The sequence below is a fragment of the Rhodococcus sp. 05-2254-5 genome (assembly GCF_002258575.1).
GTDB classification, from domain to species: Bacteria; Actinomycetota; Actinomycetes; order Mycobacteriales; family Mycobacteriaceae; genus Rhodococcoides; species Rhodococcoides fascians.
This window is the reverse complement of sequence record NZ_NOZG01000004.1, coordinates 1-57,671: the sequence shown is the minus strand read 5'-3', so window position 1 is coordinate 57,671 and position 57,671 is coordinate 1. Positions and strand designations below refer to the sequence as shown.

Here is a 57,671-nt window from a genome sequence, read left to right as displayed (position 1 = left end):
TCTCGGTGATGGAGTCCTTGAACTTCGTGACGCGTTGCGCATTGACGTCGTCGACGCTGGGGAGCTGCATCTCGGTGATGGGCTGACGCGTCGCGCGCTCGATGGCCTTGAGCAGGTGACGCTCCCGGGGCGCGACGAACAGCAGAGCCTGACCGGCGCGACCCGCGCGGCCGGTACGGCCGATGCGGTGTACGTAGGACTCGGTGTCGTGCGGGATGTCGTAGTTGATGACGTGCGAGATGCGGTCGACGTCGAGACCACGAGCCGCAACGTCGGTGGCCACCAGAATGTCGATCTGGCCATTTTTGAGCTGGCCGATGGTGCGTTCGCGCTGTGCCTGCACGATGTCGCCGTTGATCGCGGCGGCGGAGAATCCCCGTGCGCGCAACTTCTCGGCGAGCTCTTCGGTGGCCTGCTTGGTGCGCACGAACATGATCATGGCCTCGAACTCTTCGACCTCGAAGATTCGAGTGAGCGCCTCGAGCTTGCGCTGATGGGCCACCTGGACGTAGCGCTGCGTGATGTTCGGTGCCGTCGACGTCTTGGTCTTGACGGTGATCTCCACCGGGTCGTGCAGGTACTGCTTGGAGATCTTGCGAATCGCGGCCGGCATCGTGGCCGAGAACAACGCGACCTGCTTGTATTCGGGAGTGTCGGAGAGGATGCGCTCGACGTCCTCCTGGAACCCCATCTTGAGCATCTCGTCGGCCTCGTCGAGCACGAGGTATTCGAGCCCGGAGAGGTCGAGTGTGCCCTTCTCGAGGTGGTCGATCACACGGCCCGGGGTTCCGACGATGATCTGGGCACCCTTGCGCAGGCCGGACAACTGGATCCCGTACGCCTGACCGCCGTAGATGGGCAGAATGTGCAGACCCGGAATGTGGGTGGCGTACTTCCCGAACGCCTCGGCCACCTGCAACGCGAGCTCGCGGGTCGGTGCCAGCACCAAGGCCTGCGGCGTCCGACGCGAGACATCGAGACGAGACAGGATCGGCACCGCGAACGCGGCGGTCTTACCCGTTCCGGTCTGCGCGAGGCCGACGACGTCGTTCCCCGCCATCAACGGCGGGATGGTGGCCGCCTGGATGGGCGACGGGCTCTCGTATCCGACGTCGCGCAGGGCCTTCAGGACCCGCTCGTCTATTCCGAGATCGGCAAAAGTGATGTCGTCATCCGCTGTCGAAGAAGACTCACCTGCGTGGACGGGAGGGGACGAACTCGTCTCGTCAGACGTCACGGCGGCATCCTGATCAGATTCTGAAGTGCTCATATACACCCGAGTTTAGTACCTGCCCGGCCCCCGCGACTCCTTCTGCGCTGATCAGGTGACGAAAACAGCGGTGATGGGGGCACGCACACGCGGCCCTGCGAGGGCGACCCGACGGAGACACACGACCGGACACCGTTATGTTGTACCCCGAGTCACACTCACCTCCCCCGAAAAGCGACCGAAAATTCACAAACCGGACAACCTCGGTGGTGCGTTACGGACTCGGGTGTGATGAAATGCACAACTACCACGCTATTTATCCGTAAGGGGTCCAGCAGTGCGCGAATATTCTGTGCCGGCGTCATTCACCATTCCCGACGACGCATCCATGGCCGACACCGTCTTCCGGTACCAGAAGGAATCACCGAACTTCGTCCCGTTCCAGCGCCTGGTGAACGGCACCTGGACCGACGTCACCGCGGGTCAGTTCGCCAAAGAGGTCACCGCCGTGGCCAAGGGCCTGATCGCGTCGGGCGTCGAACTCGGCGACCGCGTCGCGATCCTCAGCGCGACCCGCTACGAATGGGTCGTTCTCGACTACGCCATCTGGACCGCCGGCGGGTGCACCGTCGCGATCTACGAGACCTCGTCGCCCGATCAGGCCCAGTGGATACTCGAGGACTCCGCTACCAAGCTGCTCGTAGTCGAGACCGCAGCGCACGTCTCGAATCTGAAGGACGTCACCGAGGGTGCCGCCGAACTGCGCGAGGTACTCCAGATCGACGGCGGAGCCATCGACGAACTGACCACCCGAGGCGCGGGAATCAGCGACGAGGACGTGCACACCCGTCGACACCAGGTCACTGCCGCCTCCCCCGCGACACTGATCTACACCTCTGGCACCACCGGCCGCCCCAAGGGTGTCCAGCTGACACACGCGAACTTCTACGCCGAGGTCCAGGCCACCCAGATCGCGCTGCACGACTCCATGCGCGAGGGCAACCGCACCTTGATGTTCCTACCGATGGCGCACGTGTTCGCCCGCGCGGTGTCGTTCGGCTCGTTCGAGTCGAAGGTGACCGTGGGCCACACCTCGGACGTGTCGACCCTGGTGGATCAGTTCGCCGTCTTCAAGCCGAACTTCATCCTGTCGGTGCCGCGCGTGTTCGAGAAGGTCTACAACTCGGCCAAGCAGAAGGCACACGACGGCGGCAAGGGCAGCATCTTCGACAAGGCCGCCGCGACGGCCATCGAGTGGAGCGAGGCCCAGGAGAAGGGCGGCGCAGGCCTGGTCCTCAATCTCAAGCACACCGTCTTCGACAAGCTCGTCTACTCCAAGTTGCGAGCTGCTCTCGGCGGTAACTGCGATCGTGCGGTCTCGGGCGGTGGCCCCCTCGGCGCTCGCCTGGGCCACTTCTTCCGCGGCGCGGGCGTCCCGGTCTACGAGGGCTACGGACTGACCGAGACCAGCGCGGCCGTCACCGTCAACACCACCAAGGAACAGCGCGTCGGCACCGTCGGCAAGCCCATCGACGGTCACGCGGTCAAGGTCGCCGAGGACGGCGAACTGCTGCTCAAGGGCCCGGTGGTGTTCAGCGGCTACTGGCACAACGAGAAGGCCACCGCCGAAGCGATCGTCGACGGCTGGTTCCACACCGGCGATCTGGGGTCGATCGATCAGGAAGGCTTCGTCTCGATCACCGGCCGCAAGAAGGAAATCATCGTCACCGCCGGTGGCAAGAACGTCGCCCCCGCGGTGCTCGAGGACGCGCTGCGCGCCAACGCGATCATCAGCCAGTGCCTCGTCGTCGGTGATGCAAAGCCGTTCATCGGTGCGCTCATCACCCTCGACCCCGAAGCGATGCCGGGCTGGCTCGAACGCCACAACCTCGCTGCCGACATCCCGTTCTCGGAGCTGTCGAAGAACGCCGACCTCGTCGCCGAGATCGACAAGGCCGTGGCCGAGGCCAACAAGAAGGTCTCCAACCCCGAGCAGATCAAGAAGTACACGATCCTCGAGAACGACTTCACCGTCGAGACCGGTGAGCTGACCCCGACGATGAAGCTCAAGCGCAACATCATCCACACCGAACGTGGCAGCGACATCGAGGCCATCTACTCGTAGATCGCCCAGCACGAGTGCCGAAGGGCCCGACGCGAGCAATCGCGTCGGGCCCTTCGGCGTACAGCATGTGATCGTCAGTGCATGTGATCGTCAGTGCATGTGATCGTCGAGGAATTCGGCGACCACCGTGGTCACGGCCTGGTGGATCTTCTCGTGCAGCAGATCGTGGCCGCCGTCCTCGAACTCGCGCAAGCTCGCGTGCGGAACGCTCCCGATCCACTCGCGGACGGCATCGACCGGTGCCAGACGATCGTCGACGCCGTGCACGGCCAGCAACGGAATGACGTTGTCGGACAGGTCGTCGGCGGACCCGGTCACGGACTTGGGTGTGCCGCACAGAATCGCGCAGCGGACCGCCTCGGGATGCGCGCCCAGCGCTGCGATGGCCGTCGCAGCTCCGAGCGAATGGCCCATCAGAGCGAACGACAACTCGGGGTGCTCGGCCTCGGCGATGTCGATCAACTGCAGCGCGTTCTGGGCGAGACCGGGGATCTGTGCTGCGTCGGTCAGTTCGCCCTCGGTCAGGCCGTGCCCTACGTGATCGACCGCCCACACGTCCACCCCACGCTCGTTCAGTAGCCGAGCGAAGCGGTGGTAGTGGGCGCTGTTCTGGCCGAGACCGTGCAGGAAAACGAGACCGAATCGAGCGTCGGCGACGGTCCAGGTTCGATAGTGGACAGCACCGGTGGCTCCGTCGAAAAAAGGCATTGAATCATTTTGCCTGTTCCCGCCGGCTTCCGCGCGCAACGTGACCGGTGCCGCTGTCGCGGGTCGCTAGGGTGGACGCTTGTGTTCCTCCTCGGCGATCAGGTCGTCTACAGCGCCAGCGACCTCGCCGCGGCCGCATCCTGCGAATTCGGACTGCTCCGAAGACTGGACGCTGTCACCGGCCTGATCCCCCGGCAGAGCGTCGCAGCCGACCCGATGCTGGACCGCACGTCCACACTCGGATTCGAGCACGAACGACGCCAACTCGAGGCGTTCGAGCAGCGTTTTCCCGATGGCGTCCTGACCATGGACCGACCGGGCCGCACCGCACAGGAACTGGCGGACGCGGCGTGGGCGACCTTCACCGCCCTGACCTCACGCACGCCGGTGCTCTATCAGGCCACCTTCTTCGACGGACGATTTCTCGGTTTCTGCGACTTCTTGGTTGCCGACGGTTCTCGTTACACCGTCTACGACACGAAACTGTCGAGACACGCGAAGGTTCCGGCGCTGCTGCAATTGGCCGCGTACGCCGACGCCCTGCAGGCCGGGGGTATCACTCCGAGCGAGCAGGTCCATCTGATGCTCGGCGACGGCAGCGACTCCGCGCACGCGCTGGCCGACATTCTTCCGGTCTACCGGCAGTCGCGAGCACACCTGCAGCACATTCTCGACGAGCACCACGCCGAGGGCACCGTCGTCGAGTGGTTCGATCCGCGATATTCGGGGTGCGGGCAGTGCGATGCCTGCACCGCCGAGGTGGAGCAGCATCGCGATCTGGTGCTCGTCGCCGGCATGCGCGGCAGCACCAGGGACCGGCTACTGGACGCAGGGATCTCGTCGATCGACGAGCTCGCCGAGTCGAGTACCCCGGTGGACGGCATGTCCTCCCGGACACTGGAGAACCTGCGGGCACAGGCAGCCTTGCAGGTACGCCAAGAGCGCAGCGGGGCAGCCGAATTCGAGATCTTCGACGCCGAGGCACTGGGGGTGATTCCCGAGCCCGACGACGGCGACATCTTCTTCGACTTCGAGGGAGATCCGCTGTACGCGGAGTCCGGTTCGTCCGACTGGGGTCTCGAGTACCTGTTCGGCGTCTACACCGCGGACGGCGACTTCCTGCCGTTCTGGGCGCACGACCGTGCGCAGGAACGTCGTGCGCTCATCGACTTCCTCGACTATGTCGCCGCCCGCCGAGCCCAGTATCCGAAGATGCACGTGTATCACTATGCGCCGTACGAGAAGACGGCTCTGCTGCGGCTGGCCGGCCGGTACGGAGTGGGCGAGGACGCCGTCGACGATCTGCTGCGGGAGAACGTTCTGGTGGATCTCTACCCCGTCGTGCGGTCGGCTGTTCGGATCGGTGCCCGCTCGTACAGCATCAAGAAACTCGAACCGCTGTACATGCCCGCGGCCCGTGACGGAGACGTCACCGACGCGGCGGCGTCGATCGTCGAATACGCGCACTGGTGCGAACTGCGCGATCGAGGCAAGGACGCCGAGGCGGCAGCTCTGCTCGCCGACATTGCCGAGTACAACCGCACCGACTGCGAATCGACACTGCGACTGCGTGATTGGTTGCTCGATCGGGCATCGGACGCTGGGGTAGCACCGCGGTCCCCGCAGCAGCTGGACCTCGAGGACGTCGTCGACCGCACCGCGACCCCACTCGAACTCGAACTGGCCGAGCACGCCGGACTGCCGTGGGATCGCACGCCGACGCAGCACGCGCTCGGATTGTTCGCCGGTGCCATCGGATATCACCGACGAGAGAACAAGCCGTTCTGGTGGGGCCACTACGACCGCCTGACCCATCCGCTCGACGAATGGGCCGACGCCGCGGACGTATTGAAGGTCGAGCGCGCCGAGCTGGTACACGACTGGATGAAAACTGCACCCGGACAACGGGTGCTGCGTCGTCAGGTCAGACTGGTCGGGCACCTGAGCAACGGCGTGCTGTCCGGCTCGAAGGTGAAGCTGCTGTACGAGAACCCGGCCCCGGAGGGTTTGACGAAGCAGCAACCGACGCATCGGGCCACCACATCGGTCGAGATTGTGCAGACCGGGTACGAGGGAACCCTGGATGTGGTTGTCGTACAAGAGAATCTACGCAAGGGCGTGGAGGAGTACACCGATTTCCCGGTTGCCACCGCGCCCGAGCCGCCGCCGAACACCAAGCATCTCGAGCAGGCGATCGTCTCCGTCGCGACCGAGGTTCTCGGCGGGTTGCCGGAACTACCACGTACGGCTGTCGCCGATCTGCTGACGCGCTCGACGCCCCGAACTCGTTCCGGTGCCGGCCTTCCCGTGGTCCACGACAACGACTACGCACATGCGATCACGGCCGCGCTGCTCGATCTCGACAATTCGTACGTCGCGGTGCAGGGCCCGCCCGGCACCGGGAAGACCTACACGGCGGCGCGCGTCATCGAACACCTGGTGAACACCCATCACTGGCGGATCGGGGTGGTCGGCCAGTCGCATCACGTGGTGAACAACCTGCTCGACACCATCGTCGGTGCCGGGGTCGACGCCTCGAAGGTGGGCAAGAAGGCCCCGACCGCGCACACCGTCGTGGACATCGCCGGATACTCGCACTTCGTCACCGAGGCCGACGAGGGCTGCGTCATCGGCGGCACCGCTTGGGATTTCTCCAACCCCGGCCGAATTCCACCCGGCTCCCTCGATCTACTCGTCGTCGACGAGGCCGGTCAGTTCTCCCTCGCCAACACCATCGCGGTCTCGGTATCGGCGCGCAATCTGCTGCTTCTCGGCGACCCGGCGCAGCTCCCCCAGGTCAGTCAGGGCACCCACCCCGAGCCCGTCGACGAATCGGCCCTCGGATGGCTGACGACCGGGCACGCTACCCTGCCCGCCGACCGCGGCTACTTCCTGGCGACGACGTGGCGGATGCATCCGGATCTGTGCGCGCCGGTGTCGACGCTGTCCTACGAGGGCAAGCTCGAATCGAACAAGGATGTGACACAGTCACGTTCGCTGTCGGGTCTGGAACCGGGCCTGCACGTCGTCCTTCTGGACCACCACGGCAATTCCACCGACTCGATCGAGGAAGCCGACGAGATCGTCACGCAGGTCCGGTCGTTGCTGGGTCGGCCGTGGGTGGACCCCGCACACTGCAGCGACCCGCGCCCGATGCAGCAGTCCGACTTTCTGGTGGTCGCGGCCTACAACGCGCAGGTCGCCGTCATCGTCGAGCAACTCGCAGCCGCCGGACTCGACGAGGTGTCGGTGGGGACCGTCGACAAATTCCAGGGCCGTCAGGCACCGGTGGTCCTCATTTCCATGGCAGCGTCGGCCATCGAGGACGTGCCCCGCGGAATGGGATTCCTGTTGTCGCGCAACAGACTCAACGTCGCCATCTCCCGCGGTCAGTGGGCCGCGATCCTGGTGCGCTCGCGCGCGCTGACCCACTATCTGCCGTCGACCCCGGACGGACTCGTCACGCTCGGCACGTTCATGCGGCTGTGCGAGAACGCACGTCAGCCGAACGCCATACCCTCGCCGCGGTAGGTGGGAACGGCGTCGACCGATCCGTCGGAATGCACCAGAGACAGGGTGTCGAACCGCTCGCACAACTCCCCGGCCTTGGCGTGGCGGAACCAGATTCGATCGCCGATGCGCACCTCCTCGGCCCCGCTCACCGGGGTCTGCGCCTCTCCCGCGCCCTCGTTGCGCAGCAGTTTCAGGCCCGACGTGACAACGCCCGCTGCCCTCCTGGACCAGCCGACAGGTCGGGGTGATCGCGACCAGGATGCCGGGCCCGACGCGATGTAGCCGCCGCCGAACGCGGTGGCGATCCGCGGAGTCGGCTTGCGCACCACCGGCAGTGCGAAGAACAGCGAGGGTTCGGCCGAGAACGCGCGATACCGATCGAACAGGGTCGGCGCGAACAGACCCGAGCCCGCGGTGACCTCGGTGACGGCCGGATCCGCAGCGGAGAAATCGATCGACCCGGTACCACCGCTGTTGACGATCTCGAGCGGCCCGATCGCCGCGGTGACGGCGTTCACCACTGCTGGTCTCCGCGCACCGATCTCACGAGACGACAGCGACTTCATCAGCTCGACAGCGACGTTGGCGTCGGGAACACCGGCAATCTGCGCCTCGTAGAACATCAACCCCACCACCCGGAACCCCCGCGAGCGAGCCTGACGGGCGAACTGCGCCACCTGCTCCGGATCTCGAAGCGGAGAGCGCCTGACCCCGATGTGCAGCGGCCCCACCCGCAACGATGCGTCCACGTCGATACAGACGCGGGGCTTGAGTAGGTCGCTCCGCGCGGCGTCTCGGACGAGGTCCAGTTGCGCGACGTCGTCGACCATCAACGTGATGCGTCCCGACAGCACGCGGTCGTTGACCACCTCGGCGAGCGCTGTTCGATCGACCGTCGGATACCCCATCAGAATGTCGTCGACGCCGGACTGCGCCAACCAGATCGCTTCGCGCAGCGAATAGGCCATCACTCCGGATACACCCTGCGCCGCGAGGACCCGATTCAACACGGCTCGGCACCGCACCGACTTGCTGGCGATCCTGATCGGTACACCGTTCGCGCGTGCGCGCAGTGCTGCAGCATTGGCATCGAGAGCTGTCAGATCGACTGCTGCCGAAGGAGATTCGAGACCCTCGGTGGCTGCGACAATGCGGGACAGCGGGGTCGTAGCGGTGGTGGTGTCACCGGCGATCGAACTCATTCGGCACATTCCTTCGTCGTCGTTGCCGGGCCGACACAGTCAAACACTCCGCAGCCGAGAAGTCCCGTCGAGCGGTTTTCTACTCAGCGATCTTCTGCCTTCGCGGCGATCAGCCCGGACAGGTCGTCGATCTGGGCCAACACTTCGAGATCGTCGCCGTCGACCAACCACCGCAGCACCAAACCGTCGAGAGTCGCCATCCCGAAGCGGGCGATCGACTCCACTGGTTCGAGCCACCGCGTGCCGGTGTGGTCGGAACAATTCTCGAAGAACAGCTGCGCCTCGGAATCCCGGATTCGATACTGCCCGCTGGCGATCTCGGCGGCCGTGGCCGAACCCAGTGCGCGATGCCGCAACAGATACGTCTTGATCTCGTACGCCAACAGCTGCCGACCATGCGATTTCTCGATCAGCAGCCACACCGCGCTCAGCCCGCTGTGCACCAGCTCGCGCAGCCCCCGAACACCGGGTAGTTCGTGTGTTCCGACCGCGCTGTCCAACGCGGCGTGCAGTATCTCGGTGACGTCGACGATGAGGTGCTCGCCCATCGCGATCACCAGATCCTGCTTGGTCTCGAAGTGGTATTGCACGATGCCTTTGGTGACGTCGGCATATTCCGACAGCGCCCGAACGGTGAGCGACTCGATACCGACCCGCTCGGCGACGTCGATTGCCGACTGCACCAGTTGTGCGCGGCGCACGTCGGCGGGCAGCCTCGATTGCATGACCCGATACTAGGTCGCGGTCGACATCTGTGCCTTGGATTGCCCCAGGGGAGCGCGCTGCGAGATAGTGATTCGATGATCGAGCGGTCGTGGCAGAACTGGGCGGGCAATCAACATGCATTCCCGGCGCGTCGAGCCGAGCCCTCGTCGGTCGAGGAGATGCGTGCGATTCTGCGCGATGCCGCCGAACGCTCTCTGCCGGTGCGCTGCGTCGGGTCAGGGCATTCCTTCACTCCCATTGCCGTCACCGACGGTATCCAGATCGCCTTGGATGCGCTGAGCGGTATCGAATACGTCGAACGCGCCGACGACGGATCTGCCCAGGTGACGGTACTGGCCGGCATCCGACTCCGAGAGTTGTCGGCGCGGTTGTGGGAGCTCGGTCTGGCGATGACCAATCTGGGCGACATCGACGAGCAGTCCGTCGCCGGGGCCATCTCGACGGGCACTCACGGAACCGGTGCCCGGTTCGGCGGCATCGCCACCCAGGTGCACGCGCTGGAGCTGATGACCGCGGACGGACAGTCGGTGCAGTGCTCCCGAGACGAGAACACCGAACTGTTCGACGCGGCCCGCATCGGTCTCGGCGCTCTCGGCGTCATCACGCGTGTGACGTTGAACTGCGTCGCGGCGTTCGCGCTGCAGGCCGTCGAGACGCCGTCGACGCTGACGGCGACGCTGCGTGATCTCGATGCCACCGTCGCCGGCGTCGACCATTTCGAGTTCTATTGGTTTCCGCACACCGATCGTGTGCTCACCAAACGCAACACCCGCCTGCCCGGTGACACCGATCTGCGTCCGCTGGGCAAGGTGCGCTCGTATCTCGACGACGAACTGCTGTCCAACACGGTCTTCGAGGGCCTCAACCGAGTGGTGACGCGAGTGCCTGCGTTGATTCCCAGGGTGAACGCGGTCTCGGCCCGAGCACTGTCGGCTCGCGAGTACACCGACCGCTCGTACCGGGTGTTCGCGTCGTCGCGGACGGTCAAGTTCGTCGAGATGGAATACGCCGTGCCCGTCTCCGAGATCGCCTGGGTGCTGCGCGAGGTGGATCGCTGGCTCGAGCGTTCGGCGATCTCCATCGCGTTCCCCGTCGAGGTGCGGTTCGCGGCCGCCGACGACATCTGGCTGTCCACGGCATCCGGGCGTCCGACGGCGTACATCGCCGTGCACCAGTACCACCGGCGTGATCACCGCGAGTACTTCGACGCTGTCGAAGCCATCTGCCGCAGCGTCGGGGGTCGGCCGCACTGGGGCAAACTGCACTCTCTCGGCAGCGCCGAGCTGCGTGATTCCTACGAGCACTTCGACGATTTCCTGCGCATCCGCGATTCCCTCGACCCGACGCAGCTGTTCCGCAACGACTACTTGGCGCACCTGCTGTCGTGAGCGGTATCTCGTACCCTGCTACGAAATACCGCGCACGACGAGTTCGCTTACATTGGACTCGGTGAGCACAGGAAAACGCGCGCTGTCCGGCATCATCGCCGCCGGAGTCGTCCTCGGCGTCGGCGAATTGATCGCCGTCCCCATCGGACCGAACTCGTCACCACTGACCGCCGTCGGATCCTCGGCGGTCGACAACAGTCCGGCACCGGTCCGTGAATGGGCCATCGACACGTTCGGCACCTCCGACAAGCTCGCCCTGTTCCTCGGTATGGCCGTGGTCATCGGTGCTATCGCCGCCGCGGCAGGAATCGCTCGCAAACCGATCGGGGCCGCGGTGTTCGCCGCCTTGGGCGTAATCGGCGTCCTCGCCGCGGTGACCCGACCCGACGCGACGGTGTTCTACGCAGTCCCGACCATCGGCGGCGTCATCGTCGGCATCGTCGTGCTGCACGCCCTCATCGGATCCGCCACCCCGGCGACCGACGGAATGAACCGACGCAGTTTTCTGACCCTCGCCGCCGGTGCCGCAGTACTCGGAGTCGTCGCAGGGACCGCCGGACGAATGCTCACCTCGGCGCGAGCGGTCACCGCCGATCGACTCGGCTTCATGCTCCCGACCCCGACGCCACAAACGCCGATACCGGCGGGGGCGGACCTGAAGATCGACGGCCTCGCGTCGTACATCACCCCGAACGAGGACTTCTACCGCATCGACACCGCGTTGGTCGTGCCACGCGTGGCGTCGGATACGTGGTCGCTGCGGATCCACGGCATGGTGGACCGCGAGATCGAGTTGACGTTCGCCGATCTGGCGCAGCGTCAGGCGGTGGAGAAGACAGTCACGTTGACGTGCGTGTCCAACATCGTCGGCGGCGACCTCGTCGGCAACGCGACGTGGATCGGCTACCCGCTGAAGGACATCCTCGAAGAAGCGGGCATCTCCCCCGACGCCGACATGGCGCTGTCGTCCAGCAGCGACGCCTTCACCGCGGGCACTCCCCTGGAGGTGCTGCTCGACGGCCGCGACGCACTGTTGGCCGTCGGGATGAACGGCGCCCCGCTACCCGTGGAGCACGGTTACCCGGCCCGACTGGTCGTGCCCGGACTGTACGGATACGTCTCGGCCACCAAGTGGGTCACCGACATCGAAATCACCCGATTCGACAAGGTGACGGCGTACTGGACCGACCGCGGCTGGGGCGCACTCGGTCCGATCAAGACCGCTGCCCGCATCGACACTCCGCGGTCGGGCAGCTCCGTATCCGCGGGTAAGACCGTGTTCGCGGGTGTCGCCTGGGATCAGCACACCGGCATCGAGGCCGTCGAAGTACAAGTGGACGAGGGCAATTGGATGCCGGCAACCCTGTCGGAGGAGTACTCTAAGGACACGTGGAGGCAGTGGATGATCGAGCTCGACCTGCCGGCGGGCCAGCACGCGATCCGCGCCCGGGCCACCAACTCCGCCGGGGAGCTGCAGACCAACAAGACTGCAGACACCGTCCCCGACGGAGCAACCGGCTACCCGAAAATCTCGGTGACGGCGAACTGATTCAGGTTGTCGCGAAGCTGGCGCGAACCGAGTTCTCTGCCAACTGCTTCCGCTCGTCCGCGGTCAGACCCATGTCCTCTTCCAGCGCGACGAAGTTGTCGTCGACGTACCCGCCGAAATAAGCGGGGTCGTCGGAATTGATCGACACCGACAACCCACGTTCGAGCATCTGCCGTAGCGGCAACTGCGCGACGTCGTCGATCACCTTGAGCCGAACGTTGGACAACGGGCAGACGGTGAGCGGAATCTGTTCCTCGACAAGTCGATTCACCAGCGCCTCGTCTTCCAGGCACCGGACGCCGTGATCGATGCGCTCCACCTTCAGCAGATCCAGTGCCTGCCAGATGTAGTCGGGCGGGCCTTCCTCACCGGCGTGGGCGACCACGTGCAGGCCCTCGGCGCGTGCCTTGGCGAACACGTCGACGAACAGCGACGGCGGGTAGCCGACCTCGGCGGAGTCGAGACCGAGGCCGATGATCGGTGCCTTCATCGCCAACAGGTCGTCGAGCAATTGGTTGGCGTGCAGCACCGGCTTGTCTCGCAGGATCGACGCGATCAACCCGCTGGTGACGCCGAATTCGCGCTCACTGGTCGCGCAGGCGTCGGCCAATCCCTCGACGACGGCCTGGAGCGGTACACCGCGCTCGGTGTGCGCCTGCGGATCGAAGAAGATCTCCGCATGCGTCACCCCGGCCTGCGCGGTGCGGCGGAAGTACGCGCGCGCCAGATCGGCGAAGTCCTCGGCCGTGCGCAACACGGACATGTTCGCGTAGTACAGATCGAGGAAGGACTGCAGGTCGGTGAACTCGTACTTCGCCTGCAGTTCGTCGATATCGTTGTACGGCAGCGTGATTGCGTTGCGCTCGGCGAGATCGAAGATCAGCGGCGGTTCGAGCGACCCTTCGATGTGCAGGTGCAGTTCGGCCAGTTGATCGTTACTCACTCATACGATTCTACTTGCCGGTGTAGGTCGCCTTACCCGGGCCGACCTCGAGGAAGCTCGTCACCGCACCGCGCAGATCCTCGGTCTCGAACAATGCGCCCGACACCTCCGACGTGATCTCGTCCGCATGCGCCACCCCGCCCGAACGCCACGCCGCCACAATCTGTTTCGTCGCCGCATGGGCGATGGTAGGGCCGTCGGCCAGTCGGTGAGTCAACGCGAGCGCCGCGGCATCGACGTCGTCGTGAATTTGATTGACCACGCCCCACTCTTTCAACGTCTGGGCGTCGTACAGATCACCGGTCATGACGAATTCACGTGCCCGACCCGACCCTGCCCGCTCGGCCAAACGCTGCGGTCCACCCATCGACGGCGTCAACCCGACGACGGTCTCGACCAGACCGAACTTCGCCCTGGGTCCGGCCAGGATGATGTCGCACGCCAGCGAGATCTCGAACGCCGCGGTCAGCGTCAACCCGTGCGCGGCGTAGATCACCGGACACGGCAACGCCTCGAGCGGGTGAATGATGCCGGCGAACAACCCACGCCACAGATCGGCACCCTCGGCCGCGGACAATCCCTCGAACACGTGCACGTCGACGCCCGCCGAGTTGACCTTGCCCTCGGCACGCAGCAGAACCGCACGCGGCGGGTTCGCGGCCAGATCGGCAACGTTCGCGGCCACCGCGTCGAACATTGCCTGATCGAACAGATTGAGGGGGCCGTGATCGAACGTCAGGACAGCGACCTCGGCGCCGGCCGCAGTGGTCGATCGGACGAGCGAGGTAGGTGCGTCAGCCATGCCTCGCATAGTGCCATACGCGTTCCGGGGCGTAGTTACCGACGAGTATTGTGCGCGTATCAGCCGTTACCGAGAGGAACAAGTAAGTGAAGCGCAGCCTGTTCGAGTCCGACCACGACGACTTCCGCGCATCGGTACGCGAGTTCGTCACCAGGACGATCACACCGGTCGAGGAAAAGCTGATCGAACAGCGATACATCGACCGCGAGATCTGGCTCGAAGCAGGACGCAACGGTTTCCTCGGCCTCGAGGTGCCCGAAGAATACGGCGGCAGCGGAGCCGAGGACTACCGATTCAACGCCGTCCTCGGTGAGGAACTCGCCCGCTCGAGTGCCGCGGTGGCGTCGTGCTTCGGTATCCACGTCGACATCGTCGCGCCCTACCTCGTCAAGCTCACCACCGAGGAGCAGAAGAAGCGCTGGCTGCCCGGGTTCTGCAGCGGCGAGATCCTCACCGCCATCGCCATGACGGAACCCTCCGGCGGCTCGGACCTGGCCGCGCTGAAGACCACCGCCGTCAAGGACGGCGACGACTTCATCATCAACGGCTCGAAGACGTTCATCACCAACGGCAATTCCGCCGACCTCGTCATCGTCGCCACGCGCACGACGCCCGAGAAGAAGGCGAAGGGCATCACGCTGTTCGCTGTCGAGAACGGAACCGAAGGATTCACCCGCGGCCGCAAACTCGACAAGGTCGGCCAGCCCGAATCCGACACCGCGGAACTGTTCTTCGAGAACGTGCGAGTACCCAGCGCCAACATGATCGGCGAATTCGACGGCGGCTTCATCCACATGATGCAGCTGCTCCCCCAGGAACGCATCAGCTGCTCGGTGGCCAACCTCGGACACGTACGGCCCATTCTCGAAGAGACGCTGCAGTACGCCAAGGACCGCAAGGCATTCGGTCAGCAGATCGGCTCGCTGCAGTGGAACAAGTTTCTGCTCGCCGAGCTCGTCACCAAACTCGATGTGGCACAGGCATACATCGACAACTGCATCGTCGCCCACGGCCAGGGCGAGCTGACGGCCATCGATGCAGCCAAGGCCAAGTGGTGGAGCTCGCAGGTGCAGAACGAAATCCTCGACCACTGCGTCCAGCTGCACGGCGGCTACGGCTTCATGAACGAATACCGCGCCGCGCGCGCGTGGAAAGACGCTCGCGTGACCAAGATCTGGGCCGGATCGAACGAAATCATGAAGGAACTGATCGGCCGGGATCTGGGGCTGTAGAGCGGCTTCGCCGCATGTGAGTGGAACTTCGTAGCAGGGGTCGAGGTTCCACTCACATGGGTTTCTCGAACGCGGGCCGGGCGTAGAAGCAGACGGCGACCATGCCGACCAGGAGCACGACGGCGGGCAGAATCAGCGACTGCGCCATGGCGGTGGTGAAGCCGTCACGCAGCATCTCGGGCACTCGGCCGGCGAATTCGTTTGCCCCCGAAGCCGATCCACCGGTAGGTAGTTCGGCGGCCAAGCGCGATTGGATGAGCGCGCCGATGCCCGCGCTGCCGAGCACGGACCCGATCATGCGGGTGGTGTTGTAAATTCCCGAACCGGCACCCGCCTGGCTCATCGGCAGATTACGAGTGGCCGTCGCTGCCAACGGAGACCAGATCAACGCATTCGCCACACCCATTGCAGCGACGGGGAGCAGCAACTTCCAGATGGCCGTCGTGGGCGTCATCTCGTAGGCGAACCACAGCAGCGACGCGGCGAGGATGAACAGTCCCGATCCGGCGATGTACCGCGGATGCGTCTTGTCGACGAGCTTGCCGATATTGGGTGCGAGCAGTCCGGTCAGCAGCGCCATCGGAACGAACAGCAGTGCCGACCGGGTGGGCGTCAGACCGGTGACGCTCTGCGCGTAGAACATGATCGGCAGCATCATGCCGGACATCGCGAAACCCATTGCGGCGATACCGATATTGGACAGCGAGAAGTTGCGGTCGCGGAACAGGGCCAAGGGCACCAGCGGCTCGCTGGTATTCACGGACTGCCAGTAGACGAACCCCGCGAAGACGAGCAGACCGACACCGATGAGGATCCACACGCCGGTACCCCAGTCGTACTTCTGACCTTCCTGGATACCGAAGACGATGCAGAAGAGTCCGACAGCGCTGAGCGCAACGCCCAGCAGATCGAACTTGTGATCGTGGGTCGGCAGCACCGGAACGAACTTCAGCGCCAACGCGATTGCGAGAATGCCCACCGGCACGTTGATGAAGAAGATCCATTCCCAGCCGAGCGAGTCGACCAGCACACCGCCGAGAATCGGCCCGACGAGCGTAGCGACGCCTGCGACGGCGCCCCATGCCCCCATCGCCGTTCCGCGCTTCTCCGCCGGGAACACGCGAGTAATCACCGCCATCGTCTGTGGGGTGATCATCGCCGCGCCGAGACCTTGAACCGCGCGCGCCGCGATGAGCATGTCGATCGATCCCGACAGCCCACACCACACGGACGCGAGAGTGAACAGCACCAGGCCGGCGATGTACAGATTCCGCGGACCGAACTTGTCACCCAATCGGCCCGTGACCAGCAGCGGAACGGCGTAGGCGAGGAGATACGCGCTGGTGACCCAGATGACGTTGTTGATGTCGGTGTTCAGCCCGGTGAGGATCGCAGGTTGCGCGACCGCGACGATCGTCGTGTCCACCAGGATCATGAAGAAGCCCAAGCACAGTGCCCACAGCGCCGGCCACGGTCTGATCTCGTGCTGCGACGGGGCAGTCTCGACGGAATTCATGTAGCGCTCCCTATCCCCGAAGTCGGGTTCGTGTGATGTGCGGAGATGTGATGCGGCCAGTCGAGCTCGCCGCTGTCGATCCGATCGAGGTAGCGCGTCAGCCACTGCACTTCTGCGCGCAGCATGTGGTGAATGTAATCGATTCCAGCCCAATAGATTTCGGATATCTGGCGATCTGCTGCGAGCTGTTGATAGCCCGACAGTTCGTCGATGTCCGCGGTCAGGTCCACGATTCGCTCCCGCAACAGGGCGGTCGCGTCGGATGCGGGTAGGTTGTGCATTTCGGACAGGCCGAGGACGAACTGCGGGTATTCACGCACCGGGGTTCTCAGAATTTCGGTCAGCCGATCGGTCAGCACTTGCCGTCCGGCCGAGGTGATCCGATAGGTGGTGCGCTCCGGACGGTTGCCACCCCGGTCGGTTCCGACCTCGTCGACCAGTTCCTGCTCGTGCAGACGTGCGACCGCGTGATAGAGCGAACCCGGGCGAATCTTGACGATTCGATCTTCCTTGCGGGAGAGCAGCAATTGATACATCTCGTAGGGATGCATCGGGCCCTCCGAGAGCAGAGCCAGAATCGAGACGCCCAGCGGATTGACGGTTCCAGCTCGCATCGATCCCCCTGTCACCTATCCCGCACGAATTATTCCAACTGGAATATAGGGCCGGCGGTAGCCTCGGAGCAACCCGGACAATGCGCCCACCAGGGGACAAAGGCGTCTTTCGACGCAGAATGGGCACCGACCACGGTCGATGCCCTCACCGAACAGACGAAGGCCGGATACTCGGAAATTACTTCCGTGTATCCGGCCTTGTCACCGAGTTTCTGGTGCTGAAAAAGTCTAGAGTTTCAGTCCACCAGGAGAAATCGGGTTACGAAGCTTGAATCAGATGGCGCGGACGCCGGTAGCCTGGGGGCCCTTCTGACCCTGGCCCACCTCGAACTCCACGCGCTGGCCCTCGTCGAGCGACTTGAAGCCGCTACCCTGAATCTCCGAGTAATGAACGAAAACGTCCGGTCCGCCACCATCCTGCTCGATGAAGCCGAAGCCCTTTTCGCCGTTGAACCACTTCACACTGCCCTGCGTCATTCTGTAAACCTTCTGTAAGCGAGCTAGATCTTCACGTCGAAGCTCTAATCTCAAAACCGAGTCTGCCATCTATTGGCGCTGAGCGAAACACCGGGGGCGAAAAAGTTCGAAAGATTGCTTTGGGACGGTGAAACAGAAATGCCGCCACAGCTGCCGCAGCCCGTCGGTTCAAGTGCCGTCGCTACTGTCGAACCGTGGAATTGCCTGCCTACGAAGCCGACCGATTCGATCCCCACCGACTCGACATCGTCCGACTCGCCTGGTGCCGACGGCTGTCGTTGGACGACCGTGCCCTCGATACCACCGCGGACCGCGTCGAACATCGGACCGACACCGAGAACATCGTCGTACTCCGACTGGCGCAGACCACTCTGATCGTCGGGCCGTCCTGGGCCGTGGACGCCGCACGCGGCATCGAGGGCCAGGCAGACACCGGTCGGACGTGGTTGTCGACGCTGCTGGGCGATCGCGTCGAGCAGTACGAGATCGACTCCCACACGCTGGCCTACGGATCCGAGATCGGCCACACCATCGACGTCCACGATCCGCTGATCTCCCACGACGCAGAGCACGCCCGCGCTCTGGCGGAGCACTGCAGCGAGGCCGACGTGACGGAGGCATTCGGCGAGCCGGTGTCGCGGCACTGGTTCACTTTGCTCGGAGACGACCGACCCGCGGATTCGGCGCGATCCCTGGCCTCGGCCGGGTACTCGGAAGAAAATATGATCCTGGCCGACATGCGCGTTCTCACCGACCCGGACCACCGACGACACGGACACGCCGCGGTCGTCGGGCGGCTCGCGACCAACGATGCCATCGACGACGGCCTGATACCGCAGTGGCGAGCGCGACCGGAGAACACGACCGCTCGACGCCTTGCCGCCCGGCTCGACTACGTGGAGATCGGCGCCTGCCACACCGCCGTGCGTCGAACCTAGGCGCTTGAATCCGGTCCGGACTGGGTAGCGTTCGTGAAACCGACCGATGTGAGGAGTTCGATCATGGCCGAGGACGCCACCTACGTGAAGCCGGGCGAGGAATTCAAGCGCGATACCAACTACATCCCGACGCGCATCACCGCCGACGGCCGGGACGGGTATCCGGTGGAGCCCGCGCGTTACCGGTTGATCGCGGCGCGGGCCTGCCCGTGGGCCCATCGATCCATCATCGTGCGTCGGCTCCTCGGACTCGAAGATGTTCTGTCCCTTGGCATTCCGGGCCCGACCCACGACCCGCGCAGCTGGAACTTCCAGGAGGAGCCGGGCGGCGTCGACTCGGTTCTACAGATCCCTCGGCTGCAGGACGCCTACTTCGCACGGTTCCCGGACTACGAACGAGGCATCACCGTGCCGGCGATCGTCGACGTTCCCACCGGCCAGGTCGTCACCAACGACTACCCACAGATCACTCTCGACCTCAGCACCGAGTGGACGCAGTACCACCGCGAGGGCGCGCCCGATCTGTACCCGGAGGCGCTCCGCGGCGAGATCGACGAGGTGGCCGATCTGGTGTTCAAGGATGTGAACAACGGCGTCTACCGCTGCGGATTCGCCGGCTCGCAAGAGGCATACGAGAAGGCGTACGACCGCCTGTTCGCTCGCCTCGACTGGCTCGTCGAACGGCTGTCCACCCGGCGGTATCTCGTCGGCGAGCACATCACCGAGGCCGACGTGCGACTGTTCACCACCCTCGTCCGTTTCGATCCCGTCTACCACGGCCACTTCAAGTGCAACCGCAGCAAGCTCACCGAGATACCGGTGCTGTGGAACTACGCACGCGACCTGTTCCAGACTCCCGGATTCGGTGACACCGTCGACTTCGATCACATCAAGCGGCACTACTACGAGGTGCACACCGACATCAATCCGTCGGGCATCGTGCCGAAGGGGCCCGATCTGGCCGGCTGGCTCGAACCGCACGGACGTGAATCACTCGGCGGATCGCCCTTCGGCGACGGCACCGCGCCGCAGCCGCCGAAGCCGGACGAACTGGTCCCGCCCGAGCACTGGGTGTAACAGTGACGGCTAGGCCCCGGCGTAGGTACCGAAGCTCCAGTAGACCCCCTCGGCGTCGCGGCAGGTGAAGCCGCGGCTGCCGTAGTCCTCCTCGCGCAGGCCTTGCGTGACGGTGCCGCCCGCCGCGACGACGCGATCGTGGATGCCGTCGGGGTCGTCGGTGACGATGTAGATCGACCCGACACCCGGCGGCAGTTCGCCGATGGCACTCCCGTCGCGAACACTGCCCAGCATCACCCCGCCGCCGTCGGGCCAGCGCAGTTCCGCATGATCGACGCGGTCGCCTTCGCCGTGAATCGCGCACTCCTCGAATCCCAACACGTCGACGATGAACCGAATTGCGTCGCGTGCGTTCTCGTACTTCAGAGTGGGCCAAACGTGTGTCGTCATGACGTCATACCTTCCTCGTCGGCCGCGCGGACCGTCACCGGCAACGCCGCTCGACAGAGTCTCGAACATGCCCGCACCCCGACGCGGCGCGCGCCACCGGACACCACCTCGCTCGGAGGAATCTGCACGCCACCAGTCTAAATTGCCCCGAACGTGTGCAACGAAGAATTCGCGGGTAACTCCCCCGACCAGCGTCACCGACGCTCGCAACCGAAAGAGGTATCGATGGCAGGCAAGAAGGACGACGCTCAGGTCGAGATCTCGAGCGGAGGCAAGCTCGAACGGGCCCTGGTCAACATCCTGGACAACGCCAGCCGCCTACAGGGACCCGCCGTCGACAAATACGTCGCGCACGTGCGTCGAGCACACCCGTACGACACCCCGGCCCAGATCATCGAACGGCTCGAGAAGCGATTTTTGCTGGCGGTCACCGGCAGCGGATCGGCAGTGGGAGGCGCAGCGGCGGTCCCCGGAATCGGTACGGTCGCATCGCTCGCCGCCGTCGGTGCCGAGACCGCGTTCTTCATCGAGTCGTCGGCTCTGCTGACGCTGTCGGTCGCGTCCGTGCACGGCATTCCCGTCGAGAATCACCAGCAGCGACGCGCGCTGGTGCTCTCGGTGGCACTGGGCGAATCAGGCATGCAGATCGTTCAACGAACAGTGGGCAAGACAGCCAAGAACTGGGGCCCACTCATCACCTCGCGCATCCCGGGCGGCTCGATGGCCAGCATGAACAAATCGCTGGTGAAGAAGTTCGTCACCAAATACCTGGCCAAGCGCAGCGCACTGCTGGTCGGCAAGATGCTTCCCGCCGGAATCGGCGCGGCGATCGGCGGCGCGGGCAACCGAGTGGTCGGCAAAGGGGTCGTCAAGAACGCCCGTGACGCCTTCGGCCCGCCGCCCGCACGGTTCCTGGAAAATCGCATCATCGAACCGGACGAATGAGAATGCCCGGAATCTTCGAGAGGCTGCTGCGTTGACTTCGAACATGACTTCCACACCTGAACTCGGCAAGTACGGCGTCTGGCGACTGCACTCGGCGTTCACGCCGGAGTTGTCCCGCGCCATCGAGTCCTTCGGCTACGGGACCATCTGGCTCGGCGGATCCCCGCCCGCGGACCTGACGACCACCGAGGAGATCCTCGACGCCACGGACACCATCGTCGTCGCCACCGGCATCGTCAACATCTGGTCCGATGCAGCCGCCGATGTCGCCGCGTCGTATCACCGCATCGAGAGCAAGCACCCCGGACGGTTCGTCCTGGGCATCGGTGCCGGTCACCCCGAGGCCACCCAGGAATACCGGAAGCCGTACGACGCGTTGGTGAGCTACCTCGACGACCTCGACGAGGCCGGAGTCCCGATGGAGCGTCGGGTCCTCGCCGCGCTCGGCCCCAAGGTGCTCGCGCTGGCCGCGAGCCGTACCGCAGGCGCGCACCCCTATCTGACCACTCCCGAACACACCCGTGAAGCCCGAGAAGCAGTGGGGCCGAACAAGATTCTCGCTCCCGAGCACAAGGTGGTGCTCGAGACCGATCCGGAGAAGGCACGCGCGATCGGTCGGCCACCGGTGAACAACCCCTACCTGCATCTGCGCAACTACACCAACAATCTGAACCGGCTCGGCTACTCGGACGAGGAAATCGGCGACGGCGGCAGTGACCGACTGATCGATGCCCTCGTCGCACACGGCGATGCCGACGCCATCGCTGCTCGACTCGACGAACACCTCACCGTCGGCGCGTCGCACGTGACGCTGCACGCGCTGCCCGACGACGCCGACCCGCTCGAGACGTACCGGGAGATCGCTGCGGCGTTGCATCGCTGAAACCGGGGTCATCCCGCCCGTCGGTCCCACCCCGTAACCTCGTGTACCGGTTGCCGCCAAGCAACCGGCACACGAGGTGCACCGACGGCCAGGGGGACACCGCACAGATGACCAGCTACTCGGCTCCGGCGCTGGAAGCGCAGGCTCTGACGAAACAATTCGGTACCGTTCGCGCGGTCTCGGACCTGAGCTTCGTCGTTCCACGCGGAACCGTCACCGGCTTTCTCGGGCCGAACGGCTCCGGCAAGTCCACGACACTGCGGATGCTGCTCGGCCTCGTCGCCCCGACTTCGGGCGTCGGCCTCGTCAACGGCGTTCCGTTTCGTACGGCGACCCACCCGGCCCGTACCGTCGGGGCCGTTCTCGACTCGCTGAGTTTGCACCCCAAACGCAGCGCCGAGCACCACCTGAAGATCTACACCGCGGCGATCGGGGTACCCGACAGCCGCGCCCTCGACGTCCTGAACCTCGTAGGTCTGGGCGACGCCGCGCACCGCGCAGCAGGCGGGTTCTCTCTCGGCATGCGTCAGCGACTGACGTTGGCAACAGCTCTACTCGGCGATCCCGAGATCCTCGTACTCGACGAACCCGCGAACGGCCTCGATCCCGAGGGAATTGCGTGGCTCCGGGACTTTCTGAAGGCGTTCGCGGCATCGGGGAGAACCGTCCTGGTATCGAGCCACATCCTGCGCGAGATCGAGCAGACCGTCGACACTCTCGTCATCGTCAGCGCCGGCACCCTGGTGTACCAGGGATCCATCGCTCAGCTGCGATCCACCCGCCCGAGCCGCGTGCTCGTCGCCGCGTCCGACCCGGCGAAACTGGCTTTGGCATTGGCGTCCACCGGACTCACCGACACCCAACTGCTACCCGACGGCCGCATCGGCGTCGCGGGTGCCGACGCTGCCACTGTCACGCGCATCGCGGCCGACGCTGGGGTCACGGTCTTCGGCACCACCAGCGAACACGTCGACCTCGAGCAGGTGTTCCTGTCGATCACCGCCGGTCAGTACACCGCAGCACCCGTCCAACCCACTGCGTACGGACCGCCTCCGGGATACGGACCGCCGCCGGGATACGGGCCACCGCCTGGTTACAACCAGGGGTACTCACCGCCGCCACAGAACTACGGACCACCGCAGAACTGGAACGGGGGTTCGCGATGAACGCGCTGTTGACATCAGAGATCCGCAAGGTCACCACACTGAAGTTCTGGTGGGCGCTGGCGATCGCACCGACCGTTGTCGGCGTGTTCGCGTCCGTCATCACCTCGGTGATCGCGAACCAGCTGGGCGAGTTCGAGGAAGATCTTCAGATCGCCGGCGGTGTCGCCTCCATCGGCCTGTACGTCGCCGCGGGTGCCGCCATCCTGTTCGCCGGCATCTTCGGCGCGGTCAACGCCGGAACCGAGTTTCGACACAAGACCATCACCACCAGCTTCCTGACGGCCCGCGGCAGGGACGGCGTCGTTGCCGCCAAGCTCATCGTCACCGCCCTATTCGGCCTGGGGTACGGCCTCGTCGTGCTCCTGGCGAGCCTGGTGTGTCTGCTGATCTTCAGCCAACGAACAATCGTCCTCGACGGCGCTTTCATCGGCGTCGTCGCGTCGTGCTTGCTCGCCGTGGTGCTGTGGTCGCTCATCGGAGCCGGGCTGGGGTTGCTGCTCAAATCCCCGACCTGGGCCGCCATCGTGCTCGTCGCCTGGCTGCCGTTCGGTGAAGGACTGCTGTCCCTGATTCTGTTCGGAGTCGGTTTCGGACCGGTGGCAACCGCGCTGCCGTCGAACCTGACATTGCCGACGATGGCAGCGACACAATTGGACGATGCGGGCGACCTCGCGTCGTGGCCGTGGGCTCCGCTCGGACTTGCCCTGTGGGCCGTGATCCTCACCGGTGGCGGTTGGTTCCTCGCCCGTACCCGGGACATCGACTGACCAACGCATCGGTGGGGATGTTCGCCCGATCCTGCTGTCGGTAGCCGGGTCTACCGTGTGAATCGATGGCACACAGCGAATACGTGAAGGATCGAGCAGGGTCGGGCAGCAATACGGGCAGTACCCGTCTGCTGGAAACCGACCCCGGCTCGTCCGGCGTACCCACCGACTCCCGGCCGACCACCGCGTCGTCGATCACCGCGTCGTCGATCACACGGCGTGGCTGGATCAGACGTCTGCTCGCGCAGTGCATGTTGCACCGGCGGACGGCACTCGGCGCACTGGGCGTGACGATGATCGCCGCCCTCATCGACATCTCGTTTCCGCTGCTGACGCGCCTCGCGATCGACGACGCCAGCGCAGGCAAGAACGACGTGATCGCCGGAGTCGCGATAGCCATCGCACTGCTGGGTGCTCTGCGATTCGCCTGCCAGTTCGGTCGGCGCATGCTCGCCGGTCGCCTGTCGATCGATGTTCAACACGACCTGCGGATGGACCTGCTGGCGTCGCTGCAGCGGCTCGACGGTCGTAAGCAGGACGAAATCCGAACCGGCCAGGTCGTGTCGAGATCGATCACCGACCTGCAGTTGGTGCAGGGTCTGCTCGCCATGGTGCCGCTGTCGGCCGGGGCAATTCTGCAGTTCGTCCTGGCCCTGGTCGTGATGGCCTACCTCTCACCGCTGCTCACCCTTGTCGCGGTCGTCATCGTTCCCGCGGTCAGCGTCGTCGTCTACCGAATGCGACCCACCCTCTTCGCTGCCACCTGGTCCGCACAACAGCGCGCCGCCGATCTGGCCCAGCACGTGGAGGAGACCGTCACCGGAGTCCGGGTGGTCAAGGGCTTCGGGCAGGAAGCGCGTGCGGTGGATCGCATCGAAGCTCTCGGGCGCAGGCTGTTCGCCGAACGCATGCGCTCGGCCCGCATCAATTCACGGTTCGCACCGACCATGTCAACCATTCCTCAGCTCGGACTGGTCGGCGTCATCGCTCTCGGCGGCTGGTTGGCACTGCACGGCCACATCACCATCGGCACCTTTCTCGCCTTCGCCACCTACGTGGCCACGCTGTCCGCCGTCACCCGAACCGTGTCGTCGGTGGTGATCATGGCGCAGCTCTCCCGCGCGGCCGTCGAGCGCGTCTACGAAGTGGTCGACACCGAGCCGACCGCACCGGAACCGGCGCACCCCATCGCACTGCCCGACGGCCCCCTCGGCGTCCACCTCACCGGCGTCACGTTCGGATTCGAGGCAGAGCGCAACGTTCTCAGCGACCTCGACCTGAGCATCGCCCCCGGGGAGACGGTGGCCGTCGTGGGACACGCGGGCTCGGGAAAGACCGCGCTCTCCCTGCTGCTCCCCCGCTTCTATCGCCCTACTCGCGGCCGGATCGCGGTGACCTCCGGGGACACGTCCATCGACATCGACGACCTGGATTCCGCGTCACTGCGCGAAGCGGTGTCGTTGGTCTTCGACGAGCCGTTTCTGTTCTCCGACACCATCGCCGCCAACATCGCGCTCGGCAGGCCCGAGGCAAGCGCGGAGGAGATCGAACACGCGGCTCGGCTGGCTCAGGCCTCGACCTTCATCGACGCTCTGCCCGAGGGCTACGACAGTCTCGTCGGCGAACGCGGCCTCACCCTTTCGGGCGGGCAACGCCAACGCATCGCCCTGGCTCGCGCCCTGTTGGTCGAGCCGCGGATTCTCGTCCTCGACGACGCCACCTCCGCCGTCGACGCCGAGACCGAGGCCGCCATCTTCGACGCACTGCGCGGCGTGCGTACCCGGGCGACCCTCGTCCTCGCACACCGCCGATCGACGCTGACGTTGGCCGACCGAGTAGCTGTCCTCGACGGTGGACACATCATCGACACCGGCACAGTCGACGAACTCGACGAGCGCTGCCCACTGTTCCGCGCTCTCCTCGCGGGCGGAGACGAGAACGAACACAGCGACGCCGCACCGGAACCGCGCACGGAACCGTCGGCGGCGATGCTCTGGCCGGACGATGCTCTGGAAGCCGCATCGAACCCCGGTGGCGCGATGCCGCCCGCAGGTGCCGGAGGCGGAGGCACCCACGGCGCAGCGATGGCCGGCGCATTCGGCTCGTTGGCACCGACGCAGGCCATCTCCGACGCGGTGGCAGCCCTGCCACCGGCAACGGAGGAACCAGGCGGACCGGGACAACAGTTGCGTCGACCCGACCCGGAATTCCGGCTCTCACGACTGCTGAGTCCTGTCCGGCTGCTGCTGGCAGGTGTCGTGGTGCTGCTGGCGCTGGACTCGATCGCCTCGATCGCCTTTCCCTCACTCGTCCGGTACGCGGTGGACAGCGGCGTGGCCCGCGGGGACTCCGACACCCTGTGGATCGCAACATCGATAGGCGTCGCCCTGGCTGCTGCCAGCTGGTTCGTGGTCTGCGCGACGACCGTGCTCACCGCACGAGCCGGCGAGCGGGTGCTGTTCGGATTGCGAGTACGCAGCTACGCGCACATTCAGAGACTCGGGCTGGACTACTACGAGCGCGAGCTGTCCGGGCGCATCATGACGCGAATGACCACCGACGTCGATGCGCTGTCGTCGTTCATCCAGACCGGCGCGTCCACGGCCGTGGTCAGCGTGCTGACCGTCGTCGGCATCGCGATCGCACTGCTCGTCACGGATACGACGCTCGGGCTGGTCGCCCTGGCTGTCGTGCCGCCGCTCGCCGTCGCAACCGTCGTCTTCAGACGCATCTCCTCGGCTGCGTACTCGACCTCGCGCGAACGCATCTCCATCGTCAACGCCGATTTCCAGGAGAACGTCACCGGACTGCGCGCAGCGCAGGCATACCGACGTGAGGAGTACGCAGCCTCTCGCTTCGCCGAACGCAGCAACCGCTACCGAGCGAGCCGGATGCGATCGCAGACCGCGATCTCGGTGTTCTTCCCGTTCATCACGCTGCTCTCGGATGTCGCGCTGGCCGTCGTCGTCTTCGTCGGTGCGCATCAGATCGCCACGGGCACCGCCACCGCGGGCACCCTGGTGGCGTTCGTGTTGTACCTCGGACTCCTCTTCGGCCCGATCCAGCAACTCTCGCAAGTATTCGACGGCTACCAGCAGGCCCGCGTCGGCGTCGGGCGAATCGGAGACCTCCTACGCACGACGAGTTCGATCGAAACAGCGACAGCGACCGGGTCCGGTGCAGTCGTCGGCGATCGCCTGAACGCCGACATCGACCTCGTCGACGTGAGCTTTCGGTATGCCGGAGCTCACTCCGACGCACTCAGTGAGGTATCTCTCAGCATCCCGGCAGGCACCACCGTCGCATTGGTCGGTCGCACCGGAGCAGGCAAATCCACCGTCGTGAAGCTGCTCGCTCGGTTCTACGACCCGACCTCGGGATCGGTACGCGTGGGTGGCCACGACCTCCGCGACTACCGGTTGTCCGACTACCGCCACCGGCTGGGCGTCGTACCGCAGGAAGCCCACCTGTTCACCGGAACCATCGCGTCGAACATCGCGTACGGCAGGCCCGACGCCAGCAGGGCCGACATCGAGAACGCGGCACGCTCGGTCGGGGCCCTCGACACCATCGCTGCACTTCGCGGCGGTATGCAGCAACCTGTCGGCGAACGCGGCCAAGGGTTGTCGGCCGGCCAACGACAGCTCATTGCGCTGGCCCGCGCCGAACTGGTGGATCCCGATCTACTCCTGCTCGACGAAGCGACCGCGACCCTCGATCCGGCCACCGAACGCAAGGTCCTCGAAGCCAGCAACGCCGTTGCGCGGACCCGCACCGCTGTGGTCGTCGCGCACCGATTGGCCACCGCCGCACGAGCGGATTTGATCGTGGTCGTCGACGGTGGTCGTATCGTGGAAGTCGGACGACATTCCGAACTTCGCAAACGGGACGGCTTCTACGCCACATTGTGGGCTGCAGCCGAAACGAACCGGGGGAATAATTCGATAGTCAACGGGGTCATCGACAACGAGGCCGATGGTTACCGGTGAGTACATATCACAGCTACGTCCCGGACGCACGCGATCTCGACCGGAGGTCTAGCCTGGAGTCGTACGCGCGCTGATCGGGAACGAAGACAGAAACGAGGCGAACTACTGCCGTGAGCAGCAGCTCTACTACCCAATTCGGACAAAATCAATGGCTGGTCGACGAGATGTACCAGCGGTTCAAGCAGGACCCGTCCTCCGTCGACGCGAGCTGGCACGAGTTCCTCACCGATTACGACCCCGAAGCCGTGATCGACGAGAACCCCATCTCCAACGGTAAGTCCGGTTCCAACGGCTCGGCCTCGAACGGCAGCTCGGCCAAGTCCGCTCCTCCCGCAGCACCCGCGCCTCCTGCGAAGCCCGCCGCCTCGGCCGCGAAGACCGAAGCCCCGAAGACCGAAGCTCCCAAGAAGACCGAAGCCCCCGCGAAGGCCGCAGCTCCCAAGGCTGCTGAATCCAAGCCTGCTCCGGCGAAGTCGGCCCCGGCCAAGCCGGCCGAGAAGAAGGCAGCCCCGGCCAAGCCCGCCGCTGCCGAATTCGGTGAAGAGTCGAGCAAGATTCTGCGCGGCGCAGCTGCAGCGGTTGCCAAGAACATGTCCGCTTCGCTGCAGATTCCGACAGCTACCAGCGTGCGAGCCATCCCGGCCAAGCTCATGGTCGACAATCGCCTCGTCATCAACAACCACCTCGCGCGTACCCGCGGCGGCAAGATCTCGTTCACGCACCTGCTCGGCTACGCCATCGTGCAGGCCGTCAAGGCGTTCCCGAACATGAACCGCCACTTCGCCGAGGTCGACGGCAAGCCCAATGCCGTCACTCCGGCGTCGATCAACCTCGGTCTGGCGATCGACCTTCCCGGCAAGGACGGCAACCGTTCCCTCGTCGTCGCGGCCATCAAGAACACGCAGGACTTCACGTTCACGCAGTTCTACAACGCGTACGAGGACATCGTCCGGCGTGCCCGCGACGGCAAGCTCACCGGCGAGGACTTCCAGGGCGTCACGATCTCGCTGACCAACCCCGGCGGAATCGGCACCGTCCACTCCGTCCCGCGCCTGATGAACGGCCAGGGTGCCATCATCGGTGCCGGTGCCATGGAGTACCCGGCGGAATTCCAGGGTGCCAGCGACGAACGTCTCGCCGAGTTCGGCGTCGGCAAGCTCATGACGCTGACCTCGACGTACGACCACCGCATCATTCAGGGTGCGGAGTCGGGCGACTTCCTCAAGACGATCCACAATCTGCTGATCAGCGACGAGTTCTACGACGAGCTGTTCCATTCGCTCAAGATCCCGTACGAGCCGATCCGCTGGCGCAAGGATCTGCCCGAAGGCACCGTCGACAAGAACACCCGCGTGCTCGAGCTCATCGCGGCGTACCGCAACCGCGGTCACCTGATGGCCGACACCGACCCGTTGCAGTTCACCAAGGACAAGTTCCGGATGCATCCGGACCTCGACGTGATCAGCCACGACCTGACGCTGTGGGATCTCGACCGCGAGTTCAAGGTAGGCGGATTCCACGGCAAGGACAAGATGAAGCTGCGCGACGTGCTCAGCGTCCTGCGCGACTCGTACTGCCGCCACGTCGGCGTCGAGTACACCCACATCCTCGAGACCGAGCAGGTCTCGTGGCTGCAGGAACGCGTCGAAGCCAAGCACGTCAAACCGACTGTGGCGCAACAGAAGTACATCCTCAGCAAGCTCAACGCAGCCGAGGCCTTCGAGACGTTCCTGCAGACCAAGTACGTCGGACAGAAGCGCTTCTCGCTCGAAGGTGCCGAGTCGGTCATCCCGATGATGGACTCCGTCATCGACCAGAGCGCCGAGTACGCCCTCGACGAGGTCGTCATCGGCATGCCGCACCGCGGTCGCCTGAACGTGCTGGCCAACATCGTCGGCAAGCCGTACTCGAAGATCTTCACCGAGTTCGAGGGCAACATGAACCCGGCTGCCGCACACGGCTCCGGTGACGTGAAGTACCACCTCGGTGCCGAGGGCACGTACATCCAGATGTTCGGCGACAACGACATCAAGGTCTCGCTCACGGCGAACCCGTCGCACCTCGAAGCCGTCGACCCCGTTCTCGAAGGCCTCGTCCGGGCCAAGCAGGACCTCCTGGACAAGGGCACCGGCCAGGGCGGTTACTCCGTGCTGCCGCTGATGCTGCACGGCGACGCGGCCTTCGCAGGCCAGGGCGTCGTCGCGGAAACGCTGAACCTGTCCGATCTGCGTGGCTACCGCACCGGCGGAACCGTGCACATCGTCGTCAACAACCAGGTCGGCTTCACCACCTCGCCGGAGTTCTCGCGCTCGTCCGAGTACTGCACCGACGTGGCCAAGATGATCGCCGCGCCGATCTTCCATGTCAACGGCGACGACCCCGAGGCATGTGCCTGGGTGGCTCAGCTGGCAGTGGACTTCCGTCAGAAGTTCCACAAGGACGTCGTCATCGACATGATCTGCTACCGCCGTCGCGGACACAACGAGGGCGACGACCCCTCGATGACCCAGCCGGCGATGTACGACGTGATCGACACCAAGCGCAGCGTCCGCAAGAGCTACACCGAATCGCTCATCGGCCGTGGCGACATCTCGCTCAAGGAAGCCGAGGACGCGCTCCGCGACTACCAGGGTCAGCTCGAACGCGTCTTCAACGAGGTACGCGAACTCGAGAAGTACACCCCGGAGCCCAGCGAATCGGTCGAACTCGACCAGCAGTTGCCGACCAAGCTCACCACCGCCGTCGACAAGGCCGTCCTGCACCGCATCGGTGATGCGCACCTCGACATTCCCGAGGGATTCAACGTGCACCCCCGCGTCAAGCCGGTGCTCGAGAAGCGTCGGGAGATGGCGTACGAGGGCAAGGTCGACTGGGCCTTCGGCGAACTGCTCGCACTCGGCTCGCTCGTGGACGAGGGACGTAACATTCGTTTCTCGGGCCAGGACACCCGCCGCGGCACGTTCACGCAGCGGCACTCGGTGATCATCGACCGCAAGACCGGTTCCGAGTACACGCCGCTGCAGAACATCGGCAGCGACAATCCCGGCAAGTTCATGGTCTACGACTCCGCACTGAGCGAGTTCGCGGCCGTCGGCTTCGAGTACGGCTACTCCGTGGGCAACCCGGACGCACTGGTGATGTGGGAAGCGCAGTTCGGCGACTTCGTCAACGGTGCCCAGTCCATCATCGACGAGTTCATCTCGTCCGGTGAAGCCAAGTGGGGACAGCTCTCCGACGTCGTGCTGCTGCTCCCGCACGGCCACGAGGGTCAGGGCCCGGACCACACGTCCGGACGCATCGAACGCTTCCTGACGCTGTGCGCGGAAGGATCGATGACCGTCGCACTCCCCTCTACCCCCGCGAACTACTTCCACCTGCTGCGCAGGCACGCGCGTGACGGAATCCGTCGCCCGCTGATCGTCTTCACCCCGAAGTCGATGCTGCGCAACAAGGCAGCAGTGAGCAACATCGAGGACTTCACCGACGGCAAGTTCCACTCGGTGTTCGACGAGCCCACCTACGACAACGGCACCGGTGACCGCAGCAAGGTCAAGCGCGTGCTGATGGTCAGCGGCAAGCTCTACTACGAGCTCCTCGCTCGCAAGCAGAAGGACAACCGCGACGACGTCGCCATCGTCCGAATCGAGCAGCTCTACCCCGTGCCGACGCGTCGAATCCGGGAAGCACTCGAGAGCTACCCGAACGCAACGGAATTCCGCTGGGTTCAGGAAGAGCCTGCGAACCAGGGTGCCTGGCCGTTCTTCGGTCTCGCACTGCCCGAACTCATGCCCGAAAAGCTGGTCGGCATCAAGCGCATCTCCCGTCGCGCCATGTCCGCACCGTCTTCGGGATCGAGCAAGGTGCACGCCGTCGAGCAACTCGAAATCATCGACGAGGCCTTCAACAAGGTCGGCGAAGACTAGAATCTCCGACAGCGACAAGCGGCCCACTCCTTCGGGAGTGGGCCGCTTTCGTCGTTTCTGTGCGCACCCGGGTTGGGATCAATGTGGGATTCAGTCGGTCAGACTGCAACAGAGCCGCATTCATTCGGCTGTGGCCTCGGCCGCACTTCGGATGAATGCGGGATTCAGTCGGTCAGACTGCAACAAAGGGACATTGATCCCAACTGGGGAGGACTCCCAACTGGGGAGGACCTGCAACCGGGGAGGACGTCGAACCGGGGGGACGCACACTGGGGCGGGGCTCAGGCGTCGGCGTCGGCTCCCAGCAGCGCGGAGATCATTCCCGGTGCCAGGGCGACGGCAGGTAGGGCGTTGACGTTCAGGTCGATCAACTCGTCGCGGGTGATCTGTGGATTTCTGAGCCAGGTGATGGTGGCTTCTTCGACGAAGGCGATCCACCCGCGGACGGCGAGGTCGATGGTGGGGGTGACATCGACGTCGAGTTGAGCGAGTTGGACGAGAGTGCGATCGGCCATGGTGGTGCGGGTCTGCTCGAACACCTCGCGCATCTGGGGGTCTCCGCTTGCCGTGCCGCGGAGCAGGGAGATGAAGGTGTCGCGTTTCTCGCTGACGTAGTCGACGTAGTTGGCGATGGAGTCGCGCAGAATCTCGAAGGGTTCGAGGTCGGGGTCGGGTGCGGTCCGTTCGATCATCGACCGCGACGCCTCGCGGACTATTTCGAGGTGAAAGTCCTGCTTGGACGCGAAGTAGTGGAACAGTAGACCTCGGGAGACTCCGGCCTGATCGGCGATGTCCTCGACGGAGATCTGTTCGAGTGGCCGATCGGCGAGCATCTCGGTGCCGAGCTCGATCAGCTGCGCTCGTCGTTGCTGCGGACTGAGTCTGGTCCTTTTCGTCGTCGATACTCCAGCGCGGTTCACATCCGCCATGCAATCATCCTATTGAATAGTAGTCAATAACTATTGACTCACACTCAGTAAGCTTCTAGTCTGCTCTACATGAGTCTTCCCGTAACAGATACTTCGGACCGCGCAACGTCGCCGCGTCACGTCGATACGCTGATCATCGGCAGTGGTTTCGCCGGGCTCGGAGCGGCGATCAAGCTGACCAAGGCAGGCAAGAAGAACTTCGTCGTCGTCGAACGCGGCCACGATGTGGGCGGTACCTGGCGCGACAACACCTACCCCGGTGCAGCCTGCGACGTGCCCTCGCATCTGTACTCGTACTCGTTCGCGCTGAACCCGGAGTGGACCCGTTCGTTCTCCACCCAGCCCGAGATCCAGAAGTACATCGCCGGAGTTGCGCGCAAGTACGGCGTCATGGACAAGCACGTCTTCGGCACGGACGTGACGTCGGCGCGATGGAACGCCTCCACCAGCCGCTGGGACGTCGAGACGACCACCGGCAACTACACCGCCAAGATCGTCGTCTCGGCCGTCGGCGCACTGTGTGAGCCGAACCTGCCCGATATCAAGGGAATTCACGATTTCGAGGGCGACGTCTTCCACTCCGCTCAGTGGAACCACGACGTCTCGCTCGCCGGTAAGCGCGTCGCCGTCATCGGGACCGGCGCGTCGGCGATCCAGATCGTTCCCGCCATCGCAGGCCAGGTCGAGCACCTCGACGTCTACCAGCGCACCGCCCCGTGGATCCTCCCTCGCGCCGATCGCCCGTACACCAAGCTCGAGCGCTTCGCCTTCAAGCATGTGCCCGGCTTCCAGCGCCTCGCCCGCGCCGGCATCTACGCGATGCGTGAGACCCAGGTCGTCGGACTGGCGAAGAACCCCGCGTTCATGAAGCCGCTGCAGTGGGCGTCGGAGAATCATCTGCGCACGCAGATCAAGGACAAGGCGCTGCGCGCGAAGGTGACCCCGAACTTCCGCATCGGCTGCAAGCGCATGTTGATCTCCAACGCGTATTACCCCGCTCTCGCGCAGAGCAACGTCGACCTCGTGACCGACGGCATCGCCGAGATCCGCACGGGATCGATCGTCACCAAGGACGGCACCGAGCGCCCGATCGACGCACTCGTCGTCGCCACCGGCTTCCACGTCACCGATTCACCTGCATACCAAGCCATCGTCGGCAAGGACGGCCGGACGCTGGCGCAGACGTTCGACGACGGCGGACAGCAGGGCTACAAGGGCGCCGCGGTGGCGAACTTCCCGAACATGTTCTTCCTCGTCGGCCCCAACACCGGCCTCGGGCACACCTCGATGGTCTTCATGATCGAGTCGCAGATCAACTACCTGGTCGACGCCTTGAACACCATCGACAAGCACGACATCGGGACCATCGAAGTGCGCAAGGACGTGCAGGACGAATACAACGTGACTCTGCAGGACCAGCTCGCCAAGAGCGTCTGGATGAACGGCGGCTGCGCCAGCTGGTATCTGGACAAGCACGGAAACAACACCACCCTGTGGCCCGGGTTCACGTTCGAGTTCCGTCGTCAGACCAAGCATTTCGATCTCGATGCGTACCGTAGCGTCGCAACCGCAGATCTGACCTCCGCGTCGGCAAGCACGGCCGCCGGCAACAACACAGACAAGGTGTCCGCACGATGAGCACATTCACAGGCAAGGTGGCCGTCGTCACCGGCGCGGGTTCGGGAATCGGCCGGGCCTTGGCCCTCGAGCTGGCCGGACACGGAGCCAAGCTCGCACTGTCCGACGTCGACACCGCCGGACTCGACGAGACGGTGCGCCGCGTCGAAGCACTCGGAGCCGAGGTGAAGTCCGATTTCCTCGACGTCTCGCAGCGCGAGACCGTGCTGGACTACGCCGAGGCCGTCGTCGCGCATTTCGGCAAGGTCAACCAGATCTACAACAACGCGGGCATCGCCTACCACGGTGACGTGGAGAAGTCCTCGTTCAAGGACATCGAGCGCATCGTCGACGTCGATTTCTGGGGCGTCGTCAACGGCACCAAGGCATTTCTGCCGCACATCAAGGCCTCCGGCGACGGCCACATCGTCAACATCTCCAGCCTGTTCGGCCTGTTGGCGATGCCGTCCCAGTCCGCGTACAACGCTGCGAAGTTCGCCGTCCGCGGATTCAGCGAGTCGCTGCGCATGGAGATGTTGATCGCAAAGGCTCCGGTGAAGGTGACCGTGGTGCACCCCGGCGGCATCAAGACTGCCATCGCCCGCAACGCCACCGTTGCCGAGAATTTCGACCAGGCCGACGTGGCGAAGTTCTTCGACAGCAAGTTGGCGAAGACCACCCCGATCGACGCGGCCAAGACCATTCTCAAGGGCGTCGAGAAGGGCAGGGGTCGCGTGCTCATCGGTTCCGACGCCATCGCGCTCGATCTGCTGCAACGCATCACCGGCTCGCGGTACCAGGGTCTGATCGCTGCGGTGTCCAAGCGTGCCATGCCACGGTCGAAGAAGTAGGCGGGTCGCGTCGTGAAAGCCTTCTACGTTCCTCTGCCGATCGTTGCGGCGGCGCTCAAGCCCTTCTACCGCCTCGCGCTGAATCCGCGTCTGTCCTTCCGGGCGCAGCGGGCGGTCCTCGAGGCCGCGGCTCCCGTGCAGACGCTCCCGCACGGGACCGTCGCGCAGAAACTGACGCTTGCGGGCAGGCGGGCCGAGCGCATCACCGTCGGAGCCACCGAACGCGACACCGCGATCCTGTACCTCCACGGGGGCGCGTTCACGATCGGTTCGATCAACACCCACCGATCGCTCGCCGCCCATCTGGCCCGAGAGTCGGCCAGCGCCGTGTACGTGCTCGATTACCGCCTGGCCCCGGAGAACCCGTACCCGGCCGCGCTCGACGACGCCGTGGCGGCGTTCCGTGAACTGGTGCGTTCGCACGGCTTCACCCCGGATCGCATCGCCATCGCCGGTGATTCGGCCGGCGGTGGTCTGACCGTCGCGACGGCGAGGCGGCTGGTGGACGACGGCGCGAGGCCGGCAGCACTCGGATTGATCTCACCGTGGGTCGATCCGGGCGCACGCGACGCGGTCAAGCCGCGCGACCTGGTGGTCAACACCGGGTGGTCGAACTCCTCGGCCGACGCGTATCTCGGGGCGGGCGACCCACTGGATCAAGGCTTCGCGCCACTCCAGGGCAACCTCGACGAGCTGCCTCCGGTCGTCATGCACGTCGGGACGGACGAGGTGCTCTATCCGCAGATCACCGCGTTCGCGGACAAGCTGCGCCTGTCCGGCGTCGAACTCGAGTACATCGAGTACAAAAAGCTCTGGCACGTGGCGCATCTGCAGGCGTCGATCCTGCGGGAAGCAGCCGAAGCCGTCCAGCACATGGGTTCCTATCTGGGCCGCAAGCTCAGAGCAAAGCAGAAGTCCGACGTGTCAGAGGCTGTGCTCGCCGAGCCAGCGGCCGGCGACATCGCCTGACGCAGCACCCCCGCGGACCTCGCCGATCATGTCGGCGAGGTCCGCTGTCGTCAGCTCCCCCGCCACCACCGAGAACGACTTCACCGCACTCTCGTCCAGCACACCGGTGCGGTACAGCGGAACGACGTTCTGCGCCGGATACACGTGATCGTCGTCGGGCAGAGTCGTCAGATCCTTGGCCAGCGGACCGAACGACGCAGTCCGAATCGCGAGAGCATCCACCGCACCGGAATTCAGGTCGTCGACGGCGAACTGCGCATCCGGGTAGACCATGAACTCGGAGAAACGGGCCCCGGTGAAGCTGGGACTGCCCACACCCTCCATCCTCACGTCCATCGGATCGACCTCCCCCTCGACCGTCCCGACTGTCACGTCGTCCCGACGAAGAAATTCTGTGACTGTCGTGCCCTCGTCCGAGGTCGCGTCTGGAGCGAGAGCAAGGGCCAATCGATCCTCGGCGGTTGCGTAGTCTCCCACCGACAGTCCGGCGGGCAGCGATCGGTTCAGTTCGGTGAACACGTCCTCTGCTTCGGTTGCCCCGGCCAGGGTGTCGAAGGTTCGCAACAGGTCCCCGGTCAGGTCGGGGATCATCGATACCTCGCCGCGGTCCAGCGCCGCGAGGTACGCCGTCCGATCCCCCAGGTTCTCGGCGACGGAGACCTCGGCTCCCGTCGACCGGAGTCCTCCTGCGTAGATCTGTGCGAGCAACCGGGAGAGGTCGGAATTCCCGGCTCCGACGACGACGGGCACGTGCCCGGGTTCGGCCCGGTCGGCCGCACTGCACCCACCGACGGAACCTGCAATAGTGACCGCGAGGGCCGCTGCCAGAATCGACGAACGCACTCTCATTTTCTCCTGTTCACTGCCCGTGGGGTTTACCGATCCCGACCGCGGGGCACAGATGCGAACGAGAGGGTAGTCGAACCAACCTTATGGGCACGGCGACGTCGACTACCATCCCGAGCAGCCCGAGTCCTGGTTCGGCGGTGTCCCCGGTGATCGGGCGGCACCCGTCGGAGTTGGGGCTTCGTCTGTGCCCGAACCGATGGAAGGACACCATGACCACCTCCCGAATCACGCGCGCGTTCTCCGCCCCGAAGGCAGTGGCGGCAGTTGCCGCGCTCGCCCTGTCGGTCACCGCACTGACCGCCTGCGGCGGAAATTCGGATCCGCTCTCGAGCGGAGGCGGCGAGAGCAACGACGACACGAACTCGATCATCGTCGGCTCGGCCAACTTCCCGGAGTCCGAGACCGTCGCGAACATCTACGCAGAAGCATTGCGCGCCAACGGTTTCGAGGTGAGCACCAAGCTCAACATCGGTAGCCGCGAGGCGTACATTCCCGCCGTCCGCGACGGCTCGATCGACCTGATTCCCGACTACACGGGCAACCTGCTCCAGTACTTGGACGAATCTGCCACGGCCACCTCGTCCGAGGACGTGCTGGCGGCACTGCCCGCCGCACTCGGCGACGACCTCTCGGTGACGGCCCAGGCACCCGGCGAGGACAAGGATGCCGTCGTCGTCACCCGCGCGACCGCAACCGAGCGCAATCTCAAGACCGTCGGCGATCTCGCACCGTTCTCTTCGGAGGTGACGTTCGCGGGCACGCCGGAATTCCAGGAGCGCGTCGGCGGACTGCCGGGCCTGAAAGCGAAGTACGGCCTGGACATCTCCCCCGGTAACTACGTGCCCATCTCCGACGGCGGCGGACCGGCCACGGTCGAGGCACTCGTGTCGGGCCAGGTCGTCGCGGCGGACATCTTCACCACCTCGCCTGCCATCGCGCAGAACGATCTCGTGGTTCTCGAAGACCCGGAGAACAATTTCGCCGCTCAGAACGTCATCCCGGTGCTGCGGACGTCCAAGCAGTCCGACAAGCTCACTCAGGTTCTCGACGCCGTCTCGGCGCAGATCACCACCGAAGAGCTCATCGCACTGAACACGTCGGTGTCCGGCGACCAGAAGGTCGAACCGGCTGCGGCGGCAACGGCGTGGGTCAAGGACAAGGGTCTGGACCAGCCGGTCAGCTGATGATCACCTTCGAGAACATCACCAAGACGTACCCGGACGGCACCACGGCAGTCGACTCGTTGGACCTGGTGATCCAGCCACACTCGTTCACCGTGTTCGTGGGGCCGTCCGGCTGCGGCAAGACGACGTCGATGCGCATGATCAACCGGATGATCGCGCCCACCTCGGGTGTCATCACGGTCGACGGCCGCAACATCGCCGACACCGACGCGGTGAAGCTGCGCCGGGGAATCGGTTACGTCATCCAGAGTGCCGGGCTGCTGCCCCACCGTTCCGTCGTCGACAATGTCGCGACGGTTCCGGTCCTCAACGGTCAGTCCCGGCGCGCTGCCCGCAAGGCGGCGCTCGAGGTACTGGAACGAGTGGGCCTGGATCCGGCTCTCGCGTCCCGCTACCCGGCACAGCTGTCCGGCGGGCAGCAACAGCGCGTCGGGGTTGCCCGTGCGCTCGCCGCGGACCCACCGATTCTGTTGATGGACGAACCCTTCAGCGCCGTCGATCCGGTGGTGCGTGAGGATCTGCAGACCGAGATGCTCAGGCTGCAGGCCGATCTGAAGAAGACGATCGTGTTCGTCACGCACGACATCGACGAGGCCGTGCGGCTGGGCGACCACATCGCAGTCTTCGGACCGCAGGGTCGTCTGCAGCAATACGACAAGCCCGAGACCGTGCTCGCGGCACCGGCGACGTCGTTCGTGGCGTCGTTCGTCGGCCGCGACCGCGGCTACCGAGGCCTGTCTTTCCGCTCCGCGCAGTCGGTGACGATGCATCCGATCCATACCGCGACCGAGGACGAAATGAGCACCCTGCGACTCGACCAGGGGCAGTGGGTTCTGGTCGTGGACTCCCAGCGTCGTCCCCTCGGCTGGATCGACGCCACCGGCGTCGAGAAGGTACGCGGCGGCGGCAGCCTGGACGAGAGCACCGCGGCCGGTGGGTCGCTGTTCCTCGAGGGCGGCGATCTACGGCAGGCGCTCGACTCGGCGATCTCGTCTCCGTCGGGAATCGGCGTCGCCGTCGATTCGACCGGTGCCGCCGTGGGTAGCGTCGACGGTGCGGAGATTCTCGAAAACCTGGCCGTGCAGCGCAAGTCGGAGGACGAGGAGCGCAATCGCCACCACTTCGGCGCGGCCGGGAACGACGCACAGTGACCTGGCTGTTCGACAACTTCGGCGTCGTACTGGGGTACACGAAGACACATCTGTATCTTTCGCTCGTGCCTCTACTCATCGGCCTGCTCATCGCCGTTCCGGTCGGCACTCTGATTCGCAACACGCGGTGGGTCCGCCGAATCACGTTGACGGTGGCCAGCATTGCGTTCACGTTGCCGTCCCTGGCACTGTTCGTCACCATTCCTGCGGTCGTGGGACTGCCTGTGCTCGATCCGCTGAACGTGGTGATCGCACTGACGGTGTACTCCACGGCCCTGCTCGTTCGCGCGGTTCCGGAGGCACTCGATTCGGTTCCGTTCGCCGTCGTCGATTCGGCTCAGGCCATGGGCTTTTCGTCGTTACGCCGGGCGGTGACCGTCGAGCTACCCCTGTCCTTGCCGGTGCTCATCGCCAATATTCGAGTTGTCACGGTCACCAACATCTCGTTGGTCTCGGTGGGTTCGGTGATCGGTATCGGTGGTCTCGGCCAGCTGTTCACCCAGGGCTACCAACGTGACTATCCCGATCAGATCTTCGCCGGCATCATCTCGATCGTGTTCTTGGCGTTGATCTTCGACGCCGCCCTGTACCTGGTGGGCCGTCGACTCACGCCCTGGACCCGGCAGGGCAGCTCGTCGACGAGGAAGGCGCGCGCATGAATCTGTTCTCCGAAGCGTTCTCGTACATCCTCGACGGTGCCAACTGGGCCGGGCCGACGGGAATCGGTGCTCGACTGCTCGAGCACATGTGGTATTCGCTGTTGGCCGTTGTGCTTTCGGCCGCTGTCGCGATTCCCATCGGACTGATCATCGGTCACCTGCGCCGCGGCGAAGCGGTGGTCGTCGGACTGGTCAACGCTCTGCGCTCACTGCCGACTCTGGGTGTGTTGGTGTTCCTGGTCCTGGTGATCGGGTTGGGTCTGATCCCGCCGATCATCGCGCTGGTCCTGCTCGGGATACCACCGCTGCTGGCGGGCACCTACTCGGGAATAGCCAACGTCGATGCTCACGTGGTCGACGCCGCCCGGGCAATGGGAATGACCGAATCACAAGTGCTGCTGCGGGTAGAGATCCCCAATGCACTGCCACTGATCCTCGGCGGACTACGGAACACCACCCTGCAGATCATCGCGACCGCGACCGTTGCGGCGTACGTCAACCTGGGCGGGCTGGGTCGCTACATCTTCGACGGTCTCGCGCTCTACGACTACGGCCGGGTTCTGGTGGGGGCGATCCTCGTCGCGCTGCTCACACTCGTCGTCGACGGCCTTCTCGCCCTAGCGGTGTGGACGTCGGTGCCGGGAACCGGTCGCCTCCGGCGCATGCCGACCGGACTGGCAAAAGTCTGACGACGACTCACGCAAACTAAAAGCACCCCGACCCACCGGCCCGGATAGGGCGGGGTTCGGGGTGCTTTTTCTGTTTTCCTACGCGACGCCCTCGGCTCGCGCTGCTGCCGCAACTGCGTCCGCAACGGCCGGGGCGACGCGAGGATCGAGCGGGCTCGGGACGATTCTGTCCGCGGCCAACTCGTCGCCGAGAACCGAGAGGATTGCCTCGGCAGCGGCGAGCTTCATGCCTTCGGTGATGCGGCGTGCGCCGGCGTCGAGCGCGCCCTTGAACACACCGGGGAAGGCCAGAACGTTGTTGATCTGATTGGGGAAATCGCTGCGTCCGGTCGCGACGATGGCCGCGTACTTCCTGGCCACCTCGGGGTGGATCTCCGGATCCGGGTTCGAGAGCGCGAACACGATGGACTCGGGGGCCATCGAGGCGATGACGTTCTCGTCCACCTTGCCTGCGGACAGTCCGAGGAACACGTCGGCTCCGGCCAGCGCATCGCCCGGTCCCCCGCTCAGTCCACGAGGGTTGGTTCGCGCAGCGAGGTCGACCTTGACGCCGGTGAGGTCACCGCGATCGGCCGAGACGACGCCCTTGGAGTCGAGGACCACGACGTCGGAGATGCCGGCGGCGAGCAGCATGTTCGCGCACGCAACGCCTGCAGCGCCTGCGCCCGAGACGACCACTCGGAGCCCGGCCAGGTCCCGGCCCTGTACCCGTGCAGCACCCGTCAGCGCCGCAAGGACGACGATGGCCGTGCCGTGTTGGTCGTCGTGCATCACGGGGCAGTCCAGTGCCTCGACGACGCGTCGTTCCACCTCGAAACACCGCGGGGCGGAGATGTCTTCGAGGTTGACGGCTCCGAAACTGTGTCGCATCCGCACGATCGTCTCGACGATCTCGTCGACATCGTGGGTATCGAGCACGATCGGGATGGAATCGAGGCCGGCGAACTTCTTGAACAGCGCCGCCTTGCCCTCCATCACCGGCAACGACGCGCGCGGACCGATATCGCCCAGGCCGAGCACCGCGGAACCGTCGGAGATGACGGCGACCAGCCGGTCGGTCCAGGTGTAGCGCTTGGCCAGTGCCGGGTCGGCGGCGATGGCACGGCTGACCTGGGCCACTCCCGGGGTGTAGGCGATCGAGAGATCGCGCTGGGTCTCGAGCGGCGCGGCCAACTGGACCGAAAGCTTGCCGCCGAGATGCCCGGCGAAGATCTCGTCGTCGGTGATCGCGGCCGCAACTGCCGATGGTGTTCCTGTGGTGTCTTCGACTGCCGTCACGGTGAAAGCTCCTCGCACTGTCGGCCTCGACGAGGCAACACGTGTCTACGAAGTGATTGATGCTCGAAAGGGTCGCGGACTACCGGAGGGCGCCAGTACTGGCTGCCGACTGCCGAAAAGCGCGTCTCGCACGTGCGGCGGGTGTGCCTGCACAGTCAACGATGGGCTGTAGCCGCATCGCTGTAACGGCCCAAGTGTGCCATACCGCCCACCGACCTGACCACAGAGTCAGAAACCAGCGTGAACTACTGCCACCATTGGGTCCACAGGACGAGACCGGTGACCACGAAGACCACGATCGCTCCGAGGAATGCGGTGAATCCGCGTCGGTGATCGGCGATCCGCTGCGCTGCGATGGCGACGACAGCGGCAACGATGTGCACGGTGACCGACAGCGCGCCCGGTCCCGGGTAGCCGCGGGACTGACCGAGATATTGGGTGACGCCGACGCCGATCGCCAGCACCACCAGTCCGGCGGTGACGATGCCGCTGAGCCCGCGTAGGAAGCGCAGCCCGGCACCCGCTCCGGCCCCGCTCATGCTCCGGCCACGAATCCGCGGACGGAGTCCGCGATCAACTGCACCGCGATGGCGGCAAGCAACAGGCCTGCGATGCGTGCCAGCAGCGAGATGCCGCCCTCGCCGAGCAGCCGGATGAGGACGGTGGAGAAGCGCAGAATCACGAAGAACAGGACGTGAATCGTGATGATGCCCAAGGCAATTGCGAGCAACGAGCTCGCGTTGCCGTCGGCCTGACTGACGTAGACGATCACCGCGGCGATGGCTCCGGGGCCCGCCATCAACGGCGTTCCCAGCGGCACGAGTGCGACGTTGACGTCCTCGGCCGCCGCGTCGCCGCCCGCGCCCTTACCGGTGAGCAACGACAGCGCGATGAGCAGGAGCAGAAGTCCACCCGCGCCCTGCAGTGCCGGAATGCCGATGTGCAGGTAGCTCAGAATGGCCTGGCCGCCGATCGCGAAAACCGAGATGACGGTGAGCGAGACCGCCGGTGCCTGCCATGCGGCCTTGTTGCGCACTTCCTTGCTCTTGCGTCCCACCAGGGACAGGAACACCGGAATCGCGCCCGGTGGATCCATGATCACGAACAGCGTGATCAGAACCGTCAGGTACAGCGTCACGTCGAAGTTCATGACCGGGCCGCCGCGATCAGTCGGTCGTACTGCTCCGGGGCGGTGGTGTACTCGCCCAGCTTCACGGTCTTGTTGGTGCCGTGATAATCCGAGGACCCGGTGACGATGAGGTCCAGCTCCGCAGCCAACTCGGCCATCACCACGGTGTCCTCCGGCGAGTGGTCCATGTGGTGGACTTCCACACCGCCGAGCCCGAGCGGGGTGAGTTCTCGGATGTGGTCCAGATCCAGGATGCGTCCGCGCTTGCGGGCCCGGGCATGCGCGAGCACGCTGACGCCGCCTGCGGCGGCGATCATCTCGACGGCGACGTCGAGTGGAGTGTCGACCTTGCCCACGTAATACTTGCCACCCGTTGCCAGCGGACCGGCGAACGCCGCGTCCATGTCCGAGACGTAGCCGGCCTCGATCAGAGCCTGGCCCAGATGGGGACGACCGGCGGCCTCCCCGGCTGAGGCGAGAACCGCGTCGGGATCGATGGGTAGGCCGTCCGCGGCCATGTTCTCGGCGATGGCCCGCAGCCGGGTCACCCGCTCACCGCGCAGTCGTGCACGCTCGGCGGCGAATGCCTCGTTCTCGGGGTCGAACAGGTACGCCAGCAGGTGCACCGGGACGGGCGTGCCGTCCTCCCCACGACCGGTGCACGACAGTTCCATGCCGCGCACGAGCGTCAGGCCGGCGGGCGATGCGGCAGCGGCCTCGTCCCATCCCGCCGTGGTGTCGTGATCGGTGAGCGCCACCACCGACAGGCCCGCTGCCGACGCAGCGCGAACCAGCTCGGCCGGGCTGTCGGTACCGTCGGACGCTGTCGAGTGGGTGTGGAGATCGATGAGCACCAGAACAGTGTCCCAGGCGTACCGCCGTGATGTTCCGGGCCCACTGTTCTGTCGTTTTCCTGGCGTACGATTGCCCGCCATGCCGTCCCTTCGACCGCGTCCCTCACTGCCCTCGCTGCACCGACGAGGAAACAAGGCCGTTCCCGATTCGAGTCCACGAATACCGGTGCCGACGGCGCGCGCCATCGTCGACTGCGCTGTCTACGTCGACGGCTCCCGGCTACCCGGCCGGTTCACTCACACTTCCGCGATCGCCGAAGTACGAGCCCGCGGCGAGGGGTTCGTCTGGGTGGGCCTGCATGCGCCGGACGACCGTCAGATGAACGCGATCGCTCAGTGTTACGACCTGCACGAGTTGATGGTCGAGGACACCGTGCACGCGCATCAGCGGCCCAAGCTGGAGCGATACGACGACGTCGCATTCCTCGTCCTGCGCACAGTCAAGTACGTCGAACACGAGTCGGTGACGACGGCGAACGAGATCGTCGAGAGCGGCGAGATCATGGTGATGGTCGGTCGAGATTTCGTCATCACCGTCCGACACGGCGAACACTCCGGATTGGCCGGCGTGCGCCAGCGCCTCGAGGACAATCCGGAGCAGCTCGCACTCGGCCCGTCGGCGGTGCTGCACGCGGTTGCCGACCACGTCGTCGACGAGTACCTGGCCGTCACCGACTCGATCGAGAGGGACGTCGACGGCATGGAGGAGGAGGTGTTCTCTCCGCATCATCACGTGCCGATCGAGAACATCTATCTGCTCAAGCGGGAGGTCGTGGAACTGCGCCGGTCGGTGACCCCACTGTCGACGCCTCTCGCACGGCTGGTCCAGGAGCCCAGTGTTCCGAAATCCGTCCGGCGGTACCTGCGCGACGTGCAGGACCATCACACCACCGTCGCCGAACGTATCTCCGAATACGACGAGGTACTCAGCTCGCTCGTCGACGCCGCCCTGGCTCGGGTGACGATGCAGCAGAACCTCGACATGCGCAAGATCTCGTCCTGGGTGGCGATCGCGGCGGTGCCGACAATGGTGGCCGGCATCTACGGCATGAACTTCGACAACATGCCCGAGCTGCACTGGACCTACGGGTACCACACGATCGTCGCGATCGTCGCCTGCGTGTGCGTCGGTCTGTGGCGCACGTTCCACAAGAACAACTGGCTGTAGATCCTGCGCCGGAGATCTACAGCCAGGGACGAACTCCGACAGAAGCGGGTAGCCACCGGAAGTCGACACCCTGTGCGCAGGAGCCCGATCAGAGTCTGGCTGCGGACCGGTTGGGGTCTCGAACGTCGATCCCCGCTTCCTTCCAGGCCTCGCGCAGCGCATCCGCCCCGCGCAACCGCACCCAGGCGGCCTCGGTTCCGGTCAACGGCACCGCGGCGAAGAAATGAACCGGATCGAAAGGCTCCGGCAGCGGCAGGTCCGCGATGTCGCTCGGCCCGAGCAGCACGGCAGTGAACGGCGCGTTGGTCCACAGCGGCTCACCGAGATCGAGCAGGGCGTCCTCCACCAGCACGACGCCCTCCACCGCAGGCGAGGCCGCGAGCACGGCCAAGCTCTTGTGGACGCCCGACGCCACGCCTGCGCCACCGCGAAGGGTCAGTACCAGTTCGGCGCGAGGGCCACGGGACGGATCGGCGACCATGTCGTTCGGGTCTGCCATGGGATGACGCGAGCAGCCGAGGCTGACGTACCGCACCACGTCGGAGTCCGCACCGAATCGCAGCACGTCCAGTGACTCCAGGCCGAGGAACGTCACGGACGCGGACGACGGGTTGTCGTCGCCGATCTCGGTCACCAGATGTGCGCGTACCGCGGTAATGACACTCTCGCTCACGAGACCCATCCAACACCACCGGTGCCCGAGAAGTCCGTTCGGAGGTGCCACCGCGGACGAGGTGGGTACCGTCGTACCCGTGGTATCCGTTCTCGCTGTGTCCGACGAAACGATCGAATCTCTGTGGAGTCCGCAGGTGAAGTCGCTCGGCGTCGATCTGATTCTCGGCGCGGGCGACCTTCCGTTCGATTACCTCGAGTATCTGACCGACGCGTTGAACGCTCCGTGCGTGTTCGTGCCCGGCAATCACGACGCGGACCTGACGGGTTATTCGGCCGGGAAGGCCGGCTGGATGCGCGCCGGGCTGCCTGCCACCTGGCCGGGGCCGGTGGGTGCGATCAACGTCGACCGGCGGATCGTGTCCGCTGCCGGTCTGCGTATCGCCGGTCTCGGCGGGTCGATCCGCTACAACGGCGGCCCCAATCAATGGACGCAACGTCAGCAGCGCAGACGCTCACGCACCCTCACTCGAACATTCGCGTGGAATCGCAACGTCCGCAAGGACGTACGGCCGGTGGACATTCTGCTCACTCACAGCCCACCCCTCGGAGTCGGCGACGACACCGACCCGGCACACGTCGGCTTCGACTGCCTGGACGAGGTGACGCGTCGACTCTCCCCACAGTTGTTGTTGCACGGCCACATTCATCCACACGGCCACACCCCGGACGATCTGGCCCTGCACGGGGCGGCGGTGATCAACACCGTCGGATACACCCTGCTCGACGTCGAACCGGGTGGGCAGCGACAGCACGTCGAAGCACCGAGGATCGTGAGGCGCAGACATGGCACGTGACACCGGATTTCCGGCCGCCGACGCGGAGAACGACTTCACCCGCCAGCGTCGACGCGCCGACGTGGCGAGACTCGTCGGGTGGCTGCGGCGTCAACCCGACGACGTCAACACCATCCTGCCGTTCGACGAGGTGGTTGCTGCCCTCGGCAAGGTCGGGGAACGGCACCTGGGTCTGCAGGTCATTCGCGTCGAGACCATCGTCGGCAGCGTCGACCGCACTCGCGACTTCGACAGGTTCTTCAGGCCGACCTCGGCGCGGATCCGGGAACGCTGGCAGCGGCTGGCGGCGGCGCAGCGCCGCGGTGAAGCGATGCCGCCGATCCAGGTGTATCGCATCGGCGGCATGCACTTCGTCGTCGACGGGCATCACCGGGTGTCGATTGCGTTCGCGATGCATCGCACGACGATCGACGCCGTCGTCACCGAGATCATCACGCGTATCTCCCCCGAGGGCATCACCCGGCGCGGCGATCTGTTGATCAAGGATCATCGCCGCATCTTCCTGAGTCGGGTGCCCCTGGTGGGACGCGCACGCGAGGCGGTACAGGTCACCGACCCGTTCGATTACGCGCAACTGAGCGAGTCGGTGGAGGCCTGGGGATTTCGGCTGATGCAGGAACTCGGGGAGTTCGTCGACCGCGGAACGGTCGCACGACGCTGGTTCGGTGAGGAGTACCTGCCGGTGGTCCGCATGGTCCGGGCGGCCGAGATTCTCGAGGACCGCACCGATGCCGAGGCCTATCTGTGGATGAGCCGTGAGCGCTATCGGTTGGTGCGCGAGCACGTCTGGAACGACGAGATCGTCAGTGAACTCCGGCAGAAGGCCCTGGGGAAGCCCAACCGGACGCAGTAGCTCCTCCGAGGCACCTCGGCTCACACCGGGGAAACCGGTACCCGATAATTAATTAGATGCGTTCAACATTTTAGTTCGATCGGTTCGTATTTTCGGTTGTCATAAGTAACGAGGTAGCTCTTCCATGTCCACCCGCCGCACACTGCTGCCAGGACTCTGTTTCATCGTCATGACCCTCGCCGTTTTGCAGACGATGGTCGTTCCCATCGTGGGCACCATCGGCACCCAACTGGGCGTCAGCACCACCGCTGCCGGGTGGGTGCTGACGGCGAACCTGTTGGCCGCGGTCATCGCCACCCCCGTCATCGGCCGACTCGCCGACCTGCACGGCAAACGCCCCGTGCTCATCGGCGTCTTGACCGTCGTGCTGGCCGGGTCGCTGCTGGCAGCGTTGACCGATTCACTGACCTGGCTGCTGGTCGGCCGCATTCTGCAGGGCGTCTCGTACGCCCTGTTCCCCATCGCCCTGGCGGTGTTGCGCGACGAGATGCCACCGCGCGCACTGGTCGGCTCGATGTCGATCCTGTCCGGCACTCTCGGCGTGGGCGGCGGATTCGGATTGGTGCTGACGGGGCTGCTCACGGCCAACGGTGCCGACTACCACCGCGTCTTCTGGCTCACCGTCGCCATCGTCGTGGTTGCACTCGGCATCGCGTGGTTCGGTGTCCCGGCCCGACCGCGCAGCGGCAGCGGGTCGGTCGACTGGTGGGGTGCCGTACTTCTGGCGGGCACACTCCTGCTGCTGTTCCTGGCCCTCACCCAGGGCCGGACGTGGGGCTGGGGTTCGGTGGCCACCATCGGATGCGCTGTCGCGGGCGTGCTGCTGGGAACCGTCTGGTGGATCTTCGAGAAGCGCATCGATGCCCCGCTCGTCGCACCCCGCATGCTCACTCACGGGCCACTGCTGGCCACCAACGTCGCCACCCTGTTCGTCGGCGTCGGAATGTTCGCCAACTTCCTGGCCTGCTCCTACTTCGTGCAGACCCCACGTGCCGTCGCCGGCTACGGATTCACGGCCAACGTTCTGGAAGCCAGTGTCGTGTACCTGCTACCCGGTGCAGCGGTAGGAGTGGTGGCCGCGGTGATCAGCGGTCGCCTCATCAGATCGTTCGGGCCGCGCCGAGTTCTCGTCGGCGGCGCGGTGATCGGCGTTCTCGGATTTGCGTTCGTCGCGGTGGCCCACGATCACACGTGGCAGCTCATCACCGCGGGCATCGTCATCAACACGTTCGTCAGCCTCGCGTTCGCGGCCCTGCCCAACCTGCTCATGGCCGAGGTCAGCGCGGCGGACACCGGCGTGGCCAACAGCGTCAACTCGATCGTGCGCACCGTCGGCACGTCGATCGCGAGTGCGTCGCTGTCCACCGTGCTGGCGATGTTCACCATCGACGGCACAAACGTGGCCCGCGAGAGCGCGTACACCGCAGCCTTCGTCGCCGGTGCCGTGGCCTGCGCCGTCGTCGCTGCGGCAGCCCTGGCCATCAGAAGCACCCCGGCAGCGCGGCAATCGGTGCGGGTTGCCGAGTCCGAACCGAACACCACGTCGAACGTGCCACTGTAGAGCCTGCGGCATGTGAGTGGAACTTCGTAGTGGGCTACGAAGTTCCGCTCACATGGGCGTAGCGCTCTACAACGTCAGGTTCGCACCCGACGCCTGGTCGAACACCGAAATCTTGCCCGGGTCGAACCACAGTTCCACCTGACCACCCTCGGCGGCCTTGGATTCGGCTGCCAGACGCGCAACCACCTGTGCGCCACCGAGATCGGCGATGCCGGCATCGGCGGCCAGCTCCTGGAGTTCGCTGGACTCGACCTTGGCACCCTTCAGCGTGAAGTAGACGTACTTGTCGCTGCCCATGGACTCGAGCACGTCGACGGTTGCGGTGAAGGTGGCACCGCTCATCTTCTGGTAGCCGTCGATCAGTGCCGCGTCCTCGAAGTGCTCGGGACGGATACCGACGACCACCTCGCGGCCCGGGTTCTTGGCCTTGATCGCGTCCATTCGCTCGAGCGGGATCTCGATGTCGCCGAGGGCCGTGGACACTCCGTTCGAGGTGAGCTGTCCCGGAACGAAATTCATCGAGGGCGATCCTATGAAGCCGCCCACGAACAGGTTTCGCGGCTTGTCGTAGAGCTCCTGCGGAGAACCGATCTGCTGCACCAGCCCGCCGCGCAACACCACGACGCGGTCGCCGAGGGTCATGGCCTCGGTCTGATCGTGCGTGACGTAGACGGTGGTGGTGCCCAGACGCTTCTGCAGCCGCGAGATCTCGGCGCGCGTCTGGACTCGCAGCTTGGCGTCGAGGTTGGACAGCGGCTCGTCCATCAGGAAGGCCTTGGGGGTGCGAACGATGGCGCGTCCCATCGCAACTCGCTGTCGCTGACCACCGGAGAGGTTGGCGGGCTTCCGGTCGAGGTGCTGACTGAGATCTAGGATCTTGGCAGCCTCTTCGACCTTGTCGTTGATCTCGGTCTTGGAGAGCTTGGCGAGCGTCAGCGGGAAGGCGATGTTCTGCCGGACCGTCATGTGCGGGTACAGCGCGTAGGACTGGAACACCATCGCGATGTCGCGATCCTTCGGCGCCTTCTCGTTGACGCGCTCCCCCGCGATCCGCAGCTCACCGGACGAGATGTCCTCCAGCCCGGCGATCATGTTGAGCGTGGTGGACTTTCCGCAGCCGGACGGTCCGACGAGGATGATGAATTCGCCGTCGGCGATGGTGATGTCGACGTCGCTGACGGCAGCGGCGCCGTCCGGGTAGAGCTTGGTGACTTTGTCGAGAACGATTTCGGCCATGACGGTTATCCCTTCACTGCGCCGGACGTCAAGCCCGCCACGATACGTCGTTGGAAGAAGAGCACAAAAATGATGATCGGGATCGTGATGACGACGGCGGCTGCCGCGATCGATCCCGTGGGCTCCTCGAACTGAGAGCTACCGGTGAACTGCGAGATGGCCGCCGGGACGGTGACCGAACGTTCCGTCGCCGTCAGCGAGATGGCGAGCAGGAGGTCGTTCCAGGCGAAGATGAACACCAGGATCGACGCGGTGACGATGCCGGGTGCTGCCAGCGGGGCGATGACCTTGCGGAAAGCCTGTGCGGGCGTCGCTCCGTCCATCTTCGCTGCCTTCTCCAGCTCCCACGGGATCTCGCGGAAGAACGCGGAGAGGGTGTAGATCGCCAATGGCAACGCGAAGGTGATGTACGGGATGATCAGACCCGGCCAGGTGTCGAACAGCCCGAGCGAGCGCGAGATGTCGAACAGCGGTGTCACCAACGAGATCTGGGGGAACATCGCGATCAGCAGAGCCGCACCAACCAGGAGCTTCTTGCCCGGAAAGTCCAGCCGGGCAACGGCATACGCGGCCATGGTGCCGATCACGACGGCGATCACAGTGGTGATCAACCCGATTCCGATGGAGTTCACCAGCGCCGAGGTGAACTGGTTGGTGGAGAAGATGCCCTTGTAGTTCTCCAGAGTGAACGACTGCGGGATGAACTTTCCGTCGGCGATCGTGGCCGTCGATTTGAACGACAGGCTGATGATCCACGCCAACGGAACGAGCGCGTAGAGGAGGACGAGGACGTTGACGACCGTCCAACCGACCTTCTTGCGAGGCGTAACAGTGGTCATTACTTGCGGCCTCCGTCGTCGGATCCCGGTGCCGAGGCACCGAACAACTTGATGAACACGAACGCGATGATCGCGACGCAGAAGAAGATCAGGATGCTGATCGCCGACCCGAGTCCGAGGTTGAACGCGCCGAACAGGTTGTTGTAACCGAGAATCGACACCGATCCTGTCTCGTTGCTCCCTCGGGTGAGGACGTAGATGTTGTCGAAGATGCGGAACGCGTCGAGCGTGCGGAAGAGCACCGCGACGAGAATTGCCGGCTTCATCAACGGAATGGTGATCCGCATCAGCCGCGTCCAACCACCCGCTCCGTCCACCTCGGCGGCCTTGAGCAGATCGTCGGGCACCAGAGCCAGGCCTGCCAGCAGCAGCAGAGCCATGAACGGGGTCGTCTTCCACACCTCGGCCAGAACCACGATCGCGAGCGACGGGAACTGCTCGGTGAGTGGCGCGCTGCCGTCGGGCAACAGGTTGGCGAGATAACCGGTGCCCGGGGTCCAGGCGTAGTACCAGCTGTACGCGGCGGCGACGGTCACGATGCCGTACGGAATGAGCACCACGGTGCGGACGAGTCCGCGGCCGAAGATGGTGCGGTGCATGACCAGAGCCACTGCCAGACCGAGGATGAACTCGATGATCACCGAGATGATCGTGATGCCGGCGGTGACGCCGAATGCCGTCCACCAGTAGCCGTCGGACAGCACGGTCACGTAGTTGGAGATGCCGACGAATTGGCGATCCTCGGGGAACGCGAGGTTGTACTTCTGCAGACTGAGCCAGAAGGCGTACACGATCGGGTAGCCGGTGACCGCGAGCATCAGGATCGCCGCGGGTGCGACGAGGAGCAATCCCAGGCGTCGTTCGGCTTTCTTACCGTCGGAGATGTTCTTCAGAGCCGCCTGCCGATCGGCGGGCTGCGGCTGCGATTCGGTGGGATCGCTCATGGAATCAACCCTTCGGAATTGACGGCCTTGCTGACCAGTTCTGCGAGCTTGTCCACGTCGGCAACCGGATCGATGTTCTGCGGCGGGTTGAGGGCATCGGTCAACAGAATCGAAATGCTCTGGTAGGCAGGCGAAACGGGCCGCACTGCCGCGGACTCGATGGAACCGAGCACCCCTTCCCATGCGGGATAGACGGCCTGGAACTCCGGATCGGAGTACAGCGACTTCAGCACCGGGGGCACGCCGCCGTTGACGGCGTTGTTGCGCTGATTCTCCTGGTTGGTGAGGCACTCGACGGCTTCCCAGGCGAGGTCCTCGTGCTGAGTGGTCTTCGCGACGCCGATGTTGAAGCCGCCGATGGTGACCTTGGCGGGCTCCCCCGCGTTCACCTCGGGATACGGAGCACTGCGGAAGACCTCGGCGATGCGTGCATCCTGCTGATCGGCAGGCACATTCGCCAGATCGAGGAACGACACTGCCCCGGCGACGGCGTTCTCCTTCAGGCCGGGAAGCACGAACGGGTAGTTGACCTGGAAGGCCATCCGCCCCGACTCCATCCCGAGTCGAGCTGTCGCCTCGTCGCTCTGCGAGACCGATGGATCGCGGCCGTCGGCCGTGGCCACCCGCTTGATGATCTCGAGGGCCTTCTCGGTGGCGGCGCGGTGCTCGGGAGTGTCGTTGAGGGTCACCGTCGTTCCGTCTTCGGCGACCACCGACCCACCCGCGCTCTCGAGCAGCGAGTTGAACCAGACCATGAAGCCCTCGTACTGCTTGGCCTGCACACCGATCTGAGCGGGCTTACCGGCGGCCGCGTTGGCCTCGGCCACGTCGATCAGCTGATCCCACGTCTGCGGCGGGGTACCGCCCGGCACCTCGTCGGGCCGGTACCAGAGCAACTGGGTGTTGGAGTTGAGCGGAACGGCGTAGAGCTGGTCCTGCCATTCCGCAGTGGCGAGCGGACCTTCCAGGGTCGACCCGTCGCGCAGCTTCGCCGACAGGTCGTCCGGGACGGGCAATGCCCATCCCGCCTCGGCGAATTCGGCGGTCCAGACGACGTCGAGCGTCATCAGATCCAACGTCTTGTCGTTTCCGGCGAGACGCCTCGCGAGCTGCAGGCGCTGATCGTTGGCACTCTTGGGCAGTGTTCGCTGCTCCACTCGATACCGGCCGTTGGAGGCGTCCGAACACACCTGTGCCGCAGCGGCGTACTGCTCTGCGCCGTCTGCGGCAGTGTAGAAACTCAGAACCGGAACCGAACTGTCCGACGAACCACACGCTGCGAGCAACGGACTCGTCACCAGAGCCGCTGCCGCCAACACCCCTATCCTCGTTGCTTTTCCACGCCTACGACCACGATGTCTCGGCACTGTCCCGCCTCCGTACGTTCGGTTACTCGCGCAGCCCTTGTGTCGGCACTGCCGTGCACGAGAGAAACGTAACCGAACTCACTGGCCTCGAGGGCGATTTGGGGCTATTCCGTTACCTGTCGGTTGCCTGGTCGTCCAACCGTTGTGATCAAATCGACAGTTTGGCGAGCAGGTCGCGTGCTTTCTCCGCTGTCCGGGGCTCGCAGATGACGTCGTACCGTCCGGCGACCAACTGCATGCTCGACGCGAAATCACGCTGACCCTTAGTGGCCGCATACGGAATGGACGCCGAGATCAGGCCGAAGATGATGCCGCCGCCGACGCCGATGAGCAACGCGCCGAAGATGTTCTCGCTGAAGATACCGAGGACGAGCCCGAGGAACACACCCAACCATGCACCCGAAACAATGCCTCCGCCAATGACTTTGGGCCAGGTGAGCCGGCCGAGAACGCGTTCGACCTGCATCAGATCGACGCCGACGATGGTGACGTCCTGCACCGAGAATTCCTCGTCGGAGAGGAAGTCGACGGCGCGCTGCGCCTCGGCATAGGTGGGGTAGGAACCGATGGGCCAACCGGACGGCGGCGTCGGCAGTCCTTGCCCTGGGCGGCCCGGCTGTGAGAGGGGATTGGTCATGCCCCCATTGTGCCCCGAAACGGACTTTTCTGGTCGCTTCTGCAGGCTCCGCTCCGGCACCGTCACACCCATTGTTCGGCCCTCGGACAACCGCCTCGATCAGGAGATCGGCGGCTCGAACGTCGTCGTGCGTGTCAGACCGGCCGCGCGGCCCTTCGCCGAGACGACCAGCGCCATCTTGCGGCTCGCCTCGTCGATCATCTCGTCGCCGAGCATCACCGCACCGCGAGCGCCGCCCGCCGCCGAAGTATGGAACTCATAAGCGTCGAGAATCATCTCGGCCTTGTCGTAATCGTCCTGTCGTGGCGCGAAGATCTCGTTGGCCGCCTCGATCTGCGTCGGGTGCAGCACCCACTTGCCGTCGAACCCGAGGCCGGCCGTCCGTCCCGCGGCCCGGCGAAACGCGTCGAGATCACGAATCTGCAGGTACGGGCCGTCGATTGCCTGCAATCCGTGCGTCCGAGCCGCCAGCAGGATCGTCATCAGAATGTGGTGATAGGCGTCGCCGGTGTCGTATCCCACCGGCTGTTCCCCGACGACGAGGGTGCGCATGTTGACGCTCGCCATCAGGTCAGCCGGCCCGAACACCAACGTCTGCACCCGGGGGCTCGCGGTCGCGATCTCGTCGATGTTGCGCAGGCTGCGTGCGCTCTCGATCTGCGGCTCGATGCCGATGGCCCCGACGTCGAGACCGTGCTCCTTCTCGAGTTGAGTGAGAAGAAGATCCAATGCCTGCACGTGCGCCGCGCACTCGACCTTCGGCAACAGGATGGCGTCGAGATTCCCACCCGCCCCGGAGACGACGTCGATGACGTCTCCGTACGTCCACTGCGTCGTCCAGTCGTTCACGCGCACGACCTTGAGCTGATCGCCCCAACCGTCGGAGTTCAACGCGTCGACGATGCGTGCGCGGGCCTCGACCTTGGCGATCGGCGCGACGGCATCCTCGAGATCGAGGAAGATCGCATCGGCAGGCAGGCCCTTGGCCTTGGCGATCATCTTGTCCGAACTGCCCGGAACGGCCAGTACCGATCGGCGTAATCCCGAAGCACTCATCGAAAGCACTACCCCTGTCTGATTCACCCGCTGTATTGCCCTGCCTCTAACCTTGCCATCATGGCAGCACTGAGCAAGGTATTCGCGGCCAGGCTCGCCGGCCTCGGCGTCCTGGGCCCCGACGGCGAATCGATCGGGCGGGTGCGCGACGTGGTGGTCTCCATGCGCGTGGGCAGGGCACAGCCGCGAGTCCTCGGACTCGTGGTCGAATTGGCAACGCGCCGAAGAATTTTCGTCCCGATGCTACGAGTGACCAGCATCGAGCCCAACTCCGTCCAGCTCACCACCGGAAACGTCAGTCTGCGCCGATTCACTCAGCGCGCGAACGAGATTCTGGTGTTCGCGCAGATCCTCGACTCCAAGGTCCGCGTCGACGATCCCGAGCTCGACGAATTGCACGACACCGATTCCGTCGTCGTCGATCTCGGCATCGAGCTCACCCGAACTCGAGACTGGAAGGTCGCACGCGTGGCGGTGCGTAAGCAGCGCCAGCGCCTTGCGCGGCGCGGTGCCATCCACGTCGTCGACTGGCAACACGTGCAGGGGCTCACGCAGAACGAACTGTCGATGCCCGACCAGGGTGTGGCGCAGCTGTTGATGCAGTTCGAGGATCTACGTGCGGCAGATGTCGCGAATGCCATGCGCGAGCTGCCCGTCAAACGCCGCATGGAGGTGGCGCGGGCCCTCGACGACGAGCGTCTCGCCGACGTCGTCCAGGAACTTCCCGACGACGATCAGGTGGAGCTGATGCACTACCTCGGCGTCGACCGTGGTGCCGATGTGCTCGAGGCCATGGACCCGGACGACGCTGCCGACCTCCTCGGCGAGCTGCCCGAGACCGAAGCGGAATCGCTTCTGCGACTGATGGATCCAGAGGACTCAGCGCCGGTCCGCCGCCTGCTCGAGCACTCCCCCGACACCGCCGGCGGTCTGATGACGCCCGAGCCCGTGATCCTCACCGCGTCGACGACGGTGGCCGAGGCCCTCGCTCGGGTACGCAACCCTGACCTGACGCCTGCGCTGGCCTCACTCGTGTTCGTGGTGCGGCCGCCGACCGCAACACCGACCGGCCCATATCTGGGCTGTGTTCACCTGCAGCAACTGTTGCGAGAACCCCCGGCGAGCCTGGTGGGCGGAGTCGTGGACAGCGCACTCCCGCGGTTGTCCCCCGAGGACAGCCTGACCGCGGTGACGCGGTACTTCGCGACGTACAACCTCGTCTGCGGCCCGGTGGTCGACGACGAGGACCACCTGGTCGGGGCCGTGACCGTGGACGACGTCCTCGATCACCTGCTGCCCGAGGACTGGCGAGATCAGGAAGTGGCCGGACAGTGAAAGAAACAGCACGCCAGAGAATGGACACGCCGCGCGGTTCGCGGCTGTTCAACGTCAACTTCGACTTCGATCTCGGTAAGTCGGGTGAGAAAGCCGCCAGGTTCCTGGGTACCGGACGCTATCTGGCGATTCAGACCGGCATCGTCATCGTCTGGATCTTCCTCAACGTCGTGGCCGTCAATCTGCAGTGGGACCCGTATCCCTTCATCCTGCTCAACCTCGCCTTCTCGACGCAGGCCGCGTACGCCGCGCCGTTGATCCTGCTCGCCCAGAATCGGCAGGACGACCGCGACCGCGTCTCTCTCGAAGAGGATCGGTCGCGGGCTCAGCAGACCAAGGCCGACACCGAGTTCCTCGCGCGGGAGCTCGCAGCTCTGCGTATCGCCGTCGGTGAAGTCGCCACCCGTGACTATCTGCGCCGCGAACTCGACGACATCAGGGCGTTGCTGGAACAAGCGACGGGTCAACCCGCCAACGCACCGAAGAAGGCGCGCAAGAAAGCGGCCGCACGCCTGGCCGACGACGCGTCGGGCGAGACCGACCCGCAATAGACCGTGCACCGCTCCGCGCCTGGTAACGGCCCGATAACGGAACAGTCTCGAATCAGGTACCCTCGATCCCGGTCATCAGGTCGGGCCCCGGAGATCATCCGGGGAAATCAGGAGGTACAGCGCGCGTGGGTCGTCACAGAAAAGCATCGAATTCCAAGGTTCGACGGAACTCGGTGATTGCTCTGGCAGGCCTCGTCCCCGCAGGACTCGTCACGGCCGCGACCAGCGCCGGAGCCACCGAATACATCCCGTTCGTCACCGCCAAGACGGCCCCGGCCGCACAGGAATCGAACTCCGTAGTCGAGACTCCGCAGCCGATCGCCCAGGACCAGCAGGCACAGCCGGTGGCCCAGGCCGAGCTGCCGACACCCGCCCCGGTCCCCGCGCCCGCCCCGGCTCCCGAGATCCCGCCC

The 57,671-nt window shown here is 65.1% G+C and carries 50 protein-coding genes and 1 pseudogene (1 of these 51 running past the window's edge); 27 read left to right on the top strand and 24 right to left on the bottom strand.

The features are described from left to right. Positions 1-1,270, bottom strand: the 5' portion of a protein-coding gene (locus CH278_RS04090; protein ID WP_032364895.1) for a DEAD/DEAH box helicase. 533 nt of this gene lie to the left of the window's left edge; only the first 1,270 of its 1,803 coding nucleotides appear in the window; its start codon is at positions 1,268-1,270; its stop codon lies beyond the left edge, outside the window. Positions 1,271-1,547: 277 nt separating this feature from the next. On the opposite strand from CH278_RS04090, the gene CH278_RS04085 reads away from it, so the two are divergent. Further along, a complete protein-coding gene (locus CH278_RS04085; protein ID WP_027497999.1) occupies positions 1,548-3,335 on the top strand; it encodes an AMP-dependent synthetase/ligase in 1,788 nt (595 codons plus the stop codon). 90 nt (positions 3,336-3,425) lie between these two features. Here CH278_RS04085 and CH278_RS04080 read toward each other — a convergent pair whose 3' ends face one another. Beyond that, positions 3,426-4,043: an alpha/beta hydrolase gene (locus CH278_RS04080; protein WP_027498000.1), complete on the bottom strand. Its 618-nt coding sequence runs from the start codon at positions 4,041-4,043 to the stop codon at positions 3,426-3,428. Positions 4,044-4,124: 81 nt separating this feature from the next. On the opposite strand from CH278_RS04080, the gene CH278_RS04075 reads away from it, so the two are divergent. Beyond that, the gene (locus tag CH278_RS04075; protein ID WP_094621239.1) at positions 4,125-7,574 is read left to right on the top strand and encodes a TM0106 family RecB-like putative nuclease; all 3,450 of its coding nucleotides are present in this window, start codon (positions 4,125-4,127) and stop codon (positions 7,572-7,574) included. On the opposite strand, the gene CH278_RS04070 is transcribed toward CH278_RS04075, so the two are convergent. Then, a complete protein-coding gene (locus CH278_RS04070) occupies positions 7,544-8,758 on the bottom strand; it encodes an alanine racemase (RefSeq protein WP_094621238.1) in 1,215 nt (404 codons plus the stop codon). The genes CH278_RS04075 and CH278_RS04070 overlap by 31 nt on opposite strands. Before the next feature lie 83 nt (positions 8,759-8,841). Continuing rightward, on the bottom strand, positions 8,842-9,483 hold the full coding sequence (locus CH278_RS04065) for a TetR/AcrR family transcriptional regulator (protein ID WP_027498003.1): 642 nt from the start codon (positions 9,481-9,483) through the stop codon (positions 8,842-8,844). A gap of 75 nt (positions 9,484-9,558) precedes the next feature. On the opposite strand from CH278_RS04065, the gene CH278_RS04060 reads away from it, so the two are divergent. Both CH278_RS04060 and CH278_RS04055 read left to right on the top strand, forming a co-directional pair. Beyond that, on the top strand, positions 9,559-10,872 hold the full coding sequence (locus CH278_RS04060; protein ID WP_094621237.1) for a D-arabinono-1,4-lactone oxidase: 1,314 nt from the start codon (positions 9,559-9,561) through the stop codon (positions 10,870-10,872). Positions 10,873-10,933: 61 nt separating this feature from the next. Next, positions 10,934-12,421, top strand: a complete 1,488-nt coding sequence (locus CH278_RS04055; RefSeq protein WP_094621246.1) for a molybdopterin-dependent oxidoreductase — start codon at positions 10,934-10,936, stop codon at positions 12,419-12,421. A 1-nt stretch (position 12,422) separates the two neighbouring features. Here the strand turns inward: CH278_RS04055 and CH278_RS04050 are convergent, their stop codons facing one another. Together CH278_RS04050 and CH278_RS04045 are read right to left on the bottom strand one after the other, a co-directional pair. Then, positions 12,423-13,364 carry an adenosine deaminase gene (locus CH278_RS04050; RefSeq protein ID WP_094621236.1) on the bottom strand — a complete coding sequence of 314 codons (942 nt, stop codon included), beginning with the start codon at positions 13,362-13,364 and terminating at the stop codon, positions 12,423-12,425. Between the two features lie 10 nt (positions 13,365-13,374). Then, positions 13,375-14,166 carry an enoyl-CoA hydratase/isomerase family protein gene (locus tag CH278_RS04045; protein WP_094621245.1) on the bottom strand — a complete coding sequence of 264 codons (792 nt, stop codon included), beginning with the start codon at positions 14,164-14,166 and terminating at the stop codon, positions 13,375-13,377. 86 nt (positions 14,167-14,252) lie between these two features. On the opposite strand from CH278_RS04045, the gene CH278_RS04040 reads away from it, so the two are divergent. Beyond that, the gene (locus CH278_RS04040; RefSeq protein WP_094621235.1) at positions 14,253-15,398 is read left to right on the top strand and encodes an acyl-CoA dehydrogenase family protein; all 1,146 of its coding nucleotides are present in this window, start codon (positions 14,253-14,255) and stop codon (positions 15,396-15,398) included. Positions 15,399-15,450: 52 nt separating this feature from the next. Here CH278_RS04040 and CH278_RS04035 read toward each other — a convergent pair whose 3' ends face one another. From CH278_RS04035 to CH278_RS04025, 3 genes are all read right to left on the bottom strand, one after another. Next, positions 15,451-16,914 carry a DHA2 family efflux MFS transporter permease subunit gene (locus tag CH278_RS04035; protein WP_027498009.1) on the bottom strand — a complete coding sequence of 488 codons (1,464 nt, stop codon included), beginning with the start codon at positions 16,912-16,914 and terminating at the stop codon, positions 15,451-15,453. Then, entirely contained in the window at positions 16,911-17,528 is a 618-nt protein-coding gene (locus tag CH278_RS04030; protein ID WP_051365245.1) for a PadR family transcriptional regulator, read from the bottom strand. The genes CH278_RS04035 and CH278_RS04030 overlap by 4 nt, the downstream gene beginning before the upstream one ends. Before the next feature lie 273 nt (positions 17,529-17,801). Further along, positions 17,802-18,005, bottom strand: coding sequence for a cold-shock protein (locus tag CH278_RS04025; RefSeq protein WP_008714360.1), 204 nt, complete (start codon positions 18,003-18,005; stop codon positions 17,802-17,804). Positions 18,006-18,199: 194 nt separating this feature from the next. Between CH278_RS04025 and CH278_RS04020 the strand changes: the two genes are divergently transcribed. Then, entirely contained in the window at positions 18,200-18,943 is a 744-nt protein-coding gene (locus tag CH278_RS04020) for a GNAT family N-acetyltransferase (RefSeq protein ID WP_080735497.1), read from the top strand. A 63-nt stretch (positions 18,944-19,006) separates the two neighbouring features. Then, positions 19,007-20,020, top strand: coding sequence for a glutathione S-transferase family protein (locus tag CH278_RS04015; protein ID WP_094621234.1), 1,014 nt, complete (start codon positions 19,007-19,009; stop codon positions 20,018-20,020). 9 nt (positions 20,021-20,029) lie between these two features. Here CH278_RS04015 and CH278_RS04010 read toward each other — a convergent pair whose 3' ends face one another. Together CH278_RS04010 and CH278_RS27905 are read right to left on the bottom strand one after the other, a co-directional pair. After that, the gene (locus tag CH278_RS04010) at positions 20,030-20,410 is read right to left on the bottom strand and encodes a VOC family protein (protein ID WP_094621244.1); all 381 of its coding nucleotides are present in this window, start codon (positions 20,408-20,410) and stop codon (positions 20,030-20,032) included. Continuing rightward, a complete protein-coding gene (locus tag CH278_RS27905; RefSeq protein WP_256991855.1) occupies positions 20,407-20,538 on the bottom strand; it encodes a hypothetical protein in 132 nt (43 codons plus the stop codon). Before CH278_RS27905 ends, CH278_RS04010 begins: the two co-directional genes overlap by 4 nt. Positions 20,539-20,635: 97 nt before the next feature. Between CH278_RS27905 and CH278_RS04005 the strand changes: the two genes are divergently transcribed. The 6 genes from CH278_RS04005 (at position 20,636) to CH278_RS03980 (ending at position 32,083) form a co-directional block, all read left to right on the top strand. After that, complete coding sequence (locus CH278_RS04005; protein WP_032390501.1) at positions 20,636-21,355, top strand: hypothetical protein; 720 nt, start codon at positions 20,636-20,638, stop codon at positions 21,353-21,355. 43 nt (positions 21,356-21,398) lie between these two features. Beyond that, positions 21,399-22,238, top strand: a complete 840-nt coding sequence (locus CH278_RS04000) for an LLM class F420-dependent oxidoreductase (RefSeq protein ID WP_094621233.1) — start codon at positions 21,399-21,401, stop codon at positions 22,236-22,238. A 107-nt stretch (positions 22,239-22,345) separates the two neighbouring features. Then, a complete protein-coding gene (locus CH278_RS03995) occupies positions 22,346-23,404 on the top strand; it encodes an ATP-binding cassette domain-containing protein (RefSeq protein WP_094621232.1) in 1,059 nt (352 codons plus the stop codon). Beyond that, positions 23,401-24,171 (top strand): hypothetical protein, encoded by a 771-nt coding sequence (locus tag CH278_RS03990; protein WP_094621231.1) that lies wholly within the window; start codon positions 23,401-23,403, stop codon positions 24,169-24,171. Before CH278_RS03995 ends, CH278_RS03990 begins: the two co-directional genes overlap by 4 nt. Positions 24,172-24,422: 251 nt before the next feature. Beyond that, complete coding sequence (locus tag CH278_RS03985) at positions 24,423-28,160, top strand: ABC transporter ATP-binding protein (RefSeq protein WP_094621243.1); 3,738 nt, start codon at positions 24,423-24,425, stop codon at positions 28,158-28,160. A gap of 110 nt (positions 28,161-28,270) precedes the next feature. Next, entirely contained in the window at positions 28,271-32,083 is a 3,813-nt protein-coding gene (locus tag CH278_RS03980) for a multifunctional oxoglutarate decarboxylase/oxoglutarate dehydrogenase thiamine pyrophosphate-binding subunit/dihydrolipoyllysine-residue succinyltransferase subunit (protein WP_094621230.1), read from the top strand. Between the two features lie 281 nt (positions 32,084-32,364). Here the strand turns inward: CH278_RS03980 and CH278_RS03975 are convergent, their stop codons facing one another. After that, positions 32,365-33,012: a TetR/AcrR family transcriptional regulator gene (locus tag CH278_RS03975; protein WP_032371667.1), complete on the bottom strand. Its 648-nt coding sequence runs from the start codon at positions 33,010-33,012 to the stop codon at positions 32,365-32,367. Positions 33,013-33,081: 69 nt separating this feature from the next. Between CH278_RS03975 and CH278_RS03970 the strand changes: the two genes are divergently transcribed. Genes CH278_RS03970 through CH278_RS03960 form a run of 3 tightly spaced genes read left to right on the top strand, consistent with a single transcriptional unit; the run spans position 33,082 to position 36,449 of the window. Next, positions 33,082-34,650, top strand: a complete 1,569-nt coding sequence (locus CH278_RS03970; protein ID WP_032375499.1) for a flavin-containing monooxygenase — start codon at positions 33,082-33,084, stop codon at positions 34,648-34,650. Then, the gene (locus tag CH278_RS03965) at positions 34,647-35,480 is read left to right on the top strand and encodes an SDR family NAD(P)-dependent oxidoreductase (RefSeq protein ID WP_032406324.1); all 834 of its coding nucleotides are present in this window, start codon (positions 34,647-34,649) and stop codon (positions 35,478-35,480) included. The genes CH278_RS03970 and CH278_RS03965 overlap by 4 nt, the downstream gene beginning before the upstream one ends. Positions 35,481-35,492: 12 nt before the next feature. After that, positions 35,493-36,449, top strand: a complete 957-nt coding sequence (locus CH278_RS03960; RefSeq protein ID WP_094621229.1) for an alpha/beta hydrolase — start codon at positions 35,493-35,495, stop codon at positions 36,447-36,449. Here CH278_RS03960 and CH278_RS03955 read toward each other — a convergent pair. After that, positions 36,405-37,298 carry a glycine betaine ABC transporter substrate-binding protein gene (locus tag CH278_RS03955; RefSeq protein ID WP_032384436.1) on the bottom strand — a complete coding sequence of 298 codons (894 nt, stop codon included), beginning with the start codon at positions 37,296-37,298 and terminating at the stop codon, positions 36,405-36,407. The genes CH278_RS03960 and CH278_RS03955 overlap by 45 nt on opposite strands. Positions 37,299-37,507: 209 nt before the next feature. On the opposite strand from CH278_RS03955, the gene CH278_RS03950 reads away from it, so the two are divergent. Genes CH278_RS03950 through CH278_RS03935 form a run of 4 tightly spaced genes read left to right on the top strand, consistent with a single transcriptional unit; the run spans position 37,508 to position 40,981 of the window. Beyond that, the gene (locus tag CH278_RS03950) at positions 37,508-38,482 is read left to right on the top strand and encodes an ABC transporter substrate-binding protein (RefSeq protein WP_032365502.1); all 975 of its coding nucleotides are present in this window, start codon (positions 37,508-37,510) and stop codon (positions 38,480-38,482) included. Further along, positions 38,482-39,633 (top strand): ABC transporter ATP-binding protein, encoded by a 1,152-nt coding sequence (locus CH278_RS03945; protein ID WP_032390505.1) that lies wholly within the window; start codon positions 38,482-38,484, stop codon positions 39,631-39,633. Before CH278_RS03950 ends, CH278_RS03945 begins: the two co-directional genes overlap by 1 nt. After that, positions 39,630-40,292, top strand: coding sequence for an ABC transporter permease (locus tag CH278_RS03940; RefSeq protein ID WP_032365390.1), 663 nt, complete (start codon positions 39,630-39,632; stop codon positions 40,290-40,292). The genes CH278_RS03945 and CH278_RS03940 overlap by 4 nt, the downstream gene beginning before the upstream one ends. Further along, entirely contained in the window at positions 40,289-40,981 is a 693-nt protein-coding gene (locus CH278_RS03935) for an ABC transporter permease (RefSeq protein WP_027498027.1), read from the top strand. The genes CH278_RS03940 and CH278_RS03935 overlap by 4 nt, the downstream gene beginning before the upstream one ends. Positions 40,982-41,059: 78 nt before the next feature. Here CH278_RS03935 and CH278_RS03930 read toward each other — a convergent pair whose 3' ends face one another. From CH278_RS03930 to CH278_RS03915, 4 genes are all read right to left on the bottom strand, one after another. Next, entirely contained in the window at positions 41,060-42,259 is a 1,200-nt protein-coding gene (locus CH278_RS03930; protein ID WP_032406358.1) for an NAD(P)-dependent malic enzyme, read from the bottom strand. Between the two features lie 245 nt (positions 42,260-42,504). Next, a complete protein-coding gene (locus tag CH278_RS03925; RefSeq protein WP_051365246.1) occupies positions 42,505-42,798 on the bottom strand; it encodes a hypothetical protein in 294 nt (97 codons plus the stop codon). After that, the gene (locus tag CH278_RS03920) at positions 42,795-43,409 is read right to left on the bottom strand and encodes a MarC family protein (RefSeq protein WP_027498030.1); all 615 of its coding nucleotides are present in this window, start codon (positions 43,407-43,409) and stop codon (positions 42,795-42,797) included. The genes CH278_RS03925 and CH278_RS03920 overlap by 4 nt, the downstream gene beginning before the upstream one ends. Continuing rightward, complete coding sequence (locus CH278_RS03915; protein ID WP_094621242.1) at positions 43,406-44,242, bottom strand: PHP domain-containing protein; 837 nt, start codon at positions 44,240-44,242, stop codon at positions 43,406-43,408. The genes CH278_RS03920 and CH278_RS03915 overlap by 4 nt, the downstream gene beginning before the upstream one ends. 79 nt (positions 44,243-44,321) lie before the next feature. Between CH278_RS03915 and CH278_RS03910 the strand changes: the two genes are divergently transcribed. Further along, positions 44,322-45,410, top strand: coding sequence for a magnesium and cobalt transport protein CorA (locus CH278_RS03910; protein WP_179274434.1), 1,089 nt, complete (start codon positions 44,322-44,324; stop codon positions 45,408-45,410). An 88-nt stretch (positions 45,411-45,498) separates the two neighbouring features. On the opposite strand, the gene CH278_RS03905 is transcribed toward CH278_RS03910, so the two are convergent. After that, a complete protein-coding gene (locus tag CH278_RS03905) occupies positions 45,499-46,092 on the bottom strand; it encodes a suppressor of fused domain protein (protein ID WP_205914269.1) in 594 nt (197 codons plus the stop codon). 70 nt (positions 46,093-46,162) lie between these two features. Here CH278_RS03905 and CH278_RS03900 point away from each other — a divergent pair, with 70 nt between their 5' ends. The 3 genes from CH278_RS03900 (at position 46,163) to CH278_RS03890 (ending at position 49,293) form a co-directional block, all read left to right on the top strand. Next, complete coding sequence (locus tag CH278_RS03900; protein WP_027498034.1) at positions 46,163-46,879, top strand: metallophosphoesterase family protein; 717 nt, start codon at positions 46,163-46,165, stop codon at positions 46,877-46,879. After that, entirely contained in the window at positions 46,869-47,732 is an 864-nt protein-coding gene (locus CH278_RS03895) for a hypothetical protein (protein WP_027498035.1), read from the top strand. Before CH278_RS03900 ends, CH278_RS03895 begins: the two co-directional genes overlap by 11 nt. Positions 47,733-47,856: 124 nt before the next feature. After that, on the top strand, positions 47,857-49,293 hold the full coding sequence (locus tag CH278_RS03890) for an MFS transporter (RefSeq protein WP_057472857.1): 1,437 nt from the start codon (positions 47,857-47,859) through the stop codon (positions 49,291-49,293). A gap of 66 nt (positions 49,294-49,359) precedes the next feature. On the opposite strand, the gene CH278_RS03885 is transcribed toward CH278_RS03890, so the two are convergent. From CH278_RS03885 to CH278_RS03860, 6 genes are all read right to left on the bottom strand, one after another. Continuing rightward, on the bottom strand, positions 49,360-50,529 hold the full coding sequence (locus CH278_RS03885) for an ABC transporter ATP-binding protein (protein WP_032375493.1): 1,170 nt from the start codon (positions 50,527-50,529) through the stop codon (positions 49,360-49,362). A gap of 5 nt (positions 50,530-50,534) precedes the next feature. After that, entirely contained in the window at positions 50,535-51,368 is an 834-nt protein-coding gene (locus CH278_RS03880; RefSeq protein WP_027498037.1) for a carbohydrate ABC transporter permease, read from the bottom strand. Then, positions 51,368-52,312, bottom strand: coding sequence for a carbohydrate ABC transporter permease (locus CH278_RS03875; protein WP_027498038.1), 945 nt, complete (start codon positions 52,310-52,312; stop codon positions 51,368-51,370). Before CH278_RS03875 ends, CH278_RS03880 begins: the two co-directional genes overlap by 1 nt. Further along, positions 52,309-53,631, bottom strand: a complete 1,323-nt coding sequence (locus CH278_RS03870) for an ABC transporter substrate-binding protein (protein WP_027498039.1) — start codon at positions 53,629-53,631, stop codon at positions 52,309-52,311. The genes CH278_RS03875 and CH278_RS03870 overlap by 4 nt, the downstream gene beginning before the upstream one ends. A 196-nt stretch (positions 53,632-53,827) precedes the next feature. Next, entirely contained in the window at positions 53,828-54,316 is a 489-nt protein-coding gene (locus tag CH278_RS03865) for a general stress protein (protein WP_027498040.1), read from the bottom strand. A 99-nt stretch (positions 54,317-54,415) separates the two neighbouring features. After that, positions 54,416-55,372, bottom strand: a complete 957-nt coding sequence (locus tag CH278_RS03860) for an HpcH/HpaI aldolase/citrate lyase family protein (protein WP_094621228.1) — start codon at positions 55,370-55,372, stop codon at positions 54,416-54,418. Positions 55,373-55,432: 60 nt separating this feature from the next. Here CH278_RS03860 and CH278_RS03855 point away from each other — a divergent pair, with 60 nt between their 5' ends. The 3 genes and pseudogenes from CH278_RS03855 to CH278_RS28145 form a co-directional block, all read left to right on the top strand. Then, positions 55,433-56,707 (top strand): magnesium transporter MgtE N-terminal domain-containing protein, encoded by a 1,275-nt coding sequence (locus tag CH278_RS03855; protein ID WP_027498042.1) that lies wholly within the window; start codon positions 55,433-55,435, stop codon positions 56,705-56,707. A 20-nt stretch (positions 56,708-56,727) separates the two neighbouring features. Further along, on the top strand, positions 56,728-57,258 hold the full coding sequence (locus tag CH278_RS03850; RefSeq protein ID WP_045840756.1) for a DUF1003 domain-containing protein: 531 nt from the start codon (positions 56,728-56,730) through the stop codon (positions 57,256-57,258). 173 nt (positions 57,259-57,431) lie between these two features. Further along, positions 57,432-57,671, top strand: a pseudogene (locus tag CH278_RS28145) (lytic transglycosylase domain-containing protein); the annotation flags it as partial.

What these genes read in the sequence shown, in the direction of transcription:
- CH278_RS04080 (WP_027498000.1), bottom strand. Translation starts at nt 4,043, where the DNA reads ATGCCTTTTTTCGACGGAGCCACCGGTGCTGTCCACTATCGAACCTGG.
- CH278_RS04070 (WP_094621238.1), bottom strand. Translation starts at nt 8,758, where the DNA reads ATGAGTTCGATCGCCGGTGACACCACCACCGCTACGACCCCGCTGTCC.
- CH278_RS04065 (WP_027498003.1), bottom strand. Translation starts at nt 9,483, where the DNA reads ATGCAATCGAGGCTGCCCGCCGACGTGCGCCGCGCACAACTGGTGCAG.
- CH278_RS04060 (WP_094621237.1), top strand. Translation starts at nt 9,559, where the DNA reads ATGATCGAGCGGTCGTGGCAGAACTGGGCGGGCAATCAACATGCATTC.
- CH278_RS04045 (WP_094621245.1), bottom strand. Translation starts at nt 14,166, where the DNA reads ATGGCTGACGCACCTACCTCGCTCGTCCGATCGACCACTGCGGCCGGC.
- CH278_RS04035 (WP_027498009.1), bottom strand. Translation starts at nt 16,914, where the DNA reads ATGAATTCCGTCGAGACTGCCCCGTCGCAGCACGAGATCAGACCGTGG.
- CH278_RS04030 (WP_051365245.1), bottom strand. Translation starts at nt 17,528, where the DNA reads ATGCGAGCTGGAACCGTCAATCCGCTGGGCGTCTCGATTCTGGCTCTG.
- CH278_RS04025 (WP_008714360.1), bottom strand. Translation starts at nt 18,005, where the DNA reads ATGACGCAGGGCAGTGTGAAGTGGTTCAACGGCGAAAAGGGCTTCGGC.
- CH278_RS04015 (WP_094621234.1), top strand. Translation starts at nt 19,007, where the DNA reads ATGGCCGAGGACGCCACCTACGTGAAGCCGGGCGAGGAATTCAAGCGC.
- CH278_RS04010 (WP_094621244.1), bottom strand. Translation starts at nt 20,410, where the DNA reads ATGACGACACACGTTTGGCCCACTCTGAAGTACGAGAACGCACGCGAC.
- CH278_RS04005 (WP_032390501.1), top strand. Translation starts at nt 20,636, where the DNA reads ATGGCAGGCAAGAAGGACGACGCTCAGGTCGAGATCTCGAGCGGAGGC.
- CH278_RS04000 (WP_094621233.1), top strand. Translation starts at nt 21,399, where the DNA reads ATGACTTCCACACCTGAACTCGGCAAGTACGGCGTCTGGCGACTGCAC.
- CH278_RS03995 (WP_094621232.1), top strand. Translation starts at nt 22,346, where the DNA reads ATGACCAGCTACTCGGCTCCGGCGCTGGAAGCGCAGGCTCTGACGAAA.
- CH278_RS03990 (WP_094621231.1), top strand. Translation starts at nt 23,401, where the DNA reads ATGAACGCGCTGTTGACATCAGAGATCCGCAAGGTCACCACACTGAAG.
- CH278_RS03985 (WP_094621243.1), top strand. Translation starts at nt 24,423, where the DNA reads ATGTTGCACCGGCGGACGGCACTCGGCGCACTGGGCGTGACGATGATC.
- CH278_RS03975 (WP_032371667.1), bottom strand. Translation starts at nt 33,012, where the DNA reads ATGGCGGATGTGAACCGCGCTGGAGTATCGACGACGAAAAGGACCAGA.
- CH278_RS03970 (WP_032375499.1), top strand. Translation starts at nt 33,082, where the DNA reads ATGAGTCTTCCCGTAACAGATACTTCGGACCGCGCAACGTCGCCGCGT.
- CH278_RS03965 (WP_032406324.1), top strand. Translation starts at nt 34,647, where the DNA reads ATGAGCACATTCACAGGCAAGGTGGCCGTCGTCACCGGCGCGGGTTCG.
- CH278_RS03955 (WP_032384436.1), bottom strand. Translation starts at nt 37,298, where the DNA reads ATGAGAGTGCGTTCGTCGATTCTGGCAGCGGCCCTCGCGGTCACTATT.
- CH278_RS03950 (WP_032365502.1), top strand. Translation starts at nt 37,508, where the DNA reads ATGACCACCTCCCGAATCACGCGCGCGTTCTCCGCCCCGAAGGCAGTG.
- CH278_RS03945 (WP_032390505.1), top strand. Translation starts at nt 38,482, where the DNA reads ATGATCACCTTCGAGAACATCACCAAGACGTACCCGGACGGCACCACG.
- CH278_RS03935 (WP_027498027.1), top strand. Translation starts at nt 40,289, where the DNA reads ATGAATCTGTTCTCCGAAGCGTTCTCGTACATCCTCGACGGTGCCAAC.
- CH278_RS03925 (WP_051365246.1), bottom strand. Translation starts at nt 42,798, where the DNA reads ATGAGCGGGGCCGGAGCGGGTGCCGGGCTGCGCTTCCTACGCGGGCTC.
- CH278_RS03920 (WP_027498030.1), bottom strand. Translation starts at nt 43,409, where the DNA reads ATGAACTTCGACGTGACGCTGTACCTGACGGTTCTGATCACGCTGTTC.
- CH278_RS03910 (WP_179274434.1), top strand. Translation starts at nt 44,322, where the DNA reads ATGCCGTCCCTTCGACCGCGTCCCTCACTGCCCTCGCTGCACCGACGA.
- CH278_RS03905 (WP_205914269.1), bottom strand. Translation starts at nt 46,092, where the DNA reads ATGGGTCTCGTGAGCGAGAGTGTCATTACCGCGGTACGCGCACATCTG.
- CH278_RS03895 (WP_027498035.1), top strand. Translation starts at nt 46,869, where the DNA reads ATGGCACGTGACACCGGATTTCCGGCCGCCGACGCGGAGAACGACTTC.
- CH278_RS03890 (WP_057472857.1), top strand. Translation starts at nt 47,857, where the DNA reads ATGTCCACCCGCCGCACACTGCTGCCAGGACTCTGTTTCATCGTCATG.
- CH278_RS03885 (WP_032375493.1), bottom strand. Translation starts at nt 50,529, where the DNA reads ATGGCCGAAATCGTTCTCGACAAAGTCACCAAGCTCTACCCGGACGGC.
- CH278_RS03880 (WP_027498037.1), bottom strand. Translation starts at nt 51,368, where the DNA reads ATGACCACTGTTACGCCTCGCAAGAAGGTCGGTTGGACGGTCGTCAAC.
- CH278_RS03875 (WP_027498038.1), bottom strand. Translation starts at nt 52,312, where the DNA reads ATGAGCGATCCCACCGAATCGCAGCCGCAGCCCGCCGATCGGCAGGCG.
- CH278_RS03865 (WP_027498040.1), bottom strand. Translation starts at nt 54,316, where the DNA reads ATGACCAATCCCCTCTCACAGCCGGGCCGCCCAGGGCAAGGACTGCCG.
- CH278_RS03860 (WP_094621228.1), bottom strand. Translation starts at nt 55,372, where the DNA reads ATGAGTGCTTCGGGATTACGCCGATCGGTACTGGCCGTTCCGGGCAGT.
- CH278_RS03855 (WP_027498042.1), top strand. Translation starts at nt 55,433, where the DNA reads ATGGCAGCACTGAGCAAGGTATTCGCGGCCAGGCTCGCCGGCCTCGGC.
- CH278_RS03850 (WP_045840756.1), top strand. Translation starts at nt 56,728, where the DNA reads ATGGACACGCCGCGCGGTTCGCGGCTGTTCAACGTCAACTTCGACTTC.